Origin of the sequence: Prevotella sp. tc2-28 (assembly GCF_900107705.1) — a bacterium.
Taxonomy (GTDB): domain Bacteria; phylum Bacteroidota; class Bacteroidia; order Bacteroidales; family Bacteroidaceae; genus Prevotella.
This window is the reverse complement of record NZ_FNRE01000001.1, coordinates 57,672-115,342: the sequence shown is the minus strand read 5'-3', so window position 1 is coordinate 115,342 and position 57,671 is coordinate 57,672. Positions and strand designations below refer to the sequence as shown.

Sequence of the window (57,671 nt, the reverse complement as noted above, 5' to 3'; positions counted from 1 at the left end):
CGTCCACCATCACCACTTTGTCGCCGGCTATCACTCCGGCGCGCTCGGCAGGTCCGTTGCCGATAACCTGTTGCACGTGCAGGGTATCCTGTCGGATGGTAAACTCGATGCCTACGCCCGAGAACGATCCGCGCAGGTCGTCGTTAGCCATCTGTACGTCTTTGGCGGCAATATAGACAGAGTGGGGGTCCAGCTCAGCCAGGATTTGCGGCATGGCTTTCTCCACAAGGTCGTTCACGTTGACCGTGTCCACATATTGATCGTCAATGATGTGCAGCAGGTTGTTCAGCTTGTTGCTTCCTGAGTTGATGATGCTCAGGCGGTTGCCTGAGAAGTGGTTGGCATAGAATGTGCCGATGAAGACGCCCAACACCACGCAGAGTGCCATGATGAGCGGCATGTAACGACTATTTTTTCTTGCGTTCATGATTCTTTTTATGACGTTAATACGTTATGCGTTCATTCTCCGAGATATACCACCTCGATACCGGCGCGCTCCAAGAGCTCTATGCCATCCGTCAGACGGTATTTCTCACCATAGACGACTCTTTTGAACCCAGCCTGTATGATGAGTTTGGCACACTCGATGCAGGGCGAAGCCGTGATGTAGATGGTAGCACCTTCTGAGTTGTTCGAACTGCGTGCCAGTTTGGTGATGGCATTGGCTTCAGCGTGTAGCACGTAAGGCTTCGTCACGTTGTTCTCGTCTTCGCAGACGTTCTCGAAGCCACTGGGAGTCCCGTTGTAGCCGTCGCTGATAATCATGCCGTCTTTCACCACCAGAGCACCTACTTTCCGGCGCTCGCAGTATGAGTTCTGAGCCCAGATGCGAGCCATTTCCAAATATCTCTGGTCAAATCTCTTTTGCTTATCCATATTCATAATTCTTACCTCTTACCTCTTACCTCTTACCTCTCACCTCTTTCCTCTTACCTCTCTTAATCCCATTTCTCTTCAGTAAAGCGTCTATGGTAGGTTCTCCACCACGGAAGCGTTTGTAGAGCACCATCGGATGCTCCGTGCCTCCTTTGGAGAGGATGTTGTCTCTGAAACTTTGTGCCGTCTTTTGGTCGAAGATGCCGTGTCGCTTAAACACGCTGAAAGCGTCGGCATCCAGCACCTCTGCCCATTTGTAACTGTAGTAGCCGGCAGCGTAGCCTCCTGCCATGATGTGCGAGAACTGCACCGTCATGCAGGTGTCCTTCATCTGTTCGCCGATGATGGCTTTCTTCCAGGCGTTTTTCTCAAACGTCTTGATATCGTCCGTAAAGGCGTCCTTCTTCGTGTAGTAGGCCATGTCGAGCAGTCCGAACGATACCTGTCTCAGACAGGCCGTTGCTGCCATGAAATTACGGCTTTTGACGATGCGCTCAATGAGTTCGTCGGGCAACGGTTCTCCCGTCTGGTAGTGGAAGGCGAAGGTGCGCAGAAATTCTTTCTCTACGGAGAAATTCTCCATGAACTGTGAGGGCAGTTCCACGAAGTCCCACCACACGTTGGTGCCGCTGAGACTTTCGAAGCGTGTGTTGGCAAACATGCCGTGCAGTGAGTGTCCGAACTCATGGAGGAACGTCTCCACCTCGCCCAGCGTCAACAGGGCGGGCTTCTCGTCCGTCGGCTTCGTCAGGTTCATCACTACCGATACGTGCGGACGTACATTCTCCTTTATGACAAACTGCTTCTTACCTCTTACCTCTTTTCTCTCACCTCTAAAACATTGTCCCTGGAATTCCGTCATCCAGGCGCCCCCCTGTTTACCCTTTCGGGGGTGGAAGTCAGCATAGAACACAGCCAGGAACGAGCCGTCCTTGTCGAATACCTCGTAGGCCTTTACGTCAGGATGATATACGGGAATATCCTTGTTCTCCTTGAAGGTGATGCCATACAGGCGGTTGGCCAGTCCGAACACGCCGCTGATGACTTTCGACAACTCGAAGTAAGGACGTAGCATCTCCTGATCCAGGTTGTATTTCTTCATCTGCAGCTTGTGTGTATAGAATGCAGAGTCCCAAGGTTTCATCTTCAGGTCGGGAGTCTGCGAACGGAGACTGGCCGTTTCCTTCTCAAACATCTTCTTCAGTTCCTCCCGCTCTTTCAGAGCCGTAGGCTTGTAGGCATCCACGAGGTCGTCCAACAGGTGGTACACGTTACGGGCATTGCTGGCCATGCGGCGTTTCAGCACATAGTCGGCATACGTCTTGTATCCCAGCAGCTGGGCTATCTCCCTGCGCAGGTTGACCAGTCGTTTGCAGATGTCGAGGTTGTTTTCCGCATTATCGTGGGTGCATACCGTGTTACGCGCCATATACATCTGCTGGCGCAGGTCACGTTGCGTTGAATAGGTCATGAATGGCGAGTATGAAGGCATGTCGAGTGTGAACACCCATCCCTGCTGGTTCATCTCCTTGGCAGTCTGTGCGGCTGCTTCCCTTGCGGAGTCGGGCAGCCCGTCCAGTTGTGCCTCGTCGGTGATGTGCAGGGTGAAAGCCTTGTTCTCCTTCAGCAGGTTCTGCGAGAACTGCAACGACAGCATGGAGGCCTCTTCCGTCAGTTGGCGCAGACGTTCCTTGCCCGCCTCGTCAAGCAGTGCTCCCGAACGTACGAATCCCTCGTAGCAGTTGTCCAGCAGCATTTTCTCCTCGGGTGTCAGCTTGCGGTGATGCAGGTGTACCTGTCTGATGCGCTCAAAGAGCCTGGGGTTCAGTCTCACGTCGTTGGCATGCTGTGTCAGCAAGGGTTGCATCTTTTGTGCCAGGGCGTCCATCTCGTCGTTGGTCTCAGCACTGAGCAGGTTGAAGAATACGGTGCTCACGCGCGACAACAGGTCGTAGTAGCCCTCGTCCTCCTCCGTGTTGATGATGGTATTGTCGAAGGTGGGCTTCTCCGGGTTGTTGATGGTCTTCTCTATCTGCTCGTTGTCGCGACGGATACCTTCCAGGAAGGCCTCTTCGTAGTCTTCCAGCCTGATGCGGTCGAACGGTACGGTGTCGTGGGGTGTGCCATACGGTTCGAAAAACGGGTTCTTATGCTCATTCATACTAACGTATTCCTTATTTTAAGGCGCAAAGATACAATTTTTAGGTCGTAATGATACCATAAAAAGTACAAAACTCCGTCATTCTTAAAAAGAATTAACGTTAGGAAGGCTCCGCAATCCATATTTTTACATTACCTTTGCATTCAGATATGCAGAAGCTAGTAGAATTATATCAACAATGGAGTGGGGCAGAGCCCCAGAATATAGAGCGTCTGCCGGGTGCAGGCAGCAATCGTATGTACTACCGTCTGACCAATGGTCAGGGAGAGAGCGTGGTGGGCTGCGTGGGCACTAGTCGCGATGAGAATCATGCCTTTGTCTATCTAGGGCGTCATTTTGCCAGTCGTCACCTTCCTGTTCCTGAGATATTGGCAGTGAGCGACGATGAGTTGCGTTATATCCAGAGCGACCTGGGCAGCATTTCGCTGTTCGATGCCATTAGTGGCGGCCGTGAGGCAGGAGGCCGTTACACCCTCAAAGAGCAAGAACTGCTCAAGCGCACCATCCGTGAGTTGCCAAACATCCAGTTGAACGGTGCCGAGGGACTCGATTTCTCCAACTGCTATCCTCAGCCTGCCTTTGACACCAATTCGGTGCTCTTCGACCTCAACTACTTCAAATATTGTTTCCTCAAGGCTACCGAACTCGATTTCCATGAACTGAAACTGGAAGCCGACTTCCGTTTGTTGGCCAACGACCTGACGGAGGCTGACGACCAGCAAGGCTTCCTCTACCGTGACTTCCAGGCGCGCAACGTGATGCTCGATAGTCAGGGAAAGCCGTTCTTCATCGACTTCCAGGGAGGTCGTCGAGGACCGTATTACTACGATGTGGCGTCTTTCCTCTGGCAGGCATCTGCCAAATATCCCCATAAGCTGCGTCGCGAACTGGTGTATGAATACTACCACGCTCTGAAGCAGTATACCGAGGTGCCCATGCCTCACCGTTTCGTCGAGCGTCTGTCGCTCTTCGTCCTGTTCCGTCAGTTGCAGGTGTTGGGAGCCTATGGCTTCCGAGGCTATTTCGAGCGTAAGCCGCATTTCATCGCCTCCATCCCGCCTGCTATCCAGAATTTGCGTGAGTTGCTTGACGAGCGTAACTTCCCCTATCCCTATCTGACGAATGTGCTAGACAGGCTTACCCGTCTTCCGCAGTTCCAGATGATAGAGACTGCTGCTGTGCGTGCCGACGGACTGAAAATAACTGATCTCAACCCCTACAAGCCGCATCCGCAGGACGGACCAGCCACCTTCTCGAAATACGATGCCCAGGGGCCGCTGGTGGTGCGCGTTTTCAGCTTCTCCTTTACCAAGGGCATCCCTGAGGACGAGTCGGGCAATGGTGGTGGCTACGTCTTCGACTGTCGTTCCACCCATAACCCTGGGCGCTACGAACCCTATAAGAAGCTGACGGGACTCGACGAACCCGTCATCCGCTTCCTTGAGGACGATGGTGAGATTCTCACCTTCCTCGACTCCGTCTATAAACTGGCTGATGCGCATGTGCGCCGTTACATCCAGCGAGGGTTCACCAGCCTCATGTTCTGCTTCGGTTGTACGGGTGGTCAGCATCGCTCCGTCTATTCCGCTCAGCATCTGGCGGAGCATATCCACGAGAAATTCGGTATCGAGGTGCGCATCTGCCACCGCGAACAGCATATCACCCAAACACTGAAGGCGCAATGAGACAAGCTATGATATTAGCCGCTGGACTCGGAACCCGGCTCAAACCGCTTACCGACACGATGCCCAAGGCACTGGTGGCCGTGGGTGGCAAGCCCCTGTTGGAGTGGAACATCCGTAAGTTGCAGGATCAGGGCTACGACCGCTTTGTCGTCAACATCCACCATTTCGCCCAGCAGATTGTCGACTATGTCGCCCAGCAGGACTATGCACCCCTCGTGCAGTTCAGCGACGAGACGGAGGCACTGCTCGAAACCGGTGGCGGACTGAAGAAGGCTCAACACCTGTTCCGTGATGACGAGCCCATCCTGTTGCACAATGTCGATATCCTCGATAATGTCAACTACGACTGGTTCCGCCGTCAGCATCAGCCCGACGAGGATGCCGTGCTGTTGGTTAGCCGTCGCAATACCAAGCGCTACCTGCTGTTTGACAGTGCCATGCGACTCATGGGATGGATCAACCGTGAGACGGGTGAGGTGAAGTCGCCCTTCCCGTGGCTCCGTGAGACTGAGCTTACCGTTGACGACGATCTTCAAGTCGCCCCTCTAAACGCTAAGCTCTCCACTCTAAACACTAAGCTGTATGCCTTCGCCTTCTCCGGCATCCACAGCTTCTCGCCCCGCCTCTTTCCGCTGATGGACCACTTCCCCGACCGCTTCGGCATCATCGACTTCTACCTCTCCGTGTGCCACCGTGCGCACATCGTCGGACTGGTCAAGCCCGACCTCGATGTCCTTGATGTCGGCAAGCTCGATAGCTTGGAAAAAGCGGAGAAATTTACAATATGACCGCTCGACCTTTGGTCGCTTTGCTTGCAAAGAATTTACAATTTGACAATTGATTTTCCAATTTAAATATTTGGCTATTGATGGATAAAAACGATTTACAGGAACGGATGATTAACTTTGCTGTTCGCATTATCAAAATGGTTGATTCAATGCCCAACAGTATTTCTGGTACGGCAATAGCCCGCCAGATTGTTCGTTCCGGGACGTCTCCTTCTGCCAACTATAGAGCAGCGTGTATCGCCAAGTCGGATAAAGATTTTGTCAATAAATTAAAGATGGTAGAAGAGGAATTGGACGAGACAAGCCATTGGCTTACGTTAATCATGCGTAGTGAAATGATGAAACCATCCCGAATACAGCCTCTTCACCAAGAATGTTGTGAATTATTGAGTATCATCGTGAAATCAATCGTGACAACCAAAAATAGGATGAAAACAGAAGAAATGGAGAAACAACGTAAATAGTAAATTTTCAAATAGTAAATTACCCAAATAAATTGTCAAATAGTAAATTTTCAAATAGTAAATTACCCAAATAAATTGTCAAATAGTAAATTTTCAAATAGTAAATTACCCAAATAAATTGTAAATAGTAAATTGTCAAATTGTAAATAAAGTTTATGCAAAAGATTATCATTCTTGATTTCGGTTCGCAGACCACGCAGCTCATCGGCCGTCGTGTGCGCGAACTTGACACCTTTTGCGAGATCATGCCCTACAACAAGTTCCCCAAGGACGATCCCGACGTCATCGGCGTCATCCTCAGCGGTTCACCCTACTCGGTGCACGACCCTGAGGCCTTCAAGGTCGACCTGAGCCAGTTCGTAGGCCGTCTTCCCGTACTGGGCATCTGCTATGGCGCCCAGTTCCTCTCCCACACCCTCGGAGGTAAGGTGGAGAAGACAGACTCTCGCGAGTACGGACGTGCCAATCTGCAGACGGTAGACGTCGCCAATCCCCTCTTCAAGGGCTTCGAGGCTAACTCACAGGTGTGGATGTCACATGGCGACACCATCACTGCCATCCCCGAAGGCTTCCAGGTCATTGGCTCTACCAAGGACGTTAAGAACGCCGCCTTCTGGTGCCCTGCAGAGAAATTGCCAAATTGTAAATCGTCAAATTGTAAATCAGTCTGGGCTGTCCAGTTCCACCCCGAGGTCTATCACACCACTCAGGGCAAGCAGTTGCTCAAGAACTTCGTGGTCGACATCTGCGGAAGCAAGCAGGAGTGGAGTGCCGCATCCTTCGTCGACAGCACCGTAGCCGAACTGAAGGCTCAGCTGGGACAGGACCGTGTCATCCTCGGCCTCTCGGGAGGTGTCGACAGCTCTGTTGCTGCCGTCCTGTTGAACCGAGCCATTGGCAGCAATCTCACCTGCATCTTCGTCGATCACGGCATGCTGCGTAAGAACGAGTTCAAACAGGTGATGGACGACTACCGTTGCCTGGGACTTAACGTCATCGGTGTCGATGCCTCTGAGAAGTTCTTCTCCGACCTGGCTGGCGTCACCGACCCGGAACAGAAACGTAAGATTATCGGACGCGACTTCGTCGAGGTGTTCAATGCCGAGGCAAAGAAGATTACCGATGCCCGTTGGCTCGCCCAGGGCACCATCTACCCTGACCGCATCGAGTCACTCAACATCACCGGAAAGGTCATCAAGAGCCACCACAACGTAGGTGGACTGCCTAAGGAGATGCACCTCCAGCTCTGCGAGCCGCTGAAGTGGCTCTTCAAAGACGAGGTGCGCCGTGTGGGTCGTCAGCTGGGCATGCCCGAGCACCTCATCACGCGCCATCCCTTCCCCGGTCCCGGCCTCGCCGTCCGCATCCTGGGCGACATCACCCCCGAGAAGGTGCGCATCCTGCAAGATGCCGACGATATCTACATCCGCGGACTCCGTGAGTATGTCGACACCGATGGAGAAACCCTGTATAATAAGGTCTGGCAGGCAGGAGCCATCCTCCTCAGCACCGTCCGCTCTGTTGGCGTGATGGGCGATGAGCGCACCTACGAACACCCCGTAGCCCTGCGCGCCGTCACCTCCACCGACGCGATGACTGCCGACTGGGCTCACCTGCCCTACGACTTCATGGCGCGCGTTTCCAACGAGATTATCAACAAGGTGCGTGGTGTCAACCGCGTCTGCTACGACATCTCGTCAAAACCACCTGCAACCATCGAGTGGGAGTAAAAAATGGGCTATTTGAGCCTGTTTATAATGATATATTGAGCCTCAAACGTTGGTTTGGGGCTTTTTATTTGTGCTGATTATCAGTGAGTTATAGGTGTTTTTAAACTAAATTAAGTAATTTCTTAATATTTGTATTTTGATACCACTTTTTGACACCACTCATTTTTTCGCTATTTGTTTTATTGAGATTTTACCTGTAACTTTGCCGAAAAATGGGTCAATGCAATGTGGCCATCCGTGCCAAAAAAATGAATTTAATATTTAATCTATGAAGAATCAGAAGTGGAAGACGATTTTGCAGTTCGTGGTTAATATTCTGACGGCTGCGCTGACGGCACTGGGTACAACCAGTTGCATGGGGCACGGACCTTTTTAAGAGGTAAGAGGTAAGAGAAATGGGACTGTCCGGTGTGTGGACGGTCCCATTTTTATGATTTGTGCAGGCTTGCTGTTATTTGTTAAGGTATTTCTTGCCTTTGTAGATGACGAGGCCTTTGTGGTTCTTGCCCACCTGCTGGCCCATCATGTTGTAGACGGGGGCGTCGACGCTGTACATGGTGGCGGGAGTGGCCTGACGCTGGGGGCCGAGTTCGACGGTGTCGATGCCGGTGCTGTTCAGTATCTTCTTCAGACCTGCCACACAGTCTATCTTGCCGAAGCCAGCCTGTATCTTTTTGCCCGAAGGAATCTTTGACTCGTTGGTGGTGAACTCGTCGTTGCGGCTGGTTTCCTTTAAGATTTCCTTGATTCTGTTCACGGTGAGGGTCGGGTCGGCCTGCATCCACAGGGCTACGATGCCAGCGGCGTGGGGACAGGACATCGACGTGCCCTGTTCCAGTTCGTACCAGTTGCGACGGTTGTTCTTGTCAACAGAGGCGATAAGATTGGTTAAGGCATCCTCTTTTTCCGAGTCGCTTTCGTCAGGAACGCCCGGCTGGTCCTCCTGTCCTGTGACGTCAATCTTAAACATCTCCTTGTCCCAGTTGCTGGCCGACGAGATGATGCCCTGTCCCGGTGCAATCACCGTAGGATACTGTTTGCCGTTGTCGTCAGTGCCATAGCTGGAGAAGTCGGAAATCTCGCCGATGACCTGTTCCTTCTCGGTCAGTTTTGACTTATTGTATTTCTGATCCTTTCCTCGATAGTCTTTCCAATTGATTTTGGTGATGTACGACCCGACGCTGATGACGGCATCGTCGCATATCATCGTATTGGCAGCGATGTCGCCGTTGCCCTTCGTATAGCCGTTGGCAGCGAAGTTGTACTCATGCGGGTTGTTGGGTGCGTCGAAGCATGGTTCGGCATTGTTGTCAGCCTCACAGAGCATCTTGATGGTTTGACCGGCAGTCTTGGCCTTGGCCACCAAGATGAGACGACATTCGGAATTCTTCATCGCCACGGGCAAGTTTTCGAGGAGCAAATCATAGACGACGGCCTTGTCTCCCTGGCGTGTCTCTGCTTCATACTTGTTAAGATTGATGTCGACCTTATCTCCAAAAGGACTCAGCACCTCTCCGTCCAGGTCGGAGACAGCACCCGTTACCAGGTTGACCACTTTCAGTTGGAGGTCGAAGTCCTTGTGGTCGTCGGCATAGAAGAAATAGTTGGACTTATAGAAGACCTTACCATTAGGCTCTTCTACGGTGGGGAAGGCTGCTGCGCCCAGCACCGTCTTCAGTTCGGTGGTGGTGTTGTCCAGCTTCTTCACGATAGACTGCCAGTTGGCTGCTGAGTTGCCCGTACTGATCAGCACTGCTCTGCCGGGCATGTTGCCCTTATCGGTCAGTTGTGACACCATCATCGCACAGGGTTCGCCGCCGTCGTGCAGTCCAAGTATTGAGCCCAGGCTGATGCTTACCACGCAGGGTTTGCCTACATCGTGGGCATAGGCGAAGATTTTCTGGATGCCGTCGTTGATGTTGCCTGATGTCGAGTATTCGGCCAGTCCGAAGAGGATAAGGTCGGCCTCAGGCGCCACACCTTGTTCGCCGTTGCCCGTATCAGAACCGCCTGCAATGCCGGCTGTGTGTGTGCCGTGCGAACCCTCATTGGTATCCACGGTCAGCTTCTTGATTTCATATTCGGCAGAGCTTGTCCTGTCGCAGACGTATGCTTTCACTACGCGCGAAGAGCCGTCGGCATTGCGGAAGGCAGCATGGTTGAAGTCGATGCCTGTGTCGATGATGCCCAGCACCACACCCTTGCCCGTATAGGCCTGAGGCAGTCCCTCAGCCGCTGCCGTTGCCGGGTTGCCCGCCACGTCAGCCTTGGTTTCCTTGCGCGCCTCGCTGTTCATCCGTTTCTTCATCTGGTCGGCTCTCACGAAGTTCAGTTCCTCGACCTGTTCCAACAGCATGAGCTTGTCAGCAGGAATAACCAGTGCAGCCTGATTTCCCACGGTATAACGCACGGTAATGCCCATCTGCTCCAGCTGTTCCAAGGGCCACTGGGCGCCGTCCTTCAGTGTGGCGATAGCCGAGAAGGCGCGAATGGAGCCGTCGGCATTGAAGTCGACAGCCATCTTCTTGTTCACCGCTTCTGCGTCGATGGGTTTGAGCCCTTGCGCGCGGCGTTGAGCGACCTGTTCCACCAGTCGTGTCAGTCGCTGGTCAATTTTCTGAGCCTGCACCACCGTCACGGTTAGCAAGGCCAGAAGGAATAAGATTTTTCTCATGGAAATTTGTTTTTTTAATTGTATACTATCATTATTTTGCTTTGTCTTTCGAGCTGCGCTTGTCGCGGTGGTATGAGCGGTAGTCGTCGAGTTCGATTTCGACATCGGGTTCCTGCAGTTCACCCTCGTGCGGCAGCTGGAACTTGATGTACTTGATGTTCAGTCCGCGCGCTATCCACATCGACTCGTAGTACGTCTGGATGCTCAAGAGTTGAGTGGTGAGCGGTGAGAGGTGAGAGGAGTGATAGAGGTCGTCCGTCTTCTCTTCTACAGGCAGGTGGTTTTTCTCCACCATGTAGCTGGTGTAGGTGAAGAGGAAGTTGGAGTCGGTCTTGAGGTGGATGATGCCGCCGTCGACGAGGAAGTGGCGGTAGCGATTCATGAAATACGTCGAGGTGAGACGCTTGCGCGGGTTCTTCATCTGCGGGTCGCTGAAGGTGAGCCAAATCTCCTGTACCTCGTCGGGGGCGAAGAAACGGTCGATGATCTCGATGTTGGTGCGGAGGAAGGCCACGTTCTTCAGTCCTTCCTGCAGCGCCTGAGTGGCTCCCGTCCACATGCGGGCTCCCTTGATGTCGACTCCGATGAAGTTGACGTCGGGGAACTGCTTGGCCAGTCCGACGGCATATTCGCCCTTGCCGCACCCTAACTCCAGTACGATGGGGTTCTGGTTGTGGAAATACTCCTCGTGCCAGTGCCCCTTCATCTCAAACGGAACGTGTTCCACCACCGAATAGGGGTATTGGAACACGTTCTCATAAGTTTCCATGTCGGCGAATTTCGCCAGTTTTCCTTTTCCCATTTTTTAAAATTTACCGCAGATTACGCAGATTATACAGATTTTTTTCGGTTCCATCTGCGAAATCTGCGTAATCTGCGGTTTATTATTCCCTGCGGTTTATTATTCAATAACTACGGTTGTCCAGCCGTGCTTGTCTTCAATCTCACCATACTGGATGCCGCGCAGGGTGTCGAAGAGTTTCTTGGAGATAGGACCTGGCTTCTCACCGAAGTCGTAGCGCTTGCCGGTCTCGAGGTCGTCAATGTAAGAGATAGGACTGATGACGGCAGCTGTTCCGCAGGCACCAGCCTCTTCGAAGGTCTCCAGCTCTTCCTCGGGAATAGGACGGCGCTCCACCTTCAGGCCTAAGTCCTCAGCCACCTGCATCAACGACTTGTTGGTGATAGAGGGTAGGATAGAGGTTGACTTCGGAGTGATATAGGTGTTGTTCTTGATGCCGAAGAAGTTGGCAGCACCGCACTCGTCGATGTATTTCTTCTCCTTGGCGTCGAGGTAGAACTCGCAGGCATAACCCTTCTCGTGAGCCAGGTTGTTGGCAAAGAGCGAAGCGGCATAGTTGCCACCCACCTTGTACTTACCCGTGCCGAGGGGTGCCGAACGGTCGTAGTCGCGAACGATGACGTAGGGGTTGCTTGAGAAACCACCCTTGAAGTAAGGTCCTACGGGAGTGACGAAGATGAGGAAGCAGTATTCCTTGGCGGGATGAACACCCACCTGGGCACTCGTTCCAATGAGCAGCGGACGGATATAGAGTGTGGCGCCGCTCTCGTAGGTAGGAATCCACTCCTGGTTGAGGCGAACCACCTTCTTCACCATCTCGACGAACAGGTCGGTGGGCAGTTCGGGCATCAGGATGCCGCGACAAGTGGACTGCAGACGAGCAGCATTCTCCTCCACGCGGAAGATGCGCACCTTGCCATCCTTGCAGCGATAAGCCTTCAGGCCCTCGAAAGCCTCCTGTCCGTAGTGCAGACAGGTTGCAGCCATGTGCATTTTCAGATACTCGTCGGAGCATACTTCAATCTCGCCCCATTTGCCGTCACGATAGTAACAGCGCACGTTGTAGTCGGTCTTCATATAACCGAACGACAGGTTTCCCCAGTCTAAATTCTTCATAATGCTATCTATTTTATTACTTTGATTTACGTTTTGCCCGCAAAAGTAATCAAATTCTCGCGCTTATGCAACAATTTCGTGTAAAAAATGCCTTATTTCTTGTTTTTCTTATTAATTTTGCACGCAAAATAAACCGTCGAGCAATATGAAACGACTACTTTTTTTCCTGCTGACGACTGCGCTGTTGCCTGTCAGTATGGCGGGACAACCCCAGAAGGGCAATTTCCAAAAGGGAGACTACGGCTATCTGTACTGTCACATGAACGACCACGGACGTGCTTGGACGGCTTACGCCCTGAGTCGTGACGGACTGCACTATCACGACCTGCTGAACGGCGACTCGATATTCAGCGACCGTGAACATGCCCGTATCGAGGGAGCCACGCGCGACGCCTTTATCTGTCGTAAGCACGACGGCACGGGCTATCTGATGGTGGCGACGGATATGAACGTCGGCCGTTTCAAGGATTTGAAGAAGAAAGCCGAGTGGGACAACTACGGCATCGACCTGTTGACCAGCGACGACCTGATACACTGGCAGTCGAAGACCTTCGACTACCGCCAGGGGCGCAGCATCTTCTGTAACCCCGAGGCAGAAAGCGTCTACAAGGACTGGTCGACCATCAACCGCGTGTGGGCACCGCAGATTATGTGGGACGGCGATTACACATGGCCCGACGGCAAACGAGGCGGTTACTTCATCTATTACTCGATGTGGAACCGTGCCGAAGAGAAGTACGACCGCATGTACTACTCCTATGCCGACGAGACCTTCACGCAGCTGACGCAACCCAAGCTGCTCTTCGACTGGGGCTATGCCACCATCGACGCCGACATCAACTGGGTGGAGAGTGACCAGCAGTGGCACATGATGATTAAGAAAGAAGGCGGCAAACCAGGACTGTTCACGGCTACGGCGAAGCAACTGACCGGCCCGTGGGGAGAGCCCGTCGAGGACGACTACGTCAGCTTTGAGGGCAGCAAGAAGTGTGAAGGCGTGTCCGCCTTCCAGTTGGCTGGTCACGACGACTGGATGATAGGCTATATCGAATACTCGTCGCACCCGCGCAACTACCGGCTCTGTCTGGCTGACAAGTATATGCGCAACTTCCAGAAGCCTCGCAACATAGAGGGCGTCAATGCCCCGCAGCACGGCTCGTTCCTGCGGTTGACCAAGGAAGAGTACGACCGTCTGCAGGCATGGAGTGACGGGTATGAGTTGGCGACGATGCAACCCAACCAACAGAATCCCGTCATTGCTGGACTGTATGCCGACCCGGAAGTGCTGTGGTCGGAACGCGACCAGAAATACTACCTGTATCCGACGACCGACGGTCAGGAGAACTGGGACAACCACGACTTCCGCTGCTATTCCAGCACAGACTTGAAAGACTGGAAGTACGAGGGTGTCATCTTCGACCTGCAGACCGACTGCCAGTGGGCTAAGCGTAAGGCATGGGCTCCCTGCATCATTGAGCGCAAGATGGGGAAAGGCAAGAAGGCAAAATACAAGTACTACTATTATTTCGTAGGCGAGGGCAAAATTGGCGTGGCTGTCAGCAACCAGCCTACTGGCCCGTTCAAGGATGCGCTGGGCAAGCCGCTATGTACGCAGGACATGCCCGTGATGAAGCAGGGCGGTGCGACGATAGACCCCGATGTGTTCCAGGACCCGCAGACGGGAAAGTACTATCTGTACTGGGGTAATGGCACAATCGTCTGTGCCGAGCTGAACGACGACATGACGAGTTTCAAGGGCGAGCCGACGGTCATTATGCCCCGTAAGGACAAGGCGCGCTACAACTACAACGAGGGACTGTACGTGTTCTATCGCGACGGACTATACTATTTCACATGGTCGGAGAACGACACCCGTTCGAAAAACTACCGCGTGCGCTACGCCATCAGCGATTCGCCTACGGCACTGGTGCGTGACGGACAGCCCGTGACAGCAGCCGAGAAGACCATCGTGCTGCAGCGCGACAACAGCAAGCAGATATTCGGTACAGGTCATCATGCCGTGGTGCAGAAACCCGGCACGGACGAGTGGTACATCGTCTATCACCGCTTCCAGCGCCCGCGCGGAGCCAAGCTCGACTGGAGCGCAGGCTACAACCGCGAGGTGTGCATAGACCGACTGACTTTCGACGATCAAGGAAGAATATTACCCGTAAAACCAACATTATAAAAAAAAGACAATGAGAAAATTATTGATGATGCTGGCACTGACAACGGCAGCCGCCGCTCAGGCCAGCGAAAAGATTGACACCGTAGAAGTGAAGAACGCCGAGAAGGTCGTTATTGTAACCAGCGACACCGCTCAGCAGGTAACGATTGTGGGAAACGGAGGTCTCACCGCTTACAACGAGCAAGTGCCACTGAATGAATACAAGATGCGCAAGCTGCGCAAAGGTAAGAGAAAGTACAATCCCTGGGATGCAGACGCTGACCTCGGTGTCGGCTTTGCCACCCCGCTGAGCACGTCGGACGGCTATGGTTTTGCCACATTCCGTTCGCCGGAAGTGTTTGTCGGACTGCGCATGTCCTATACGCCAGAGAAGGCGCTGCAGACCTACAGCTTCGGACTGTGGTGCGACTGGAAGCGCTATGGGCTGAGCACCGACAAGATGATGACGAAGGTGGCTGACGACGCTATCGTGCTGGCTCCTTATCCCGCCAATGCCAAGAACCGCGTTTCGCGTCTGAACATCTTCAGTCTGTCCGTGCCCCTGCTGTTCACGCAGCGGTTTGCTCACAAGAGTAATTTCAGCTTCACGCTGGGTCCGGTGGTCAACTTCAACCTGTACGGAAGGGTGAACACGCAGTATGACCTGGGCGACGAGGCACATGACATCACCACGAAAGGTATCAAGTATAACGTGGTAACGGTCGACCTTATGGCGGCATTTACTTATAAAGAGGTGTCACTCTATTGCAAGTATTGTCCGATGAATGTCATCAAGGAGAACAAAGGACCTAAGTTCCAGTCACTCACCTTCGGCCTGTATCTTTGACAACTCGGCTTCTGTCTTTGACAGCTTGTCCTTGCAGAACTTAATGAGTCGCTGTGCAGCTTTCAGCTGTGCAGCGATTTCGTCGATATCCAGTTCGTTGGATTCCATCTTTCGGACAATGCCTTCCAACTGGGCCATTGCCGCCTCGTATTTCATCTCGTCGTTCATAGTACGGTAGATTTGATTGTTCCTTTTTCAACTCTTGTCTCCAGCACGTCGCCGGCCTTCAGCTGTTGCGGGTCGCGCACGGCACGTCCGTTGAGCAGGGTGATGCTGTAGCCGCGGCTCAGCAGTCGTTGCGGGTCATGGCTTTTCAGGAGCACCTCCAGCATCTCGATGCGATGGCGCGCTTCCGCCAAGTTGCGCTGTACGAGGGCGGGGAGAAGCGTCTGCAGGTTTGTCAGGCGCATCTTCTGATTGGCAATGCGCTGGAATATTGCCGTGCTGATGCGCTGCTGCGCACTGTTGATGCGCTCCAGCACCTGGCGCAGGTGGTCGATGAGCAAGGCTGCTGCTGCCGTTGGCGTCTTCACCCGTGTGTGCGCTACCATGTCCAGTATTGACTCGTCGCGCTCATGACCGATTCCTGTGATGACAGGTAACGGGAACTGGGCGACATTTTCTGCGAGAGCCAGCGTGTCGAAACCGCTGAGGTCGGCAGTAGCGCCGCCGCCGCGAATGATAACGACGACATCGAAGGAAGTGTTGAGCGCGTAGATGCGCTCCAAGGCGGCAATGATGCTCTGTTCCACCTGTTCACCCTGCATGATGGCAGGAAACAAAGTGACCTCGAAGCGGAAACCGTATTCATTGTCCTCCAGTTGTCGGCAGAAGTCGCCGTAGCCTGCCGCATGTTCCGCAGAAATAACGGCAATGCGCTTGGCAAAGAGCGGGATGTGCAGTTCGCGCTGGAGGTCGAAGACACCTTCCTCCTTCAGTTGGCGGATAATCTCCAACCGCTTGCGCGCCATATCGCCTAGCGTGTAGTTAGGGTCGATGTCAGTGACAATCCATGAGAAGCCGAACGCCTCGTGGAACTGTGCATATACCTTCAGCAGCACCTTCATGCCCGTGCGCAGCGGCTCGCCCGTGGTGCGCTCGAAATACGGCTTCACCATCAGCCATGTCTGTCGCCAGCATTTGGCTGAGGCGCGTGCCACTGGTGTGTTGGTATGCTCGTCCTTCTCAATCAGTTCGAGGTAACAATGTCCATTGTGTTCGCGGCATTCAGAAAGTTCCGCTTCCACCCAATACTCGTCGGGCAGCTGCATATCAATGGCGTCGCGCACCATTTTGTTCAGTTGACTGAGCGCATAGCTTTTGTTCATTCCACATTCCTCCGTTTGCCCAGCATATAAGCTCGCCAGAAATTAGGCAACCCGTAGCCGTAGATGTTGTCAGGGTGTTCGCGGTTATTGCCCGTTTGCCGAATCAGTTCAATAATCTCCTTTGCCGTCTTCTCTGGCATGGCCTGCCACAGACAAGCTGTCAGACCGCAGACAATCGGCGCTGCAAACGACGTCCCCATATCTTGTGAGATAACGCCCCGTCCGTTGACGAGGAAGGTTGGCGCTCCAACAGCCACGATGTCCGGTTTGACACGCCCGTCCTGCGACGGCCCAATCGAACTGAACGGTGCTATGCGGTGAGGCGCGTCGGGGGTGACGGCGCCAACGGTCAGAATATTATCGGCGTCAGCCGGAACGGTAATCTTCTTCCACGGTCCCATGCCCGTATTGCCTGCAGAGTTGATGAGGATGATTCCCTTGTCGGCCAGTAAGGATGCCGACTGGCTGACGAAGGCGGTATGACCGTCGAGTTGCCAAAGTTGATGGTTCATGGCGCTACGGTCGTATTCGTTATAGCCCAGCGAGGAATTGATGAGGTCGCAGCCCACGGAGTCGGCAAACTCAGCCGCCATGGTCCAATAGTCCTCTTCTACTTCCTGCTCAGTCTGCTGGTCTTCCGACCTCAGCAGCCAATAGGCGCTGCGTGGTGCGGTGCCGATGAAATAGAACGGTTCGTTGATAACCATGGTGGAAAGCACCTTCGTGCCGTGGTCCGTCTCCGCATAGACCGTAGGCGAGGGCGGATAGACAAAGTCCTTGCAACCCCGAATGTCAGCGCGCTGGAAGGCAGGAATGCGGTCAACATTGCGGAAACCACCGTCGATAACAGCAATCATCATTCCCTCGCCGCGCATCGAGATGTCGTGCAGACGATGCCCCTGAATGGCGCGTATCTGGTCGGAGCTGCGCCCGTAGAGCTCGTCGGGCAACTTGTCGTGATCGTCGAATTGGTCGTGGTATTTCACCCGTTGCGCGGTCACGTCCACCGAGTCGGGCGCCTGCCATACCAATTTATGTCCCTTGACACAAGGCAACTGGTCCAGTTGGTGAATGAAGGTAGAGTCCTTCACCTTCACCAGCACGGTGTTCTGCCACCGACTCTGTCCGATGACGACGACCTCGTCAGAAGCAATGTCGCGGAGATAGTGCGGGCTGACGGGCAGGTCGGTGGAATCGAGCGGCAAGTGCTGTCGGTTCCTCCTGTCCAGCGAGCGCCGTGAGAGAAAGCGGGTGGGGTGCTCGAGCGAATAAGGCGAGTGGTTCTTGTCCTTCAAGTAAAGGCGGAAGATGAGTCCGGGTCCCTCTTTGTAACGCTTGCGTTGTGCCATGTCAGGCTTCGTAGCGGCATGTATCGCCGTCGCGCATAACAAAAGGCCTAACAGAACCCCCAAGAACCGCATTTTCTTCATCGTTAGTTTGTTTTCTGCGTGCAAAGGTACATCTTTTCTTTTTATTTCAATCATAATAAAGTCTAAAAGATTTGGTAGTTCAAGCAATAAGCAGTAATTTTGCACAATAATTCATACGTATGGACAATAAACAAGCGGCTCTTGAACTGGGAATAAAGCCTGTGGGGCAACTGCTGATGCAGTATGCCCTGCCTGCCATTGTGGCGATGACAGCTTCGAGCCTGTATAACATCATAGACCGCGCCATGATTGGTCAAGTCGTGGGTCCTGAGGCGATTGCCGGACTTGGCATCACCTTCCCGCTGATGAACCTCGGCGCAGCCTTCGGAGCTGCCGTGGGTGTTGGCGCCTCGACGTGCATCAGCGTAAAACTGGGCCAGCGCGATTACAAGACAGCAGAGAACCTGCTAGGTAACACCGTTACGTTGAACCTCATCGTCGGTTTCCTCTTCATGGCAATCTGTCTGTTGTTCCTCAATCCCATTCTGCGTTTCTTCGGAGCCAGCGACGCCACGCTGCCCTATGCCCGTGAATTCATGGTGGTTATCCTGTTGGGTAATATGGTGACACACATGTACTTCGGCATGAACGCCGTGCTGCGAGCTGCCGGAAAGCCCAGGCACGCCATGTATGCTACCCTTTTCACCGTAGGCATGAATATCGTGCTCGTCGTCGCCTTTGTGTGGTGGTTGCGCTGGGGCATCCGAGGAGCAGCACTCGCCACCATCACGTCGCAGTCGATGGCGCTCTGTTGGCAGATGAAACAGTTCAGCAATCAGAAAGAACTGTTGCACCTGAAGCGAGGAATCTATAAACTCAAGGCAACGCTGGTTCGTAATATCATCGCTATAGGCATCTCACCTTTCTTGATGAATGCAACCGCTTGCGTGGTTGTTATCTTCATGAACAACCAGTTTGTGCGCTACGGAGGTGATATGGCTGTTGGTGCTTACTCGATAGCCAACTCCATCGCGATGGTGTTCTTTATGTTCGTTATGGGCATGATACAAGGCATGCAGCCTATTGTTGGCTACAACTACGGAGCTGAGCACTACGACCGCATGTTCCGTTGTCTTTGGATAACGATTGCCGTAGCCACAGGAATTCTCCTTGTCGGTTGGACGTTGTCTATGGCGTTCCCCAACGAAATAGCGCGCATCTTTACGACCGATGCCTCACTGATAGCACTTGCAGGACGAGGTATCCGGCTGAACATGCTGGTGTTCTTCGTCGTGGGTTCGCAGGCGGTAATCACCAACTTCTTCCAGTGTATCGGCAAGGTAAAAATATCGATATTCCTCTCACTCTCGCGCCAGCTGATCCTGTTGATTCCGATGGCCTATGTCCTTCCGTTCTTCATCGGACTGGATGGCGTGTGGTACTCGATGGCGCTGAGTGACTTTGGTTCGTTTGCCATGACGATACCAGTGCTGATATGGTATATGAAAAAACTGAAAAGGAAATGAATAAGCAAGTCATTATCTGTGTTGGACGCCAGTTGGGCAGTGGCGGTCATGATATCGCCCGGATGCTGGCGCTGGACTTCAATGCCAAGTATTACGACAGGGAACTGATGAACCTGGCTGCCAAGGAAAGCGGATTCTCGGAGAAGTTCTTTGAGCAGAACGACGAGCAGCGAGGCATCTTCCGTTCGCTGTTTCACCTGCATGCTCCTCATATCGGCGACAACAACCTGTATAACAACGATTTCTCGCAAGAGTCGCTGTTCAAATTCCAGAGTGACGCCATCAAGAAAGCTGCCGACGAGGGCTCTTGTGTGTTTGTAGGGCGCTGTGCCGACTACGTGTTGCGCGACCGTTCCAACATGGTGTCAGTGTTTATCACGGCATCCTTGGAATTTCGTATTCAGCAAGTGATGACGAAAGAACACCTGGATCATGCCGCTGCGCGCAGGTTCATCGAACAGCGCGAGACGACTAGGGCATCATACTACAATTACTATACCGGCAAGAAATGGGGAAGTGCCGCGTCGTACGACCTCTGCATCGATGCTTCCATCCTGGGCTTGCAGGCTACGGAGAAACTGATAGCCGACTTTATCCGCAAACGTTTTGGACTATGAAGAAAATCGGAATTATCAGCGACACCCATTCGTATTGGGACGAGAAATATCTGCACTACTTCGAGCCGTGCGACGAGATATGGCATGCAGGCGACATCGGTTCGCTGGAGGTGGCAGAGAAACTGGCTGCATTCCGTCCGTTGCGTGCCGTCTGCGGCAACTGCGACGGCGGTGACCTGAGACTGATGTATCCTGAAATCCTACGTTGGAAGTGTGAGGATGTCGACGTGCTGATGAAACACATAGGCGGTTATCCCGGCAACTACGACTACAGCATCCGCGGACAGCTCTATGCCTCGCCGCCCCAGCTGTTCATTGCCGGACACTCGCATATATTAAAGGTGAAGTTTGACAAGACGCTCAATCTGCTGCACATCAATCCCGGAGCTGCTGGCTTGCAGGGATGGCACAAGGAGCGCACGCTGATAAGATTGACCATCGAGGGCAATAAATTCAGTGATTGTGAAGTTATTACATTAGGAAGATAAAATAAATAGTCAAATATGAAAACAATCGTCATTACCGGCGGCGCAGGCTTTATAGGAAGTCACGTGGTGCGCCTGTTTGTGAACAAGTATCCTGATTATCACATCATCAACCTCGACAAGTTGACGTATGCCGGCAACCTGGCAAACCTGAAGGACATTGAGAACAAGCCCAACTACGAGTTTGTGAAGATGGACATCTGTGATTTCGAGGCTTTCTACAAGCTGATGCAGGACAAGAAGGTGGACGGAATCATCCACCTGGCTGCTGAATCGCACGTAGACCGCAGCATCAAGGACCCCTTCACTTTCGCACAGACCAATGTCATGGGAACGCTTTCTCTGCTCCAGGCTGCCAAACTCTATTGGGAGTCGCTGCCTGAGAAGTATGAGGGCAAACGTTTCTACCACATCTCTACTGATGAGGTGTATGGTGCTTTGGAACTGACTCACCCAGAGGGTATTGAACCGCCGTTCACCACGACCGCTTCCTCGGCAGAACATCACCTGGCTTACGGTGACAAGTTCTTCCTGGAGACCACGAAGTACAATCCCCACTCACCTTATAGTGCGTCAAAGGCTTCTTCAGACCATTTTGTGCGTGCTTTCCACGACACCTACGGAATGCCGGTAGTCGTAACTAACTGTTCGAATAACTACGGACCTTACCAGTTCCCGGAGAAGCTGATTCCGCTGTTCATCAACAACATCCGTCATCGCAAGCCGTTGCCCGTCTACGGCAAGGGTGAGAATGTGCGCGACTGGTTGTATGTAGAGGATCATGCCCGTGCTATTGACCTCATTTTCCATGAGGGTAAGATAGCCGATACGTATAACATCGGCGGCTTCAACGAGTGGAAGAACATCGACATCATCAAGGTGGTTATTAAGACCGTTGACCGTCTGCTGGGCCGCAAGGAAGGTGAGGACATGGACCTTATCACCTTCGTTACTGACCGTGCCGGACACGACCTGCGCTATGCTATCGATTCGTCCAAGCTCCAGAAGGAACTCGGTTGGGAACCCTCGTTGCAGTTTGAGGAGGGTATCGAGAAGACCGTCCGCTGGTATCTTGACAACCAGGAGTGGCTCGACAATGTAACGAGTGGTGATTATCAGAAATATTACGAAAAAATGTATAGTAACCGATGAAAAAAATACTGTTATTAGGCTCAGGCGAACTGGGCAAGGAGTTTGTGATTGCCGCCATGCGTGCCGGCCAGTATGTCATTGCTTGCGACCGTTACGACAACGCACCGGCCATGCAGGTGGCCGACGAACGCGAGGTCTTCTCCATGTTGGACGGCGATGCCTTGGAAGCTGTTGTCAACAAACATAAGCCCGACATCATCGTTCCTGAGATTGAGGCTATTCGCACGGAGCGCCTGTTTAAGTTTGAGGAACAGGGCATTCAGGTCGTTCCTTCAGCGCGTGCCGTCAACTATACGATGAACCGTCGTGCCATCCGCGACTTGGCAGCCAAGGAGTTAGGTCTGCGTACGGCGAAGTATTTCTATGCCAAGACCTTCGACGAGTTCAAGAAGGCAGCCGACGAGATCGGCTTCCCGTGTGTCGTCAAACCGCTCATGTCATCGTCAGGTCACGGACAGAGCTACGTCCATAATGACGACGAGTTGGAAACAGCCTTCCGTGAAGCAATGGAAGGAAGTCGTGGTGACGTGAAAGAGGTGATTATCGAAGAGTTCATCGACTTCGAGTCAGAGTTTACCCTGCTCACCGTTACGCAGCAGCACGGCTGGCCCACGCTGTTCTGTCCGCCTATCGGACACGTACAGAAAGGCGGCGATTACCGTGAGTCTTGGCAACCCTACAAGATTTCTGACGAGGCTTTGAAACAAGCTCAGATGATGGCAGACAAGGTGACGAAGGCGCTGACGGGTGCTGGTATTTGGGGTGTTGAGTTCTTCCTCACCAAGCAAGGCGAGGTTATCTTCAGCGAACTCTCTCCGCGTCCGCACGACACGGGAATGGTAACCCTTGGTCACACCACCAATCTCTCTGAGTTCGAGCTGCATCTGCGTGCCGTCTTAGGCTTGCCAATAGCAGGCATTCATCTGGAGCATGCCGGCGCGTCAGCCGTTATCCTCTCACCGAAGGAGGCTGCTGCACCAGTAGACCGTTCGCTGCTTGAATACAACCTGGTAGATGCCTTGAAAGAAGACCGTACACGTATCCGCATCTTCGGAAAGCCTGAGGCTCATAAGGGACGTCGCATGGGCGTTGTTCTTTGCTATGGTGATGTGGATGATGATGTCAATGCCTTGCGCGACAAAGCGAAACGACTGGCTTCCACCGTGCTCGGAACAGAACCCTATATGAAGAAATGATAGGTCGACTGATAGATTTACCCAAGATTGTTGACCCGCGAGGTAACCTGACTTTTGCCGAGGGAGAACAGATGGTGCCGTTTGACATCAAACGTGCTTATTGGGTGTATGACGTGCCTGCTGGCGAGAGTCGCGGCGGTCATGCCCATAAGTCTTTGCGTCAATTGGTAATAGCCCTTAGCGGCTCGTTCCATGTGACACTCGACAACGGACGTGAGCGCGAGACCGTCTTGTTGAATCACCCTTATCAGGGACTGTTGATTGAAACCAACATCTGGCGCACACTGGACGACTTCTCCAGTGGCGCCGTATGCTTGGTATTAGCCTCTGAACATTATGATGAGGCTGACTATATCTACGAATACGACGAATTCTTGGAATACGTAGGATGTTCGAAATAAGACGATATTCTCCTGACCAGGCAGAGGCATGGAACCAGTTTGTGGCGCAGTCGAAGAACGGCACGTTCCTCTTTGACCGACGTTTCATGGATTACCATGCCGATCGCTTCGCCGACCACTCGCTGATGGTGTACAGACGGGGAAAACTCTATGCCCTGTTGCCAGGTAATGTGGCTGATGAGACCTTTTTTTCCCATCAGGGACTGACCTATGGAGGATTGATCATGAACGAGCATACGACAGCGGCAGAAGTGGTGCAGTTGTTTGGACTGATCAACGACTCGTTGCGTGCGGAGGGATTGAGGAAGGTGGTCTATAAACCAACCCCTTGGATCTATCATCGTCAGCCTTCGGAAGAAGATCTTTATGCACTCATCGAAGTATGTCATCCCAGACTGTCAAGGAGTTTGTCGTCCGCTATCTCACGCGAGACCCTTAATCCGTGGTATCGTATTCGTCTGAACGGTGCGCGCCGTGCCAGTGAGGCTGGTGTCGTCATTGAAGAGACGGACGACTATCTTCCCTTCTGGCAGATATTGGAGCATAACCTGCGAAGTCGTTACGGACTGGCCCCCGTGCATACCGTCGATGAGATTATGTTGTTGCATCATAGGTTGCCTGACCATATCCGTCTCTTCGTCGCCAAGTATCAGGGCGAGACATTGGGTGGTACGGTGCTTTTCGTGACACCCCGAGTGGTGCATTCGCAATATATCGCAGCCAGTGAGCAAGGTAAGCAGTTGCATGTCCTTGACCTGTTGTTCCAAACGGTTATCCGTAAGTCGCTTGTCACCCATCCGTATTTCGACTTTGGCATTTCAACAGAGAAACACGGAACGTGGCTCAACGAGGCGCTCATCTACCAGAAAGAAGGTTTTGGCGGACGAGGCATCTGCTATGACTGGTATGAATACGACCTGTAAGTCGGGATGCTTTTTTTTAATTCTTTTTCTTGATGGTGTAGTTGCGCACGTAGTCGCGTAGGAAGTCGACAGCTTCGGTATGGTTCATGCCATAGCGCAGGATGACGGTAACCATGCGCGTCGAGTCATCAATGACTTTTCCGTAGTATTCCAGTTCACCTTCGTGTCCTTGGTGAATAGAGTAGTCGTCGCCCGCATCAATGAGTTCGGCACCCATTCCCATAAGCGTTTGTCCTGGGGTGCGGAAGATTTCTGTTTCATCGAGGTCCTGTACCATGAACGACAGCGATACGTCATCCGTCATGAATACCTCCATCTGGTCGTCTTCCAAATACTGGTGACGCAAATAATCCGGGTAGGCGATGTCCAGGTCGAGTGCATCGCTGTGATAATAGATGGTGTCTGCCTTGCTGAATTCGATGCTCAGGCTGTCGTCGCCCGTCAGCACATTGTTGAATCCTTTCAGTTGCTGGCGCTGTCCGCAGGCAGCGAAAAGGAGGAGAAATAATAAAAGTAAAGGTAAATGGTTTCTGTTCATCTTTAGTTTCTTTACATTAAGAGTTGTTCAAGTGTTGGTATTTCTATTCGTCCGCGATGTAGGTTGATTAATTTGTCTGACTGCATTTCGTTGAGCGCTCGGCTGATGTCCAAGCGGCTGTCGTTCAGTTCGTGCCCCAGTTGTTGCATGAGGATATAAAACGTCTTGGGACCAGCAGGATAAAGGCATCGTGAGAAGAAGAAGCGGATGATGCGCTCGCGTAAGGACTTGGGGGATGAGCGCCAAGCACGGTGGCTCATACGTTGGGTTTCTGCTGCCAACAGGTTGAGCATGTTCAGTCTGAACACCAGTTGTGTCTCGAGCAGTAGCAAGACTTCTTGCTTGTCCAAAGTGATGAGATTGCAGGAAGTGATGGTCTTAAAAGTGGAAGTGTAGCGCTGTGTCAGTCCGAAAAGTCGCTCCGGCTGTAACGTATAGGGAGCATTGATGGATTCAACGACGCGACAGGTTCGGTCGTCGTTCTGCGTCTCACATTCTATGGTGCCGTTTGTCAGGAAGAAGAGCTGCTTACAGTCGTTGCCCTCCTTGACGACCGTCTTGCCTGCTGCCAGTTTGGAAAAGCCAAACTTGGTATGTGTGACGACTTCCATGAGGTCGGCACGGCTCATGCCCTGAAAGAGGCTGAACTGCAGCAGTTGGTCGTAGATGGTCATTCCAGTATCTTGTTCTTAAGGGATGGCGAGTACCAGACGGCGTTCTTGCCATTTTTGTCGTAGATGAAGTATGCCATGAGGTCGGGATTGCGCTCCAGTACCTTCTGGGCCTTCTCCAGTCCCATTACCATAAAGGCGGTGGCATAAGCGTCAGCGCGTGCACATGTGTTGCAGAGTACGGTGGCCGAAAGGATGTTATGCTGTACGGGATGTCCTGTCTTAGGGTCGATGGTGTGAGCATATTTGCGGCCACCCTTGTAATAGAAGTTACGGTAATTGCCGCTGGTCGCCATTGCCTTGTCGGTGACGTTAAGGACGGTTTGTAGTTCTCCGCCATCGGCTAAGGGCTCATCCGTAGGCTTTGTAACGCCGATTTTCCAGGGCAGACGTTTCTCGCTGATACCCTTGGTGACAACCTCGCCTCCGATTTCTACTAAGTAGTTCTCGATGCCTTTTTCGTCGAGCAGTCGTGCTGCTACATCAACTCCGTAGCCTTTGGCGATGGCTGAGCAGTCGAGCATGATTCGCGGGTCTTTTTTGACGATGTGCTTTCCGTCATAGCTGACCTTCTGGTAACCGATGAATGCGCGCAGTGAGTCGATAGCCTGATTGTTGGGCGTCAGTCCTTTCTTGAAACCGAAGCCCCAGATGTTAACCAATGGAGCCACGGTGATGTCGAAGGCACCATCGGTGTCTTTGCTGACCTTCTGAGCCAGTTGGAACACGTCGACAAACATTTTCCCGGGCTTGACATCCTTGTTGTTATTTATCTGTGTGATGGTGCTCTGCTCGTTGAACATCGAGAGAGTAGCGTCAACCTCCTTCAACTTTGCCAGCAGTTCTGCATGAAGGTCGTCGTCATGTTGATAGGTGATGTGATACGTCGTACCGAAGATAAGACCCGTGCATTTCTGGTAGGGCATGCTGTGTTGCTGGCGGATGATAAGTATGGTCCCTACAATCAGCAGCGTGAGGAAGGGAATCTGCCAGATGAGTCGCTTGTTGCGGTTAGTAGTCGTTTTGTCCATGGAATAATATAATAAAGGTATCAGATGTCGAAGATGACGTTGAAGTTGGCTGCCAGGTTGTCCTTGTCGTTAATGCCAAAGCCTGGCACGTACCATACATTGCCCAGGTCTCCGTCCTTATGGGCAACTCGTCGCTTGTAGCGCACGGACCATCCCAAATGCAACGGACCGTACACTTTGGCGTCGATGCCGAAGACAGCTTCCAGCCAGTGCATGTTGCAGGACATATCCTTGAGACCATAAGGCACCTTGGTTCGCCATATCGGGTCAATGAGGTCTTCGTGGAGAATGTCAACCTTATAAGTGGTGAAGGCATATCGGAATCCGACGAAAAGCCTGTTTGCCTGATGTTTGTTTCTCAGGATGTTCCAGTCCATACCGATACGGAAATAGGGCGCTGACGTCTTGTAGGTCAGGTGTGTCACCTCGTCGTCTTCATGCTTGGCACGACCGAGACCCATTTCGAAGATGGGGAACCACTGATCGTGTAGGTTGATGCGCAGGGCTCCTTCGTACTCGCCTCGGTCTCCCAACAGGAGCATGGCTGGTCCAACGAGATCGAAAGACACCTGAAAACCGCGGAAGAAAGGTATGGAGTCCTTTTCCAAACGGAACATTTTCAGTTGCGCTTGGGCCGGTGTGGCATGGCCTATGAGCATCAACAGGCTAAATGTCAGGGTCAAGATATATGCGGAAATGTTCTTTCGGTTTGTCATAGTTAATGTCGGAATTGATAATGACGATGGAATCGATGATGTTTCCCATGCACCTTACGGAAGTGACGTGGTGGAAATAAGAGGCCTGACAGTCTATGGATTCAAAGTGCTGGAAACTTTCCTTGCGGACGTAGATGCTGTCGGGATAGTAATGCCTGGTCTCGTCGCCCAGCAAGACGAAGAAAGTATCTTCTGGTTGCATATAGCTGATGGGCAGTTCGAAACTGGTGGCGGTTGATCCGTTTAGCCTGTTCAGTACCAGGGTGTCAACTCTATTGCCTCTCCGTGCCCAAATCCACAAGGTGTCATTGTCCAGCGTATCGGGCTTTCCGTCAGGCTGATAAAGTCCGTATTTAGTGTAAACACGGTGGTTCAGCGGACAGTCGATGGACGAACAGGCCGCAAGGATAGCCAAGAGGGAGAGCACAACGATTATTTTCCGCATCTGATTTCCTCCTCTATCTGATAGTCGTTACGTCCTGCACTGCTCCGGCTGATGAGGTCGCCCAAGAATCCGGCAAGGAACAGCTGAGTACCAATCATCATCATCGTTAGGGCAATGTAGAAATAGGGGGAATTGGTCACCAGGCGCATGGGGACGTCGTTGTACAGCGCCCATGCCTTCTCTATACCCAAAAAGGCAGCAGCCAGGAAACCGATCAGGAAGACGATGGTGCCAAGGAATCCAAACACGTGCATGGGTTTCTTGCCGAACGTGCCCAGGAACCATAGCGTCAGCAGGTCCAGATAGCCGTTGACGAAACGGTTCCAGCCCATGAACTTTGACTTGCCAAACTTGCGAGCCTGGTGGTGGACGGGTTTCTCCACAATCTTGTCGAAGCCGGCATTCTTGGCCAGATAAGGCATGTAGCGATGCATCTCGCCATAGACCTCAATGTTCTTTACAACTTCACGGCGATAGGCCTTCAGTCCACAGTTGAAGTCGTGCAGGTTCTTAATGCCACTGACCTTGCGGGCTGTTGCGTTGAAAAGCTTGGTGGGGATGGTCTTCGACAACGGGTCGCCTTGCTTGCGGTTTTGCTTGAATCCGCTCACCAGGTCGTTGCCGTCTTCCTTAATCATTCGGTACAGTTCAGGAATCTCGTCGGGAGAGTCTTGCAGGTCAGCATCCATGGTGATCACCACGTCGCCCTGGGCTTCCTTGAAACCGCAATAGAGGGCTGGCGACTTTCCGTAGTTGCGACGGAACTTGATGCCCTTTACGTGTTCAGAACGGGCAGCCAGTTCGTTGATGACATCCCATGAGCGGTCTGTAGAACCGTCATTGACAAAAATGACTTCGTACGAAAATTTGTTCTCATTCATGACACGCTCAATCCAGGCGAACAGCTCTGGAAGCGACTCGTCCTCGTTATAAAGGGGAATTACTACTGATATGTCCATTTTATGATATTAACTTTCAATTCTTAATTATTACCTCTTTCTTCATCAATGCTGCAATGGGCAGTCCTAAGAACAATCCCGACGTGATATTGATGGTCAGCATGTTCAACGCAAAGTCTATAGGGCGCATTTCAGCCAACTGCTTCAGACCTTCCTCCATCTCACGACGCATGCCGTAGACATCCAGTATTTTTGCCCCTTCTGCTGAATGGACCAGCGTATTGAACTTCCCCAAAAGGAATCCGTCGTCAATAAAGGCGAAGTAGACATAAATAACAGCTGCTAGCAACAGTCCGGCATAGAAAAAGATCAGGATGGTGTAGGCATAACCCCTCAGAAAGGTTATTGCGCCTTCACGTGCCACGTCGCGGAAATGGCGCAACCTGTTCGCAGCAAAGAAGGGGGATGAGATGATAAGCAGCAAGGCGGCCGTCCCCAGTGAGGGGTAGGTGAGTCCTTTGATATAGCAGATAAAACTGCCAATCCATAACAGGGAGAGCAATGCTCCATCCTGCTTGGCAAATGCTTTCAGTTGTTTATATTCTAAAGGTGTCATTACAGGGTGCAAAGTTACGAAGAATTTTGTAAATGAAAAAAAATATCTGCAATCATTTGCAGTTTCTAGAAAATATTTGTAACTTTGCACCCGCAAAATGAGCGAGTCCTGTACGGCCAGCTCCCTCGGAATCCCCCAGGATGGGAACATAGCAAGGGTACTTGGTTGTAGCGGCGCGATACAGTCAGCTCGCTCACCCGCCTCTTTAGCTCAGTTGGCCAGAGCACGTGATTTGTAATCTCGGGGTCGTTGGTTCGAATCCGACAAGAGGCTCAAGAAAGTATATAACTAAAAAGCCAGAATCTAGAAAAATGCAAAACACCCATCTTGTCAAACGCCGTGTTATTGGTGTGGATATCAGCAATGATCGTACGTCATTCGCTATTGTGGATGTAAGAGGTAATATCATTGCCCAAAATCATTTCCCAACAGATGACTATAAGGATTTGAACCATTTTGTCTCCAAGTTGACGGAGGAAATCCTGATGCTGGCTGAGGCTAATGGTGGCTATGAAACCATTCGTAGTATCGGTGTTAGCTGTCCAAGTGCCAGCGTGGTGTCTGGTTGTATCGAGAATGCTGCAAACCTGCCTTGGAAAGGTTTGGTTCCGTTGGAAGCAATGTTGCGCGACCGACTGGGTATCGCCGTTGCCGTGGGTAATGATGCTCACACGTCTGGTTTGGGTGAGCATATGTATGGTTCAGCGCATGGCATGAAGAACTTCATCGTTGTCAGCCTGGGTGTCGGACTGGGCAGTTGCTTCTTCTCGGAGGGGCGTGAGCATCTTGGCATGAAGGGTTATGGTGGCGAGGTAGGTCATACCTGTCTGGTAGACCATGGTCGTAAGTGTGCATGCGGAAAGGAGGGCTGTTTGGAAGCTTACGTGGCTGCTAATGGTATTGTGCAGACTGCACAGGAACTGATGGCAGAGAGTGATCAGCCTTCTTTGATGCGTGATGCGAAAGAACTCTCGCCCCGCATCATCAAGGAGTTCTGCGACCAAGGTGACGAACTGGCCATCGAGACATTCCGCCGTACGGGTTATCTCTTGGGAATCGGTCTGGCGAACTATGCCTCCTTGGTTAGTCCCGAGGCAATCATCTTAACGGGCGGCATCGTTCATGCAGAACAGTGGCTCATTGACCATGTTCGTGATTCGTTCGAGAGTCATGTGTTCGGAAATATCCGTGGCAAGGTGAGACTGTTGGTGTCCGACCTTAACGACGGTGAACGTGAGATACTCGGTTCATGCGCTTTGGCATGGGAAGTTCCTGAGTATTCGCTCTTCAAGTAAATTTTGGCTTAATCTAAGTCGACGACAGTAATACCGGCACCTCCGAACTGGACGTGCTCGTCTTTGGCTTTCTTGACGTTCGGCACTGTGTTCAGGTACTGGCGAATGAGTTGCCGTAGGATGCCTGTTCCCGTACCGTGTAGTATACGTACGCGCGACATTCCAACAAGAATGGCGTCGTCGATGAAGTGCATCACGGCGTCCACGGCTTCGTCGCCACGCATACCTCTCACGTCGATGTCTTGGTGGAAGTTCTGCTTGCGGTCTTCTATCGTGGCGCTGGTCATACGCGTGGTTTGGATAGCCAGTCCCGAGTGGTCGTTCTTGGCCTTTTCCTCCTTGGGCTTCGTGGCATGCTCCAGTCGGTCCGTCTTCATCTTCGTCTTTACATCACCAAAGATGACAACGGCATTCTTGCCCGACAGACTTTCCAATTTGCCAATCGTGTCCATGCCTTTGATGCGCACGGTGTCGCCAGGCTTCAGGGGTGAGTTGTCTGTTGCTGAAGCAGCCAGACTGTTTCTCATCTTTTCCGCTATGGCGCGCTGTTCCTCGCCTTTCTTCTCCTTGCGCTGAGCCTTGCGTGCCTTGCGCTCTTCCATTTGACGTAGTTTCTTGGCAAAGTCCTCCTCGCTCATCAGTCCTTGCGTGTTGTCACTGACCACCTGCTCGCGGAACTGGTTCAGTTCTTCGCGGATAAGTCTGGTCTGCTCCTTCTCGGCCTGGGCCTCCTTAATGTCGCGAATGGCGTTCTCTATCTTGCGATTGGCTTCCTTCAGAAGTTCCTCCGCCTGCTCCTTGGCCCTGCGCAGGATAGCTTTGCGCTCGCGTTCAATCTCCTCGATGCTTGCATCCAGTCGTTCACCGGTAGCCTCCAGTCGTTTCTCATGTTGATGGATGGTCTGGCGCTTGCCTTCCCAGTAGCGCTTGTCGCGCACGATGTCCTGCAGGTATTTGTCGCTCTGTATATAGTCTGAACCCACAATCTCCGAGGCATCGTTGATGACTTCTTCGGGAATCCCCGTCTTACGCGCTATCTCAATGGCAAACGAGGAACCGGGCTGGCCTATTGACAATTGAAAGAGCGCCTGCATCTGATGCCTGTCGTAGAGCATGGCGCCATTCACTACACCTTCGTGGTCTTCAGCAAAGTGCTTCAAGTTCTGGTAGTGTGTGGTGATGATGGCAAACGTCTGCTTCTTCCAAAACTGTTTCAGCACGGCTTCAGCGATAGCGCCGCCAATGGTTGGCTCGGTACCGCCTCCAAATTCGTCGATAAGTAATAAGGTGCGCGCATTTGCCTGCTTCATCATGTTCTTCATGTTCAGCAGATGACTTGAATAAGTAGACAAGTCGTCGGCTATCGACTGCTCGTCGCCGATGTCTATCATGATATGCTGGAACAAGCCTACCGTAGAACGGTCGCCCACGGGGATGCTGAGTCCACATTGCAACATGTATTGTAACAGTCCTACCGTTTTCAGACATACCGACTTGCCACCAGCATTCGGGCCTGAGATAATCAGCAGTCGCTTCTCTTTGGTCAGTATGATGTCAAGGGGAATGGCTTTCTTGTCTTGTTTGGCCAACGAGCGTTGTAACAGAGGGTGGACGGCGCGGATCCAGTCGATATGTGGTTCAGTACTTACCTGTGGTTCGAAGGCCTGCATCTGCTCTGCCATCTCAGCCTTGGCGTGGATGAGGTCGATCGTGGCCAGGAACTGATAAGAATCCAACACTTCTTGTACATGTGGGCGCAGCTCGTCGGAGAAAACCGTCAGTATTCGGATGATTTCCCTACGCTCTGCTGCCTCTAACTCGCGCACCTTGTTATTTGCCTCCACTACTTCCGTGGGTTCTATGAACACAGTCTTGCCGGTAGCAGACTCGTCGTGTACGATACCCTTGATGCGTCGTTTCAGTCCTGGTGCCACGGGAATGACCAGTCGTCCGTCGCGCAGCGTGGGAGCTACGTCCTGAGCCACCAATCCTTCGCGTTGTGCACTATGCAGAATGGTATATAGCGTTCTTGAAATGCTGCCAGCCGTCTGTTCCATGTCGTGACGGATGCCCGCCAGTATCATTGTGGCAGAGTCCTTGATTTTTCCGAACTTGTCAAGAATAGAGTCGATGCGACGGATAATGGCAGGAAACGTCTGGACGTCCTTGGCCAACTGTCGTAGAGAAGGGTAGGGGTATTCCGGATTCTCATCGTCTCCATTGTTCTTGTTCAAGAAGTTCACGATGATACCGATGGTCTCCAAAGAACGGCGTAAGTCAAACAACTCGTCCTCGTCCAGATGTGTGTTCTCCAGTCGGATGCGGGCAACCGATTCCCGTACATCGAAAAAATAGTTCATGGGCATCTGTTCTGCCGACTGCATCAGTCTGCGGAACTCCCTGATTTGTGACATCCATTCGTTGACGGTGTCTGCATCGTCGGAAAAGGTCATCTCGTCAGCCTTTTCCTTGCCCAGTGTGCTCAGACAATGCTCTTTCAACAACTGGCGTATTTCGTCAAATCCTATCTTCGATTCGTAGTTCTTCGGGTAAATCATGGTGCAAAAGTAATCATTTTGCGGCTATCTGACAAAAAAGTCAGCTAAAAATTTGCAGATTTCAAAAAATAACCTTACCTTTGCACTCGCTTTCAAGAAAATCGAAGCACTGGAGAGATGGTAGAGTGGTCGATTACAGTAGTCTTGAAAACTACCGTACCGAGAGGTACCGGGGGTTCGAATCCCTCTCTCTCCGCATTTTAATGAAAAGGGAACCTAACGGATTCCCTTTTTTTGTGCCTAAAAATCAACTACTTGCATTTTTAACCCATTGAAACTCTGCTATATAGAGGGAGGAATGTCCCCAAAATGACATAAGCAGTCATCGGACATCTTCCGCTATCATAAGCACGGAATGTATTACCAGATGTATTACCGCCCCCCGCTGTCAATAGTTTAAAGTAATACTTTTAGTTAAAAATGAACAAGACACCGTTATTAGAGTATGTTTACAATCGCAAAAAGACTGCGACTAAGAACAGGGAGGCAGCTGTTGAGCTCAGAATCACATTCGAGCGGAAACAGAAGTACATGACTACAGGCATCAGGCTCCTGCCGAAGCATTGGCACAGAGGGTCTGTGGTTAACCGAATTGATGCCCGTGTGTTGAACGAGACGCTGGAGAAACTCATGACTGAGGTTCGCCAAGTCATTCTTGAGATGATGAGCGAGAGCGTAATGGACATCTTCTCTATTCAGGAAAGGCTGAAGCGTAAACGTGCAAGTACCATTTCTTTTTTAGAGTTCTGCGAACAACGGACAAAGATCCGCCAGTATGGAAAGGCTGATGACAGTCAGGAACGCTACAACCGCTTCATGCGGTTCTTCTCTGCGTGGGGCAAGATCCACTATTTCGAAGATGTCACAGATGCTAACATCTTATTATTGGATGAACATCTGGCCAAAAAGGGACTTAAGCCCTACTCCAAGTGGAACAACTACCATCGGTTCCTTAACTCCTTTATCCTTGATGCTATTGATGAAGGATTCTTGAAACGTAATCCTTACAAATGGATTCGTATAGACAAGGAGAAATCGAAGGGTGGTATTGGCAAGTACCTTTCTCCATTAGAATTTGCGAAGGTCCGCGATGTCGCATTACCTTCTGAAAGTCTTCAGAGAGTTCGTGACGTGTTTGTGTTTCAAACCTACACATGTCTATCTTATACTGACTTGCATGACTTTGATGCCAGCAAGATTCAGGAGGTGAAGGGTTTGAAGGTGTATGTTGGCATACGAGCCAAAACGAAACAGACGTTCACAATCCCACTATTATCACCAGCCTTAGCCGTACTGAAAAAGTATCAGAATAATTTGCCTGTCATCAGTAACGTCAAGTATAACGAGTACCTGAAAGTTATTGCACAGGCGGCTGGCATTGATAAACCAGTATCGAGCCACTGGGCAAGACATACCGGTGCAACATTGTTGCTCAATGAAGGTGGCATGGATTTGAAGACGGTAGCAAAGATTTGCGGTCACTCATCCTTTAAAATTACAGAACAGGTTTATGCTAACATGCTTGATGACACCGTGGTTGACAAGATGGCTGCATACGAGAAAAAACTGAAATAAAAACTCCGCATATCTTTGTACTCGAAATCCTGCAGATGATTCCACATATCAATCCGCAGAAATATTTGAGGAAAACAATACGGAACACAATGCTGGATAAAAATAGTTAATGTCAAACAAAAAACGTATTAGTATGAAACAAGTAAATCGACAAAATCAGTATGCGGAATTTTCAATGACCATTTCAACGAGCAGAGAGCTATGGCGCTATCTGTTTCGTGGGCAGAAAAACTCATCCCAAAAACTTACACGCGTTGAAGCTTTCCATGATCTAATAGAGCGGCAGTATGCTGCACTACAAGAAGAGAGTGAATACATCTTCGGAAGCATAAGCAGCCTGTCGAGAGCATGGCACTGGGATAGAGATACCACGAGTGCCTTTATTACGGACCTGGAAGAGTTCGGAGTGGTTAGTCGTTACGACATGGGGAAACGTGCAGTATTAAAGCTGAACTGTACTATCGGCTAATAATCCATTATAAGGCACCATAGATGCCCTCTGAAGCAAAAGACCACTGTTTGTGGTGTTCCTATAATCCTGATGTCCTTAGTGCTGTCACACTGCCCTTAAACGGGAGGCGTGTAACAGCACTCTTTCCACATATGTATTATCGGAACCGTCACACGACTTTCTCAACACCCCTCACAGAGTATCGAAATTCCCTAAAGGCGCTTGCGCATATTGCGAAAATTCCGCAATAGAGGTAGCCTAATACTAACCTTGGGGAAAAATCCCGCAAAGTTACCGCCACAAACCAGGGTTGAGCAAGCTCATTGGCTGAATAGGCTTAGGGACACCCCGAGACCCCGCACCAAAACGTTTATTCGATGAACTTTACACTCTCATGAAAAATGGCGAAGAATAGCCTGCTAAAAGGCCTGCATTCTGGTTGGCGATTTGCTCTGTAGCAATCTTTGGCGAGAATCTTAGCGTCGAGGACGAGTCTGAATAGAAATGAAATTGCTTAGCCAACGTTTTTCCATAGGCAAGAAATGATTTCGAGGTTGTTTGGTTGTCGTAGGAAAGCCCCTCGCCAAGTCCATGATGATACCGAATCACGTCAAGACCATCTATGTTGTTGTAAGTTGGTTATTATTAGGTTGTCGACAGGTCTGCAGATTATTTCCGATAGTGTAAAAATGGAACACAATAACGTATCAGTTTCACCCTCTTTAAGGTCACACGTAATCATGGGAACACGGTCTTTCGTTGACCAACTATTATCGTTTGATTTCAATGCGGAAATTTCATCTATCAAATATAAGGAGAAGAATGCCGAGAAAGAACAATGACCATGTAAGTCATTATAGTGAGGAAACAAATGTGGAAACAAATGCGGGATTAGTGATGCGCATCTATCGGATAGTTCCACATATTCATTCTGCAGTTTTTTCCACTCTGTATATGTATAAAAAAATCCGCAATTGATATATTATTAGTAAGCAATAGGATTTCTGTTTTCTGCGTATACAAGAAACTGATGAGAAAACGGTTTACATAACTAAGATTAAACGAAAGAGTGCACCACACATTCTTTTTGATAATAACACCTAAGAATGTATGTTGTCTCTCACGTGTTATTAGTTTGAGTAATATAATGGTAACAACAATTACGTTAATATTACCCCAATTACAAATTATTAAGCAAATCCTACCAGCCACCCTAAATGTAGAAGTACATACAATGCGTAAGCTAACCATTTAAAGGACTAACTCTTTCTATACATTACTATTTTTCATGACACGTTCTCAACGTCCCCACTACTCTTCCTGTCTCATCCAAGGTATATGTGCCACTTATGACAAGCCACATGGGCAGATTGGGTACACTATGATAATTATGGATGCCTATGATGTTTTTTTCACCAAGTACATACCACATGATTCTCTTGTGATGTTTAGCAAGATAATCCATCAGTGCATCCTTTCTCACTAACAGGCTTGTCCTTGATTCTTCTACTGCTCCCTCATCAAAGCAAATCACCTTGCCCTCTTCATCTATAAACACACCTTCCTTGTCACCATGTTTCATCCGCATACCGTCAAATAATTGTTTCGAGGGCACAAGACTATAGAAGGACTCTTCTTTAGAATGGTCTTCTCCCGTCTCCCACAAATAGCCAATACTTGTTACTTCTGCATGACCAATAAACCGATTCGTTTTCCTGTCATATATTTCTTTCTTGGTCAACCCCTCTGCATCATAATACTGATATGCTGGCGACCAATAGTACTCTCGATAGAATACTTCATATCTGTCACTGCATTCTGGCATCCATCTTCCACCAAAATTCTGTTTTGCTGCCCATTCGTAAACCCGAGGAAATTCATCTTCGTCTATGATACAACTTCTTACTTGATACCACAGTTTTTTGTAGACATCATCATCACCGTGGGGCTCAGCCCACGTTGGATAACATTCCAAAGCAAGCCAATTACCACCTTCAGAGTCCTTCAATTCTATAATCGGCTCAGCAGGAGGAATATCATCATCTATGTTCAGCCATTCAGCAATTTCAGGCTCCCAGTTATCATACATTTCTCCATATCTCCAGTAATCATTGCGAGGCTTTGTCCTTTGCTGATTTCCTTCCCTTCGAACTAATGTTGTAGGGTCTATATCACGAACAAAAGGATCCCATGGTCCTTCAAATTTTACGACATGTTCACTCCATATATGTTCTAATTTGGGGAAATTATCTGCTACCCTGGCCAACAGCTCATGCAGGGCCAACCACTGATATTTCTTTCCTATCCGCTCATTGGGTACTGTAGAGCGTCCTCTTCCCGAACCTACATTCAGGTCAAATGCACCATGCTTTTCTTCTCGATACCCGTATTTGTCTATAATGAGCTTGATGGCCAAATGACTCAGAAGTTCTGCGTTTATTTTCCAATTGCTCAATGCACTTTGGAATGTATATCTGCCGAAATCACCATAAGAATAGCCGACTGTCGTATGCTCCGTAAACATGGATGTTAATACACTACACAATCCAGGTGAATCCTTATAACCACTACACCCTTCATATAGGGCTTTTATCTCCTTGTCAGGCACTGGCTCATAATTAAACGAACTATGATAAGGAGGGCGTATCTTGTTCACATCAATATCCAGTCCTACACCTATTGAAATGGCATATTCAATGGCTTCCCGTGCATAGTCTCGTAGCAACACATGAGGATAGACTTCGTCTTCCACGTCAAATATTTTCGAATAGATGTATTGGCACAAGCCAGCCAGATGCTCTTTAGATTTCGATCTCACAGCACATCCTAAAGCCACTGCGTAAAGTCTTTCATGTATATACGGATCATCCACTGTCGAGAACTTCTCCAGAAGTGGCACCAACACCAGCACCCTATTGTGGAGAAGTTGAACAAGGGCTTTTGTTGCTGTATCACGGAGCTGCCTGTTTGTACTTGCCAAAAACCAAGATAGCAAGATAGCACCCAGTTCTACCGATTTCTCATCTATATCAACCTCATCACTTTCATTCCATGCCCAATTAATGATTTCTTCAATTTTCCTATTGTTAAAACCACCATAAATATGCGATAATGTAGGTATCCACATGGCATCCCTGTCTGCCAACGGCATAGGTGCGAGCATCTTGTGCAGGTAGTCTGCATTATAATAGTTTCCCGCATAATAGCCAATCTCCATGACGGTTCCAACAAGAACATCTCTGAATTGATCCTCATCCATGAACTCAGCAAAGTAGGCATCCAGATGTGAGTCTATAGTATTTTCATCTCTCCATTTTAAACTGGATAAAATCGCAAATACAACGGCTTTCCTCCGACGGAAATTAGGCAAGGCATCATACAGTTCTGTCCCTTTACGCTCGGGCAACAAAATGGCCAGCGATTCTAACAACCCGTTCACAGGTGATTTTACCGTCCGTACATGGTTTTCCAGAGCCTCGGCATCATATTGTAATTCGTCTATAAGATATGCTGCTTGGAGCATATTCTCGAATCGTTCGTATGTGAGATATATACATTCACCATATATGCCATCATCTTTATAAAAAATATTCTTACTGAAAACGCCTTCCGATATTAGGCAATCCAATAACTCGCCTTCAACGAAAACACGAGGACAAATATCCGATAATAGTTCAACAGCCTTGTCTATAGGCATTTCATGTCGTCCTTCTTTAGTAGTATATGCTATGATTTTTCGCACAGCTTTCTCTACGACCTTAATTGTTGTCGGATATCGTTTGTCCTTTCTGAGAGACTTCTCTACGCCTTCAAAAAACAAGTTCATGACTGATGTAATACCCCTTATCCCGTCAGGAATCTTCCTGTAACCATTATTCTTCATGCCTTCGCAAAACAAACGTAGGAACAATGGATTCCTGAATTCTGGATTGAGGAATGGTACTGTCGGGTAGAACAGGTCATATTCCTTAAAAAACAACTGTACAGCCTTTTGTGTGTTAATGCCGAATCCATGATGCCAAGCCGTAACACAGTAATCATAGCCGAATTCTTCCCTTGGAAGTATGGCTGGTTGGTATGAAGTACGAATACTCAAAACAAGTCCAAGCCACGGATGCCGCCTGATTTGATCAATGAAACTGCGGATATTATTTGGCCAGATAGCCAACCCATGTCCTTCATTGATGGCATCTATGAAAATGACGATACGGTGTCCTGTTGTCTCTGCCTTAGCTTCGAGCATTTCTAACAACTCGTCTGAAGTTCCAGAAAAGTGAAGCATTTTCATCATCTGGGTAAGAGGATCCTCGTCGGTGATGAATTTCTGTCCCAAAAACAGCAGGCTCATCTGCTTTTCTTTCTCCCGTCGCAATACGACATCGGCCATCAGATGAGACTTTCCTACGCCAGCATCTCCTTCCAGAATCAAGACGGGGTCATTTATCAGCCTCATGACATCCTGATGCAAATCGTTGTAAACATGTAGGACATCAACACCTAACCCATATATTCTACTATACTTTCTGTAGGATTCGTCATTACTAATATTATTATCAACAACTATATTGGCAATGTCTTGAACCGCTTCACCCAGCGTCACCAGTGCTGTCAAAAACTCATTCAGTGCGATTCTGTCTATACCTGCAACAAGAGTTCCCTTTATTTGCCTGATGGCATTCCTAACACTTTCAACCTTTCCAAAGGCATCATGGCAATACTTGCTCCTTTCTATTTTTCCGCAGGCAACCTCTGCTAATCTCAGTTCATTTTCTAAGAAATATTCCAGTGATTTCCCTCGCGAAAGCACCTCGAAGTATTCCGCAGCCTCAACTTCAATATTCAGCTTAGGCAGATAACGCTTGCCCAAGTCTTTGATGGAGTCAGCATTAAACCGTATCAAGTCTTCATCGGTAAATTCATGTCCTCCAAACCAGAATCGAAGCATACCTTGATTTTGAGGTTTCTGAATTCTTTCTATTAAGTCCGATGCCCACCAAAATACGAATGCGACGTGAGAATTTAGTTCAGACCATCTCTCCACATAGCCATCAATTCGCTCTTTCATGCTCATCCTACTTGTGATATGTGCGTCTGATGGATCGGTAGGTACTGCTATGATATATCTTCTCAGATTTGGATGAGTATTTAGCGCCTCTTTTACTGATCCATCTATTTGTTGATACTGTGAATCACCAAAAGCTTTACAGAAATATTTAGCCTGCCATGCCACTTCACTCCCATCTTCAAGAATCCAGTAGCACTCTACCCCTCCATCTGGTTTACCGTTACGCACAAATTTCTTAGTGCACGGTATTTTCTCTTTTCGTGCCAGTTGGCAAACGAACTCTTCAAAGCCGTCCCTTGCCGACCCATTCGTGGGCCTGATATTATTGAAATCAAGATTTAACATAAATGTTATTTCTGCTCTGTTTTATATCATCATTTAACTGCAGGCTATAAGTTGTATTGTCATCCGGGTGCATTCATAAACACCGTCTCTTTAATTGGCTTACCTTCCTTATGGCTATAATATTCCATTTGAAAATCGCATGGCTCACTCATGTCTATATCGAGCTTTACCTTTTTGAAGTCATATAGTGTTGATTTCCTTATTTTATTGCTATCAAAGCCACGAGTGATAAGGTCGTCACGCTGTCGCATGAATTCATCCTCACTCACACGTGGGTCAATCACGATTTCACGGAACACTTTATGTGGGTCAAAGTCTATCTCAATATAATCCTTCTCTTCTTTGTGACTTCGCATTATCACACGTACTTCCTTTTCATGCTCAAATTCTCGTCTCTTTACAAACAATCCCTCCCTTTGTAACTCTCCGAAAGCCCAGTAATTCATCGGAGAGTTAGACTGTAGCCACCTGTTAATCTCGTCTTCATCAGCATAGTTTACATAATCAATTGTTGGCCATATAATATCATCCTTATGCTTTTTATTCCAATCACCTAATGCACAAAACAGAAGAGGGTATACAGTCTTCACCCTCACAGCAGAACCTGTATTTGAGTAGATTCTCCACATTGCGTCAGACTCCTCCTGTGTTGTCCATGATTGGCCATAATACACCGTTGGCATCATCTCCTCACGCGAAGAATTCAGCAGGTTGATGTCCTCCTTGTCTACAAAGTTCTCATACACATCCTCCCACTTCTTAATATTATCAAACCGAAGCACCTTAGTTTCAAGCATTTTCAGCACGTACTCTAACCGTATATACTTGTACATCACAAGGTCAAATGACTCAATTTGCCCTAATTTCCTGTCACGAAATGGCTTTATGTGATGGTTGATGTCCTGATTCTGATTATTCTCAATTGCCATATCTCATTAATATCACCCAATTTATGTATTATTGTCTCTGTCTCTCCAAATAGACTCTTATTCTCTCTTTTAACTTCTTCTTAAACCTTTCGACATTCTCATCTTTGATGAGTTTTCTATTCATCGGATTGTCCATCAAAAGCAAAAAATCGATATAATGCTGTCCTATCCCATGTTTGTTTATACATTGTATCGCTCTGGCTATGGCGACCTCCAACCTGTTTAACTCACATATTTCTATCGTCTTTGCCCCCTTTGAGTCACTGTCGCCTTTTGCCTTATAGAGCACATCACCAACAAATTCAATATGGTCAGAATACCTGTCAAGATGAGGATGTATTAGCAAATATGCATCAGAATTATGTGGTAACTCTTCTATTGTATTATCCCTCAACACCTCCTTCGTGCTTTTCTTTGTATTACAAAGTTTGCACGATATACATAGGTTGAAGGGATCATACATCCAGTTTGGCTTTTCGCTTTTTGGCACAATGTGTTCAATCTCTGGTGTCACCTCATTGGGGTGTAATTCTAATCGACAATAGGCGCAGATATAATTCTGTTTGGGTTCCATATCATCCCTAAACCGCTCTTTAAACTCATCCAAACAGTCTTTTTTCCAGTGATCTTTGTCTTTCTCATCTGGACTTGCTTCTTGAAATGCAGCCTCGTCCTCATCCGTTACTTGGTACGGTTCGCTGATAATAAAATCCTCCAATTTATCCATTGCTGTCAAACTCTTCAGTTATTGTTGAGATTATCTTCTTCATCGGATCCACATCGCTCAAGCCAACTGCAACCTTATTAAGGAAAGTCAGCTCCTCTTTTGCATTATCCAGACTGATTTCATTGTCAGATATCTTCTTTATAAAGATACCAACCATTTCAGCGAGGTACCTATTCCGGTCTGTTGACATCTGGAACACCTTTAGCAACACTTCCTCAGGACTCCATCCATAAGTACTTTCAGATATGGTTGTACCTTTCAGATTACCTTCCCCATCCTTCTCTAATTGAACAACCGAAGAGCGCTTCAATGGTAAATCAGATACCAGCAGATGACTATGAGTTGCAATTAACAAATGACAAACCTGATTTTTCAAAGCCCTGTCAAGGTTGTCAATCAACATCATTTGCCAGTTGGGATGCAAACTTAGTTCGGGTTCATCAAGCAACACCAATGTATGCGGGTCGTTTGCTGCAGCAGAAATACTCAAAACTGTTGAAAGCATAGCAAACTCACCAGAACTCATATCATCCGATGTGATATCACACCCTTGCTTGTGGAAAATCACATTTGTAGCGTTTACTAATTCATATTGCTTTAGCTTATATATACTCTGTAGTTCACTTGAAGATTCTTCAGTAGCTGCTTCATTGTCAATGTCTATTTCGTAATCGCATAGGTTTTTCCCTGATGATATCTTGAGTTTATAGAAATTGTACAATTGAGCTGTTTTCGCGTTCTTTTCCTGCTTGGATAGGTTATTGTATTCCCTGTCCTTTTCCACACGTTGGGATATAGTTTCTCTTGCTGCTCCATCCTTTTTGGATTTCATAACGAACGAATAGGACAATGAAATTTTATGGTCATACCCTATGAAGTCCAGAATAGAACGGATATTCTCGCGCTGCCTTTCATCCATCTTCTCATTTAGTGAAAACAATAGTCTAAAGGCAATCGCTGATGAAGAGATCATACTCCCATTCACATGGGCTCCAACATATTTATAGCATGACACGTCATATCTGGTTTGTGCAGAACCATTAACTTTCTGGATCGGAAATTTGTCAAATGCGCCGAAATGACAGGCAACTATTGAAGGAAGACGCAAATCGTTCAAGGTACAAAATTGTCCGTTTATTCTCGTGAGATAATTCTTTTTCAGTCTAATAGCTTCACATTCCACTCCGTCAATATGATACTTAATGCCTTTCAGTCGACTCTTATTTGATGATGACATCCTTGATTCTGATTTGTTCACATATGAATGCAAATCAATAAGGAAGTCCACGATTTCCTTCATCAAGGAACTCTTTCCGATGCCATTGGTACCAATAAGTACGGAATATAGCGGCAATCCTTCTGCCTCGTCAAATGAACCTACACGGATATTGTTGACATTATTATCTGGCGACAATATGGCAAGTTCACTAATCCAAAAACCTTGTTTATCACTATATTTCGGTGCTTTTAAAGAATCATCCTTACTCCTCTTTTGAGCTTGTTTACCCTTCGGATTATTGTATTCATCTAAATCTATCTTACCAATGATATTAAGTGTAGGGGTTGAATCATTTTGATTGCCATACACACCACTCTTAGCAGCAAACTTAATTAAGCTCAAAAAGTCTCCGTCGTTAGAGTAAAGTTCTCTCACGAGCATTGCAGTCTCATCTGATAACTTTGTGTTAGCAGAGAGGTTCTGTTCCTTATACCCCAAAACATTAAGTATGTTTTCGAGCGTTGAAAATCCTATATTCAACTCTGTTAAAAGCCTATTTACTCGTATTCCCATATATAACAATTTAATATCATTGCCTCCAGTCCTTGGAGGTAGAACCTTTTTTCTATTGCAAAAATACAAATTTAATTCTAATACTATCGCAGTTTAACCATTTTTTATAAGTGATAGAGTCTTTTTCTTTAAAAACAACAGATTTTTTGTGCATAAAATGAACGAAATTCATTAAAATCGTTGAATTTTGCAACTTTTAAGAGGTTGGAGTCTTTACTCTGCGAAGAATTTTGTAATTTTGTGCCATTAATCTAAAATGTGCAATATGGCAGCTAACAAAGATCTCAACCGCCTAAAGGTGGTGCTTGTAGAGAAAAAGAAATCCAGTCTCTGGCTATCCAGACAACTGGGATGTGCGCCAACGACTGTGTCGAAATGGTGTACCAATTCATCACAACCTCCGTTAGAGATGCTGATGAAGACCGCCAAACTACTTGATGTAGATTTGAATGACCTCGTAAGGTTTGAAGAACTTGAAAATAGCAATTGAGATATGAAGATATTAACAATACCCGCTGGCGGGATGTATCAGGAGTGGATGAGCCTGATTGACTTGGTGGAGGAAGATACCGCCAAAAAGCTGAACGAGATAGCTGCCAAGGATGGTTGGCGTGAGGTTCAGCCCAAGGAGGCCTTGGATATGGGTTTCGAAGAGTTGGTGAACTGGTCAAAGCCAGAAACCGATGTTCTTGTGCTGGTAGGCGACGACTATCTCGTATGCCTGAATAAGAATGACTTTACAGCAAACTGACAATAGATGGCGAAAAGAAAAATCAAGATAGGGCTTGTGGATGCCGACCTGCTTTGCAACGGGACGCGGCACCCTAACCTTGTGCTGATGAAGCTCGCCGGATTCCTGAATGACAACGGCATTGACTTCAAACTGATTATTGATCAGGATGAGGACATTGCACCTTACAAACTCATATATATATCACGCGTATTCACTTTTACCCAGATGCCAGCTTTCTATGAGAAGGCCACACCTTCTGAACAGCGAAAATTCCGTAAAGGTGGAACAGGTTTTTATGCTAACGAGTTGAATGTGAAGATTTATCGCCAGAAGCGTGATGACGATATGAGCCAACTGGAGAACGATCCTTTCCTCTGCAAATACCCTAACCACCGAGGAGGTTTGCGTACTAATGGAATAGACCTTGCTCGTCAGATGCCTTACTATCATCTCTACGATGAATTTGTAGACCGCAAAGTGGCTGAGGGTTTTAAACGCGAAAAGTATAAGGACTATCAGCAGTATAGCATCGGTTTTCTTACCCGAGGCTGTATCCGCCATTGTCCTTTCTGCATCAACAAATTGGAAGACCGTATACTCCCATATTCTAATCTTGACTGGTTCCTGGACGATGAGCGCGATGAGCATGGCCACCTCCTGCGTCCCTACATTTATTTGTGGGATGACAATTTTCTGGCAGCAGATCCTCAAATCTGGCGTAACAAGCTACAGCAATTGATTGATACTGGAAGGCCTTTCCAATTCCGTCAAGGCCTTGATGAGCGTATGTTGGCCGAGAGCCCTCATGGCGAAGAGATGGCAGAGATGTTGTCACGCACCAAGTACCACGGTGACTTTATTTTTGCCTTCGACAACTGGAAAGACCGTCCAAAGATTGAGAAGGCCTTGAAAATATGGAAGCACTACAATCCCAAGAAGGGCACCAAGTTCTACCTCTTCTGCGGATTCAAGCAGACTGCAGATAACAGGGAGAAGTTCTATCGCGACATTTGGGAAATCTTCCAGCGCATCCGAGTGCTCATGCAATACGGTTGTGTGGGTTATATCATGCGTCATGAGGACTACCATAACTCACCTATCCCCAACATCTACATACAGATAGCCCGATGGTGTAACCAACAGGCTTTTTACAAGAAGATGTCGTTCTGGGAATACACCTATCGCAACCAGACGTTCTGGGAACAAGGAGCTGGGTTTGAGGTTACAAGGCCAATAAAACCTTACGAAGAATTTCTAAGGGATTATGAGACGGGATATTATGAAAGAGAAGATTCGCGCGGGAAAGTGAGAAAAATTTCCCGTCCATTACAGACATTCCTTGATTTCTTGGATATGTTTTCTGAACATAAAAATGAATTATTGGAAATGTTTAACTATAAGTTGTCAAATTTGAAAGACCCAAAACTTTGGGAATAAATGATATAGCGTATGACACCATTAACTAAAATACTAAACAGTCTGAGTCAAGGTTCAACGGATTCTGTTCAAAGCGGACAATCCTTTGGAGAACTTGATAGGTATTTGCATATTCAGAGAAGTCATATTGAAAATGCCTTGTGCAGCCGGATGGATGATATAATAAACCAAGGAGGTGGTATCATCTTATTGGTTGGAAGTGCTGGTGATGGAAAGTCTCACCTTATAAGTTCCGTAAGGAACATTGATAAATACAAAGACACGTTTAGGTTTTACAATGACGCTACCGAAAGTTATTCGCCATCAAGAACGGCTATAGATACTTTAAGAGAAGTCCTGGAAGACTTTTCAGACACCAACATTGACAATACATCTACAAAATTAGTTCTTGCCATTAACATTGGAAAACTGAATGCTTTTATCGAGGATGTATCTGTAAAGACTCAATATAGCAAGCTGGTAGAATTTACTCAGCCCTTATTTTCTGAGGATACAAATAAAATCACTGAAACAAGTAGGATGAGGATAGTACAGTTTATGAATCTCCAGATTTTTGAGTTTAACAAGGAGGATTCTGGCACTTATCCTGTGGATTCCTATTTCTTTAAAGAGTTCTTGCTACGTATAACTCGCCCTGATATCGCTAATCCTTATTACAAGGCTTACAAGGAGTCTATCCCTCTTGATGCTTCAAGAACAGATCCTGTTGTCCTTAACTACCAACTATTATGCTTGGAGGCTGTACAAACAACTATCATCAATTGTATTATAGAGGCCATAATACGTTTTAGGCTAATGGTAACTCCACGCGACTTTCAGGATTTTATTTATTCTATTTTAGTATATGAGGATTTAGAGAACTATACAGATGACAAACATTTTCTTGAAGCATTGCTTCCTTCTATGCTATACAATGGGAGAAGGAGTAAGATACAACGAAGTATTGCGATGCTTGATCCTCTAAAATATAGTAATACTGAGCATGATGAGCAGCTGGCAGCATTATTTACCTCACCGGAAATACCTCAAAATTATTTAGACGAGGAATTAATCACTTCAACATCACCTCTTTTAGTTGGAAAGATTAGAGCCATGTGTAATAACAACCGGAAGAACATAATGCGAACGACCCAATTTCTCTTTCGCCTAAAGCATCTCCTCTCTTACCATTCAGAAAGTCGTGAATATATTGGTTTTCTCAACTCAATAAGAGGATTCTTTAATGAAAACGGTCAGGAAGTTCAGCGGGTATATCAGATGGTTTCGACTGTAATTCCCAGACACTACGGCTCATATTACAGCCCAGAGAAAACTGTTCCACTAAATATCCAAGGTAGTCATCATAGGCTTTTTGCGGGTATTCAACTTGTTCCTGACTCTTATTCGTCAATTTACGAATCCTCTAACGAATTCGCACTGACAATGACTTTGAGATGGAGAGTTTTGTCAGAAGTTGTTCCGCTTCGAATAGATTACCAATTGTTTGAATACTTGACCTGTTTATATAATGGACGTCTCTCTTTAAATTTTGAAAGTACAAAAAACATGGCATTTAGCCATTTTGTTAGGCGTTTGGTTTCTCTCAGTAATAGTTCTGATGAAGTTATAGTTATGACTTCTGAGAATCGGAAATATATTTTGTCAAAGCAGTTTGGAGTAATAAATTACAGAGAATGTTAGCACTCGAAAGATACGAAGACAAATACCATCAAGGCGATGGGAAGTTTGTAGATAATTGGTCATCTACCATTAGTCTTTTGCCGTTTAACCTAAATCCATCAACATCAGGATTTGATAAAAACTGCGGCTTGTCAGGAATTACAGGTGCTTTTTTCCGCAAATGGGGAAGGCTCGATGTAAAGCCTATACAAAATTTTACCAACAATGTAGAAGAACCCGTTAGTTCATACTTGCATGATACAGGGAAGATGCCAAGGTTTCAGCAGCAACTTTTTATTAGTGTTGTAGAAGACATTCTTTATCCAGAAGGAAAAATGTCCGTTATAGACGCATCATTTCTCCCATACCTCCCCTTGGTAGAAGAATCTATCCAAGAAACAAGAACTGGTAAGAAATACATTGACGGCCAGAAGAAGATAGCTGACTATTTGTATTCTATGCTTGATGAAAACAATAGAGAAATGCCAAACAAGCTAAAAGGTGAAGAAAACCTCTTTAGTAAGAGTATTCGTGAAGGCATGCAAAGGGGAAGATTTATAAACCTTCATAACAATGATGAATATTACATTCTGCCTTTTGTTAAGAAGCAATTCATTAAAGATCTTATGTGGCTAATGAAGCAAGAGGACTATGTCATCGTGAAGAATGCTAACTATCTCCTCCACTTCTATGCCTGTCTGTCAATCTCTCAAGCTATAGCCCACCTGGTACATTGGAAAGAATACAAAGAGAATGACATCGTTAAGTTTTATTATATGCTATCTTCCGAGTCTGCTTCTGAATCCCGTGACGTTGTCGGCATGGGTTGGGAGAAGTGGATATCAAGAGAATCTCTCCAGAACCTTTCAGCAAGAGCACAGGCACTGGATATCTTTAACACACTTGCAGGTGAAACACCCATAGGCCTGTATTCCGAAATAATACAGTCATTGGGAGATGAATCTTTTTTTGAGAACAAGGCTATCTGCGAAACAGTTCTAGAGCGCTATCATAAAGAAAAATATGAGCTCTTAAAAAATAGATCCAACATTTCAGAAGAAGATTTGCAAAAGGATGTAGATTATACAGTTAATTCATATGATGAGTTCTTCCAAAAGCTGACAAAGTTGTGCTTAGACTTTCAATCACCAGAATACAAAAATCGATTAGAAAAGAAGGTAAGAGATCTATTTGAGGTGAAGTTCCTGCGGAATAGGCGGGGAATGAGGGTCTTAGTCTTGGACGAAGATATCTTGGTCTTTTTGATTGCTATGGTAACAAAAGAGCAACGAATGAAACTTGATGACATGTATAATGCATTTCATGATTACGGGATGTACTTTGATATGAACACTCGTATAGCTATTGAGAGTCAATTAACTAAGTTAAACCTGCTTGATAAAAAGAGCGATTCCGGGGAGGCACAATATGTTAGAGTCATTTTATAAGTATATAGTTGACGAATTGCTCATACCATATTATGAGCAAAACGAGATAACTGCAGGTAGTCGTTATTATGTCATAATTGAAAATAAGAAACATAGGGATGGCTTGTTGAGGGCTATGCAAGAATCAGCATATTCAAGAGACATTGAGATCAATTATATTTTCGATGGAAGTGAATATAATGTTACAGAAGAAAGTTATAAAACATTCTGCATATCACCACAACACAGTCAACATCACCTGATAATTGGTAGTAGTGAAAACGCCACAGAAGATTATCTTACAACCCTTAGAAATGCCGTATGCTCTCCCGTTTCTAATTACTCAGATTACGGGGTCTTATATGTTTTGTCCAGCAATCGCCTTGAATCTCTAACGACAGCAAGTGTTGATTTGCAAAATCAAGGAATGCCGCTTAACACGAATTACATTAGAGATAATATAAAAAGGAAAATTGAGGACTGCTTGATGAACGCCAATGAAAAGGTATATTTACGAAATTCACTCGACAGGATCTCTCAAAGAATAGGTGATGGTGGCTATACACTGTTTGACTTCAAAGAAATATTAGGTGTCTTGAAAAGGGGACATTTGAAGGACAATTTTTCAACATTAGGATATTTCGAAGATAAGGATATTTATGATATGTTCTTTAGCCAATCTGAAAAGGATTTGCAAGAAAGAGTTGAGAAAAATGCTTTCCTATATAATCAAATCTCAGATATAATAGCCCAAACCGATGGTGAGGAGAGGAAAGTAAAGCTTGGCAAGTATTTGGACGACAGGTTGATTAATGATCTTGCTCGTGTTGAAAGCGTTGATGATATTGATTTTTCGAACGTCGCAAAAAGTATTGATAGAAAAAATGCAGCAGCTACCCTGTCATTTGAAGATGTTAAGCTACAAGATGACAGACCAGATGTTCAGCTCTTAAAGAGGACTAAAGGCAATGTCAAGAAAAAAAGTACAACATTTATTCTAATATGTGACAACACAGAGAATAGAACAACCAGAATAAGAATCAGTTTTAATAGCGATATAAAGGGATTATCTTCTGAAGGCCAACCTAATGGAAGATTTTTGTATCTTGAAGTTGGTAACGAAGTGAAAGCCTTTTCCGTTGGAAAGGAAAACAATATTCACAAGTTTATCGTTCAGAGAGTAGCCGCAAAGGTAGGAACATTTGATAGTATTCATTCGTACTTCTCAATTAATAAGAAAGGTGCAATAGTTGTAGATGTGCCAGAAGATGTTATGGCACTAACCATAGGTGCCGGAAATAATTTGGTCCAGCCAACATTCGGTGTACTGGATTGGAGCGATGATTTCCTTTTAAATATCCCGATGGATAGTGCGGATGATTCTGATAAAGTTAAACTCGCCATCTCCTTTAGGAATCACAAAGTAGATTTGATTTTTAATCTAAGTTCCAACCGAGTGCAGCCTAAAACCCCGATGGCTATATTTGAGATGATATGGCTTAAAGGAATAACGTTCCATGATGTTGCAACAAGTAGTTTTGACAAATCATTCCTGAAAATATGCAATGAGGAGGAAGAATTCTCTGTTCATGATTATTTCAGGAAATATCTGAGATTAGAAAAACAGATGATAGATGAGGGGAACTATGCGATGAGATGGACTAATAAAGAGGGCGAATTTATGGGTCTATTTGTAGACCTACCAGAAAATGTCAGAACTGCTCTGGATAGAATTTTCGACTATTTCAAACGTGAAAAGACAGTTCCTTCTCTTTGTTATATTGATGACGAACTTGAGCAACTATATCAAAACTATCTTTTTGAAGTCGTTGTTAGAACAATAAATGTCATCCCCGAATATCGGACAATGAGTAAGTATGAATTGGGGCTTACTCATCTTGGAGTGATAGAGGGTGCCGAACGAATAATGTTCACACCTTTCCATCCTATCATAGTCGCATTTATGCTTGAATTTAAAAATCGGTTTGACGGACAGGATTTTCAATCGAATACATTAAAGCTTATTTCTCCCTATTATTTGATACCCTATCTGTATTATAATGACATGGAAAAAAGGCCTTATGCCGATAAAGAAACGGAAGACATTAAGACATGGCTGTTCTATGAGGGTGTTGGCAGTAACCAACAAATTAGGACTTATAACATTACGACAAAAATGGTACATGAGAAGCTTACTGAGTTCATACGCCATTTTAACTATCTTTTCCAAGATAAAAATTGTCCTATTGTTATCAGTACGATTGGCATTAAGGATGATTCCAATGTTATAAAAGGATTATTGGATTTTATTAAAGACCAATACGCAACAGGAATCGTTCAATGTGTCGAGATTCATGAATATGTGGATAATTTGTTAGACGAAACATTCTTTGAAAGACTGAATAGATTGAATTCGGATGACCTAATAGTAAAGGAACTTGAAAAAATAAAGGAAAGTATAGATTCGAAGGACTATACGGCACATGAAATTATTAGGCAGCTGTTTTCAAGGGTTTCTTTTTATAAGCATGTTCTTGATGATAATAATCCCACTATAGGATATTGTCATATCGCTTTCTATCAGATGGATACAGGAACAGAATTTATTACTCCCCCATCAAGTGATATGCGCGTAGAGTTGTCGATGGGAGGTCTAATATCTATTCCGTCTACCCAGAATAAGGATTGTGAATATACAATCGGATTTGGTTCTAAAGGACTTAAGTATGAAGGAACCGTGTATCAGGTTGTATCTGCAATGAACACATTATATGCCAATGCAAGAAACGGTGGACGAAATCAATTTCAAAAGTCTATTAGCGTTTCCAAGAGGTTTACATATAAAGGGTCCACGTTGCTGCAGTCGATTTATGATAATGCGAACTGGGTAACTTTCTTGCATCCAGAGGTAGATATCAATTTCTTCTATAAACAGAATCTTTATGTAGTCCACTACACGGATCAATATACGATTAATGCCAAATACGACAGCATTACTGTTACAAAGCACATCTCTCAATACGAAAATATGTTGAGGATGGCTTACGAACGTTATACCAGCGGCAACATGAACGTACTGCAGTTTAACGAAACGATGACAGATTACTTTAATAGCTTAAATGGTAGTTGGCTGCTTGGAATTATCAATAAGAGTGAGTTCCAAATCAGGGAAAAACTCAGTATTGTTGCAGCGAGCATCATCATGCGACATTTCTTAAGCCGCTGTAAGGACGTTATCTGGCTACCAATATCACTGGATGAAATATTGCGAGTGTCGGGGTCTATTGGCATGACACAGTCTGGTTTGTTTACTGCCAAGGAACTTGGTGTCTCTGGCGCACTGTCCGACGATTTGCTGATGATGGGACTGGATGTCTCTGATAAAAATAAGCCAAAGCTGCTAATCTACCCTGTGGAAGTGAAACTGGCAAAGAGCAGTGCCCACACTACACATGGAGAAATACAGGTGGTACATACCTACAAGGTTCTCAAAGAACATCTGCTGGGAGAACGAGGGTTCACAAAGGATATCTATAAAACGTTCTTTGCCTCACAATATTTGGCAAATGCTGATAAGCTTTATGCTAACAACCTATTGACAGAGGAAGAATTTGACACGATATCCCAGTATCGTTTTAATCTCCTGAATGTAGAATATGAGATATCTGACGATGTAAAGGACTTGTCTATGGGGCACGCAGCACTTGTCTATTTCTACACCAGTGTGCAGCATAATCTGGAAATAAAGATTATAGATGATGTGCCGGTATGTCATATCAATTTGACCCAAAGGGCATGCTTCCAAAGTGTTGCTAATCCAGAACACAATTTCGTTCATTTCCTGAAAGAAAATGATATTTATGTTTCAGATAGCGACTATGAGAGGATGAGAAATAATACTCCAATGCCTATCCCAAACACAGACGAAACGGAGCCAGAAGAGCCGGACAACCATCCAAGTGAAGTTGAAACAGAAATAACGGATATTTCTCTCCCAAATGCTCCTCAGAGTGTAAAGCCATCGGAACAAGAGCCGGTGCTTCCCGTACCTGTGGTTGAAAAGCCTTTTAATCGTGCAATACGATTACGTGTTGGCACATCGATTGCAACAAATAGCGAGGTCGTTTTTGAACCCAACAATACTCGAATGGTTTCTCATCCCAATATGGGCATTATTGGTACAATGGGAACAGGAAAGACTCAGTTTGCCAGGTCTATCATAGCCCAACTCTCGAAAGAAGGGGTGAACAATGTTGGAAATCATCCTGTGGGGATTCTGGTCTTCGACTATAAGGGCGACTATCGCGATGCAGAATTCCTCAATGCTGTAGGTGGGGGCAAGGCCTACAAATACAACCTGCCTTTCAATCCTTTGAAACTGATACTGACAGATGACTTGGAAGGAATGAATTTGCCAGCCATCACTGCCAATCGGATAAGCGACTCGTTCGGAAAAGCGTATGGTTTGGGTGTTAAACAACAGAATGCAATTAAGCAATTGATACTCGACACCTATTCGGACTTTGGCATAACCAGGGATGCTGAGACATGGGGTAAAGTTACCCCCACTATGGATGATGTGGTTGCCAAATTCTTTGAGGAATACGATGCGAATGATTCTGTTTATGCCCTATTCAGTACATTGCGTGACTATACTATATTCACAAATGACAATTCACAGTGTGTTTCACTCTTTGAGTGGCTTGACCGCGTGAGGGTAATTGACCTGACTCTTTATCCTGATGACACAAAGAAGCTGATAGTATCGCTGATACTTGATCTCTTCTATGCTGAAATGCAACAATTAGGTGGTAGTAAGCAAGAGGATGGCTATCGTGAGTTACGCGCAATGATTATGGTAGACGAAGCACATCAGTTCCTGCGTAAGGATTTCACTGCACTCCGAAAGATAATCAGTGAAGGACGAATGTTTGGTGTAGGCATGATACTCTCTACACAGAATGTAGGCGATTTCAAAACTCAGAAGGAGGACTATACACAGTTTATTCTCAGCTGGGTCATACATCATGTTAATTCTATTAGCCGGTCTGAGATTGCAAGCATCTTTGGTGCCAGCGATACTAACGGTGACAGATATCAAGACTTTATCAATCGAGCTAAGCTCTTCGAGAGTGTATGCAAGATTGGCTCAAGGGTGGAAGGTATTAGAGATTTGCCATTCTTCGAGCTGGTAGAGCAAGACGAGCGGTTTAAGCCAAAAGAATATGATTTGTTTGAATGAACAATAATGAATTACTCCGCTTTCTCTAAATTGCAAAAATGGACACATCAAAACAGATATTAAAATCATATTATGGATACGACTCCTTCCGACCTTTGCAGCAGGAAATCATCAATCATGTGCTACAGCGGAAGGATGCGCTGGTGCTGATGCCTACTGGGGGTGGTAAGTCGATATGCTTTCAGATTCCTGCTTTGATGATGGAGGGGACTGCCATCGTGATTTCGCCGCTTATCTCGCTGATGAAGGATCAGGTGGAGGCATTGCGGGCCAATGGTATAGCAGCAGAGGCTCTGAACAGTGCCAACGATGAGATTGCTAATCGGCAGATAGCGGAAAGGTGCCTGCGGGGCGATATTAAACTGTTGTATATCTCACCCGAGCGACTGATGACGGAGTTGAGGTGGATGCAAACCATGCTGAAAGTCTCGCTTTTTGCCATTGACGAAGCACACTGTATCTCTCAGTGGGGTCATGACTTCAGACCTGAATACACTCAGTTAGGCAATCTGCATAAGTTATTCCTCAATGTGCCTATTATGGCTCTCACGGCCACTGCAGACAAAATAACCAAGGCTGACATTATTGAACAACTGCACCTTCAGGAACCGGAAATCTTTATCAGCTCGTTTGACCGTCCTAACCTGAGTTTGGATGTCAGAAGGGGATATGCAGCAAAAGAGAAACAGCGCACGATACTGAACCTGATACGCCGTCATCGAGGCGAAAGTGGCATCATTTATTGTCTGGCTAAGAAAACTTGTGAGAAACTGGCAGAGAAACTTCAGAAGGAAGGTGTATCAGTAGGTGTTTATCATGCCGGTCTGCCTACGGATGAGCGTAATCGGGTACAGGAGGATTTTATCAACGACCGCATTCAGGTGGTTTGTGCGACGATTGCTTTCGGTATGGGTATTGACAAGAGCAATATACGCTTTGTAGTTCACTATAATCTGCCCAAGAGCATAGAGAACTACTATCAGGAAATAGGACGTGGTGGCCGTGACGGACTGCCCTGTGAAACAATTCTGTTTTACAATCTGGGGGATATTATTACGCTGCAGCGTTTTGCAGAGGAGAGCGGACAACGGGAAATCAACACAGAGAAACTACAGCGCATGCAGGAATATGCTGAGGCGCAGGTTTGTCGTCGACGTATTCTGCTAAACTATTTTGGCGAAACGAGCGACAAGAGCTGTGGCAATTGTGATGTATGCCATACTCCACCATCAACATTCGACGGAACAGAACTCGTTCAAAAGGCTCTTTCTGCCATACTCAGGACTGGCGAGCAAGTGGGATTTACTCTGACGATTGATATTCTGCATGGGAATTTCTCACCAGAAGTCATTTCGCGTGGATATAACCTGATTAAGACCTTTGCTGCTGGTAGGGATGTCCCAGTTAGAGACTGGCACGACTATCTGTTACAGATGTTGAAGATGGGCTATATCGAGATAGCCTACAACGAGGATAACCACATACACGTAACCCCACTCGGGCAAGACGTTGTTCGTGGAAGGGCCAGGGTTAAGTTGGTTGTTATCAACCGTGAGGATTTCAGCGTTAAGGGACGTCGCAAACAGATGATAGAAGAACAGGTCTCGGCTGTAACCGTTAGCGGGCAGAGTGAAAACATGGAGTTGTATGAGCGATTGAAGGTTCTGAGGAAAGAAATAGCCGATGAAATCAATTATCCTGCATTCGTAGTGATGTCAGACAAGACACTACACGCACTGGCAACTGACAAGCCGACAACCCTTGAAGCCTTTGGCAATACCTTTGGCATTGGCGAACACAAGCGCGACACCTACGGTGAACGATTTATTGAGGTGATTAAGCAATATGCACCTACAGAAGTAGAACTTCCGTTCAAGGAGGACTCGGTCATACCAGCACCTCAAACAGCACCTAAAGAAGAAAAGGGAGGAGTCCACAAAACTACCGAGTGTTTTGTGGAGGGTACCAGAAAAAAGCTGAGAAATCAGATTACCATACAAGGAACAACATACGTAATAGACCAGGATATATGGGAGTCGATAGAATGGCGTAAGGTGTTGAAGGAAATTACAGAGAGGGCGTATTGGAATTATCAGGGGCCACTTGATATTTCCCTAAGTGATTATGTCGCCACCGACGTAGAGCAACGAGATAGGATTATTGCAATGTTGTGCCATCTCCTAAAAGATGGTTATAAAATGAAGGTGGATGAGCGGACTGGTGTAGTGAAAGTTGCTCAGAAATACGATTACGACAAAGACGGACAAGTGGTTACGTTCCCATCTGGCTCTTTTTTTGAGATCCTCTCCCGCTTCCGCTTGTATGTGATTCAGAACAAACGCTTTCCTTTCATGGATAGCGAACATGATGAGGTTGCCCTGAGAAAGTGGTACAGGGAAGTCGGTCATGGATTGGTGGCGATTACAGATGAAGAAAAGGTTCTGTTCGATAATCTGAGTGTTGAGTTCACCGATATACCAAGAACAAGAGCACAGTATGAGAAGAGTACAGAGGTGGTTGTTGCACAAGAAGAAGCGGTTGTTGACCCTGAGGATGAAGAAGATAACGAGGTGCTGGACATTGATCCAGAACTTACCAAGCTTTTCAACACCCCAATCAGGTACCTATCTCTGTCTGACCGTACTTCTAAAGTCCTTATCAACTTGGGATATGATACATTTGTAGAAATCCCACAAATAGAAAGCTCGCAAGTATTGACCAGGGTGAGCAAAGGAGGACAGGAAGTATCCCGTGAAGTTGAGCAATTCCTTGAAAAATATAATCTAACATTCGGGATGTCATTCGAGGAGATTATAGAACAGATTGAAATGTTTGAAGAGGTCATTGTAGATGGAGAGACCACTGCAAAAAACCGAAAGTCATTACCCAAAACCATACAAATCACTTTTGAGCTTGCCAAACAAGGTTATACTTTCGAGGCAATCGTGTCGAAACGTGAGTTGTCTGCACTGACAATCTCAAAACATCTTTCCTACCTTATACTACATGGTCTGGTTGATGTCTCAGATTTCGTTGACAGCTATTTGTACAATAGAATCTCTGATGTAGTTAAGTCTTTACCGAAAGGCGCGACAGTGAAAAAAGTAAAATCAAAGTGTCCTGAAGGTTTTAGGCGTAGCACCATTCGTATGGTGATGGCAGATTTGAAAAGAAAGAGAAAACTGTAGGAAACACAAAATGAGTGCAGAGAA

46 protein-coding genes, 2 tRNA genes and 2 pseudogenes (2 of these 50 cut by a window edge) are annotated in these 57,671 nt (G+C 47.3%); 29 read left to right on the top strand and 21 right to left on the bottom strand.

The annotated features are described in order from the left end of the window. The 3 genes in view from BLU47_RS00445 to BLU47_RS00435 are tightly spaced (at most 32 nt apart) and all read right to left on the bottom strand, a layout consistent with a single transcriptional unit that may run on beyond the window. Nucleotides 1-427, bottom strand: partial view of a S41 family peptidase gene (locus BLU47_RS00445; RefSeq protein WP_091957147.1) — the 5' end (the start) only. It extends 1,229 nt beyond the left edge of the window; only the first 427 of its 1,656 coding nucleotides appear in the window; the start codon lies at nt 425-427; its stop codon lies beyond the left edge, outside the window. A 32-nt stretch (nt 428-459) separates the two neighbouring features. Further along, the gene (locus BLU47_RS00440) at nt 460-876 is read right to left on the bottom strand and encodes a deoxycytidylate deaminase (RefSeq protein ID WP_091957145.1); all 417 of its coding nucleotides are present in this window, start codon (nt 874-876) and stop codon (nt 460-462) included. A gap of 25 nt (nt 877-901) precedes the next feature. Beyond that, entirely contained in the window at nt 902-3,037 is a 2,136-nt protein-coding gene (locus BLU47_RS00435; protein WP_091957144.1) for a M3 family metallopeptidase, read from the bottom strand. Between the two features lie 149 nt (nt 3,038-3,186). Here BLU47_RS00435 and BLU47_RS00430 point away from each other — a divergent pair, with 149 nt between their 5' ends. The 5 genes from BLU47_RS00430 to BLU47_RS14605 all read left to right on the top strand — a co-directional run bounded on the left by BLU47_RS00430 (nt 3,187) and on the right by BLU47_RS14605 (nt 8,080). Further along, nucleotides 3,187-4,722, top strand: coding sequence for a RapZ C-terminal domain-containing protein (locus tag BLU47_RS00430; protein WP_091957142.1), 1,536 nt, complete (start codon nt 3,187-3,189; stop codon nt 4,720-4,722). Continuing rightward, nucleotides 4,719-5,510, top strand: coding sequence for a sugar phosphate nucleotidyltransferase (locus BLU47_RS00425; RefSeq protein ID WP_091957141.1), 792 nt, complete (start codon nt 4,719-4,721; stop codon nt 5,508-5,510). Before BLU47_RS00430 ends, BLU47_RS00425 begins: the two co-directional genes overlap by 4 nt. Before the next feature lie 80 nt (nt 5,511-5,590). Then, nucleotides 5,591-5,974 carry a four helix bundle protein gene (locus tag BLU47_RS00420; RefSeq protein WP_091957140.1) on the top strand — a complete coding sequence of 128 codons (384 nt, stop codon included), beginning with the start codon at nt 5,591-5,593 and terminating at the stop codon, nt 5,972-5,974. Nucleotides 5,975-6,129: 155 nt separating this feature from the next. Next, nucleotides 6,130-7,704: a glutamine-hydrolyzing GMP synthase gene (guaA, locus tag BLU47_RS00415; protein ID WP_091957138.1), complete on the top strand. Its 1,575-nt coding sequence runs from the start codon at nt 6,130-6,132 to the stop codon at nt 7,702-7,704. Nucleotides 7,705-7,972: 268 nt separating this feature from the next. Further along, a complete protein-coding gene (locus BLU47_RS14605; RefSeq protein ID WP_176780397.1) occupies nt 7,973-8,080 on the top strand; it encodes a smalltalk protein in 108 nt (35 codons plus the stop codon). 75 nt (nt 8,081-8,155) lie between these two features. Here the strand turns inward: BLU47_RS14605 and BLU47_RS00410 are convergent, their stop codons facing one another. The 3 genes from BLU47_RS00410 to BLU47_RS00400 form a co-directional block, all read right to left on the bottom strand. Next, nucleotides 8,156-10,378 carry a S8 family serine peptidase gene (locus BLU47_RS00410; RefSeq protein WP_176780396.1) on the bottom strand — a complete coding sequence of 741 codons (2,223 nt, stop codon included), beginning with the start codon at nt 10,376-10,378 and terminating at the stop codon, nt 8,156-8,158. Between the two features lie 31 nt (nt 10,379-10,409). Continuing rightward, a complete protein-coding gene (gene trmB / locus BLU47_RS00405) occupies nt 10,410-11,180 on the bottom strand; it encodes a tRNA (guanosine(46)-N7)-methyltransferase TrmB (protein ID WP_091957135.1) in 771 nt (256 codons plus the stop codon). Between the two features lie 99 nt (nt 11,181-11,279). Further along, on the bottom strand, nt 11,280-12,308 hold the full coding sequence (locus tag BLU47_RS00400; RefSeq protein ID WP_091957134.1) for a branched-chain amino acid aminotransferase: 1,029 nt from the start codon (nt 12,306-12,308) through the stop codon (nt 11,280-11,282). Between the two features lie 133 nt (nt 12,309-12,441). Here BLU47_RS00400 and BLU47_RS15025 point away from each other — a divergent pair. The 3 genes and pseudogenes from BLU47_RS15025 to BLU47_RS00390 form a co-directional block, all read left to right on the top strand. Then, nucleotides 12,442-13,494 (top strand): annotated as a pseudogene (locus BLU47_RS15025) (alpha-N-arabinofuranosidase); the annotation flags it as partial. A 30-nt stretch (nt 13,495-13,524) separates the two neighbouring features. Then, on the top strand, nt 13,525-14,484 hold the full coding sequence (locus BLU47_RS15020) for a family 43 glycosylhydrolase (RefSeq protein WP_255402044.1): 960 nt from the start codon (nt 13,525-13,527) through the stop codon (nt 14,482-14,484). A 10-nt stretch (nt 14,485-14,494) separates the two neighbouring features. Further along, complete coding sequence (locus tag BLU47_RS00390; protein ID WP_143025409.1) at nt 14,495-15,310, top strand: hypothetical protein; 816 nt, start codon at nt 14,495-14,497, stop codon at nt 15,308-15,310. On the opposite strand, the gene xseB is transcribed toward BLU47_RS00390, so the two are convergent. Genes xseB through BLU47_RS00375 form a run of 3 tightly spaced genes read right to left on the bottom strand, consistent with a single transcriptional unit; the run spans nt 15,284 to nt 18,068 of the window. After that, complete coding sequence (xseB, locus tag BLU47_RS00385; protein ID WP_091957129.1) at nt 15,284-15,478, bottom strand: exodeoxyribonuclease VII small subunit; 195 nt, start codon at nt 15,476-15,478, stop codon at nt 15,284-15,286. The genes BLU47_RS00390 and xseB overlap by 27 nt on opposite strands. Continuing rightward, on the bottom strand, nt 15,475-16,638 hold the full coding sequence (gene xseA, locus BLU47_RS00380) for an exodeoxyribonuclease VII large subunit (RefSeq protein WP_091957128.1): 1,164 nt from the start codon (nt 16,636-16,638) through the stop codon (nt 15,475-15,477). Before xseA ends, xseB begins: the two co-directional genes overlap by 4 nt. Then, entirely contained in the window at nt 16,635-18,068 is a 1,434-nt protein-coding gene (locus tag BLU47_RS00375; protein ID WP_091957126.1) for a S8 family serine peptidase, read from the bottom strand. The genes xseA and BLU47_RS00375 overlap by 4 nt, the downstream gene beginning before the upstream one ends. A gap of 119 nt (nt 18,069-18,187) precedes the next feature. Here BLU47_RS00375 and BLU47_RS00370 point away from each other — a divergent pair, with 119 nt between their 5' ends. Genes BLU47_RS00370 through BLU47_RS00340 form a run of 7 tightly spaced genes read left to right on the top strand, consistent with a single transcriptional unit; the run spans nt 18,188 to nt 24,308 of the window. Then, nucleotides 18,188-19,534, top strand: coding sequence for an MATE family efflux transporter (locus BLU47_RS00370; protein WP_091957124.1), 1,347 nt, complete (start codon nt 18,188-18,190; stop codon nt 19,532-19,534). After that, a complete protein-coding gene (locus tag BLU47_RS00365; protein ID WP_176780395.1) occupies nt 19,531-20,151 on the top strand; it encodes a cytidylate kinase-like family protein in 621 nt (206 codons plus the stop codon). The genes BLU47_RS00370 and BLU47_RS00365 overlap by 4 nt, the downstream gene beginning before the upstream one ends. Next, on the top strand, nt 20,148-20,639 hold the full coding sequence (locus BLU47_RS00360; RefSeq protein WP_091957121.1) for a metallophosphoesterase family protein: 492 nt from the start codon (nt 20,148-20,150) through the stop codon (nt 20,637-20,639). The genes BLU47_RS00365 and BLU47_RS00360 overlap by 4 nt, the downstream gene beginning before the upstream one ends. 15 nt (nt 20,640-20,654) lie before the next feature. Further along, on the top strand, nt 20,655-21,788 hold the full coding sequence (gene rfbB, locus BLU47_RS00355; RefSeq protein ID WP_091957120.1) for a dTDP-glucose 4,6-dehydratase: 1,134 nt from the start codon (nt 20,655-20,657) through the stop codon (nt 21,786-21,788). Next, complete coding sequence (gene purT / locus BLU47_RS00350; RefSeq protein WP_091957118.1) at nt 21,785-22,984, top strand: formate-dependent phosphoribosylglycinamide formyltransferase; 1,200 nt, start codon at nt 21,785-21,787, stop codon at nt 22,982-22,984. Before rfbB ends, purT begins: the two co-directional genes overlap by 4 nt. Continuing rightward, the gene (locus BLU47_RS00345) at nt 22,981-23,385 is read left to right on the top strand and encodes a sugar 3,4-ketoisomerase (protein WP_091957117.1); all 405 of its coding nucleotides are present in this window, start codon (nt 22,981-22,983) and stop codon (nt 23,383-23,385) included. The genes purT and BLU47_RS00345 overlap by 4 nt, the downstream gene beginning before the upstream one ends. After that, a complete protein-coding gene (locus BLU47_RS00340) occupies nt 23,373-24,308 on the top strand; it encodes a GNAT family N-acetyltransferase (RefSeq protein ID WP_091957115.1) in 936 nt (311 codons plus the stop codon). The genes BLU47_RS00345 and BLU47_RS00340 overlap by 13 nt, the downstream gene beginning before the upstream one ends. Before the next feature lie 16 nt (nt 24,309-24,324). On the opposite strand, the gene BLU47_RS00335 is transcribed toward BLU47_RS00340, so the two are convergent. From BLU47_RS00335 to BLU47_RS00305, 7 genes are read right to left on the bottom strand one after another with little or no spacing between them, the layout of a single operon-like run. Then, nucleotides 24,325-24,846 (bottom strand): hypothetical protein, encoded by a 522-nt coding sequence (locus BLU47_RS00335; RefSeq protein ID WP_091957114.1) that lies wholly within the window; start codon nt 24,844-24,846, stop codon nt 24,325-24,327. An 11-nt stretch (nt 24,847-24,857) separates the two neighbouring features. Beyond that, nucleotides 24,858-25,520: a Crp/Fnr family transcriptional regulator gene (locus BLU47_RS00330; protein WP_091957112.1), complete on the bottom strand. Its 663-nt coding sequence runs from the start codon at nt 25,518-25,520 to the stop codon at nt 24,858-24,860. Then, nucleotides 25,517-26,548: an FAD:protein FMN transferase gene (locus BLU47_RS00325; RefSeq protein WP_091957110.1), complete on the bottom strand. Its 1,032-nt coding sequence runs from the start codon at nt 26,546-26,548 to the stop codon at nt 25,517-25,519. Before BLU47_RS00325 ends, BLU47_RS00330 begins: the two co-directional genes overlap by 4 nt. Nucleotides 26,549-26,568: 20 nt before the next feature. Then, nucleotides 26,569-27,264: a DUF6048 family protein gene (locus BLU47_RS00320; RefSeq protein WP_255402029.1), complete on the bottom strand. Its 696-nt coding sequence runs from the start codon at nt 27,262-27,264 to the stop codon at nt 26,569-26,571. Then, the gene (locus tag BLU47_RS14450; RefSeq protein WP_143025408.1) at nt 27,215-27,709 is read right to left on the bottom strand and encodes a DUF6452 family protein; all 495 of its coding nucleotides are present in this window, start codon (nt 27,707-27,709) and stop codon (nt 27,215-27,217) included. Before BLU47_RS14450 ends, BLU47_RS00320 begins: the two co-directional genes overlap by 50 nt. After that, nucleotides 27,697-28,668 carry a glycosyltransferase family 2 protein gene (locus tag BLU47_RS00310; protein WP_091957106.1) on the bottom strand — a complete coding sequence of 324 codons (972 nt, stop codon included), beginning with the start codon at nt 28,666-28,668 and terminating at the stop codon, nt 27,697-27,699. The genes BLU47_RS14450 and BLU47_RS00310 overlap by 13 nt, the downstream gene beginning before the upstream one ends. A gap of 16 nt (nt 28,669-28,684) precedes the next feature. Beyond that, the gene (locus BLU47_RS00305; protein WP_176780394.1) at nt 28,685-29,224 is read right to left on the bottom strand and encodes a DUF4199 domain-containing protein; all 540 of its coding nucleotides are present in this window, start codon (nt 29,222-29,224) and stop codon (nt 28,685-28,687) included. Nucleotides 29,225-29,423: 199 nt separating this feature from the next. Here BLU47_RS00305 and BLU47_RS00300 point away from each other — a divergent pair. Both BLU47_RS00300 and BLU47_RS00295 read left to right on the top strand, forming a co-directional pair. Further along, a tRNA-Thr gene (locus tag BLU47_RS00300) sits at nt 29,424-29,497 on the top strand. 38 nt (nt 29,498-29,535) lie between these two features. Continuing rightward, nucleotides 29,536-30,519 (top strand): ROK family protein, encoded by a 984-nt coding sequence (locus BLU47_RS00295; protein WP_091957103.1) that lies wholly within the window; start codon nt 29,536-29,538, stop codon nt 30,517-30,519. An 8-nt stretch (nt 30,520-30,527) separates the two neighbouring features. On the opposite strand, the gene BLU47_RS00290 is transcribed toward BLU47_RS00295, so the two are convergent. Then, entirely contained in the window at nt 30,528-33,077 is a 2,550-nt protein-coding gene (locus BLU47_RS00290; RefSeq protein WP_091957101.1) for an endonuclease MutS2, read from the bottom strand. A gap of 111 nt (nt 33,078-33,188) precedes the next feature. Here BLU47_RS00290 and BLU47_RS00285 point away from each other — a divergent pair. The 3 genes from BLU47_RS00285 (at nt 33,189) to BLU47_RS00275 (ending at nt 35,121) form a co-directional block, all read left to right on the top strand. Further along, nucleotides 33,189-33,273: transfer RNA gene (locus tag BLU47_RS00285), tRNA-Ser, on the top strand. 224 nt (nt 33,274-33,497) lie between these two features. Next, complete coding sequence (locus BLU47_RS00280) at nt 33,498-34,652, top strand: site-specific integrase (protein WP_091957100.1); 1,155 nt, start codon at nt 33,498-33,500, stop codon at nt 34,650-34,652. Between the two features lie 133 nt (nt 34,653-34,785). Then, entirely contained in the window at nt 34,786-35,121 is a 336-nt protein-coding gene (locus BLU47_RS00275) for a hypothetical protein (protein ID WP_143025407.1), read from the top strand. 1,261 nt (nt 35,122-36,382) lie between these two features. Here BLU47_RS00275 and BLU47_RS00270 read toward each other — a convergent pair. From BLU47_RS00270 to BLU47_RS00255, 4 genes are read right to left on the bottom strand one after another with little or no spacing between them, the layout of a single operon-like run. Next, on the bottom strand, nt 36,383-40,513 hold the full coding sequence (locus BLU47_RS00270) for an NACHT domain-containing protein (protein ID WP_091957097.1): 4,131 nt from the start codon (nt 40,511-40,513) through the stop codon (nt 36,383-36,385). 59 nt (nt 40,514-40,572) lie between these two features. Next, the gene (locus BLU47_RS00265; RefSeq protein ID WP_091957095.1) at nt 40,573-41,442 is read right to left on the bottom strand and encodes a hypothetical protein; all 870 of its coding nucleotides are present in this window, start codon (nt 41,440-41,442) and stop codon (nt 40,573-40,575) included. Nucleotides 41,443-41,470: 28 nt separating this feature from the next. After that, complete coding sequence (locus BLU47_RS00260; protein ID WP_091957094.1) at nt 41,471-42,169, bottom strand: HNH endonuclease; 699 nt, start codon at nt 42,167-42,169, stop codon at nt 41,471-41,473. Next, entirely contained in the window at nt 42,162-43,961 is a 1,800-nt protein-coding gene (locus BLU47_RS00255; RefSeq protein ID WP_091957092.1) for an AAA family ATPase, read from the bottom strand. Before BLU47_RS00255 ends, BLU47_RS00260 begins: the two co-directional genes overlap by 8 nt. 265 nt (nt 43,962-44,226) lie before the next feature. Here BLU47_RS00255 and BLU47_RS00250 point away from each other — a divergent pair, with 265 nt between their 5' ends. The 9 genes and pseudogenes from BLU47_RS00250 to BLU47_RS00215 form a co-directional block, all read left to right on the top strand. Next, the gene (locus tag BLU47_RS00250) at nt 44,227-44,451 is read left to right on the top strand and encodes a helix-turn-helix transcriptional regulator (protein WP_091957091.1); all 225 of its coding nucleotides are present in this window, start codon (nt 44,227-44,229) and stop codon (nt 44,449-44,451) included. A 3-nt stretch (nt 44,452-44,454) separates the two neighbouring features. After that, nucleotides 44,455-44,712 carry a hypothetical protein gene (locus tag BLU47_RS00245; RefSeq protein ID WP_143025406.1) on the top strand — a complete coding sequence of 86 codons (258 nt, stop codon included), beginning with the start codon at nt 44,455-44,457 and terminating at the stop codon, nt 44,710-44,712. Nucleotides 44,713-44,718: 6 nt separating this feature from the next. Further along, on the top strand, nt 44,719-46,131 hold the full coding sequence (locus tag BLU47_RS00240) for a hypothetical protein (RefSeq protein ID WP_091957088.1): 1,413 nt from the start codon (nt 44,719-44,721) through the stop codon (nt 46,129-46,131). A 12-nt stretch (nt 46,132-46,143) separates the two neighbouring features. Beyond that, on the top strand, nt 46,144-47,811 hold the full coding sequence (gene dptF / locus BLU47_RS00235) for a DNA phosphorothioation-dependent restriction protein DptF (protein WP_091957087.1): 1,668 nt from the start codon (nt 46,144-46,146) through the stop codon (nt 47,809-47,811). After that, a complete protein-coding gene (gene dptG, locus BLU47_RS00230; RefSeq protein WP_091957085.1) occupies nt 47,805-49,238 on the top strand; it encodes a DNA phosphorothioation-dependent restriction protein DptG in 1,434 nt (477 codons plus the stop codon). Before dptF ends, dptG begins: the two co-directional genes overlap by 7 nt. Next, the gene (locus BLU47_RS00225) at nt 49,219-54,459 is read left to right on the top strand and encodes a helicase HerA domain-containing protein (protein WP_091957083.1); all 5,241 of its coding nucleotides are present in this window, start codon (nt 49,219-49,221) and stop codon (nt 54,457-54,459) included. Before dptG ends, BLU47_RS00225 begins: the two co-directional genes overlap by 20 nt. Nucleotides 54,460-54,497: 38 nt before the next feature. Beyond that, a pseudogene (gene recQ, locus BLU47_RS15015) lies at nt 54,498-56,306 on the top strand (DNA helicase RecQ); the annotation flags it as partial. A 318-nt stretch (nt 56,307-56,624) separates the two neighbouring features. Then, entirely contained in the window at nt 56,625-57,647 is a 1,023-nt protein-coding gene (locus BLU47_RS15240; protein ID WP_369796946.1) for a helix-turn-helix domain-containing protein, read from the top strand. Nucleotides 57,648-57,657: 10 nt separating this feature from the next. After that, nucleotides 57,658-57,671, top strand: partial view of a hypothetical protein gene (locus BLU47_RS00215; protein WP_091957080.1) — the beginning only. Its footprint extends 1,228 nt past the window's final position; the window shows 14 of its 1,242 coding nt (coding positions 1-14); its start codon is at nt 57,658-57,660; its stop codon lies off the right edge, out of view.

Bases quoted from the DNA above. Each gene is read 5' to 3' on its own strand.
- BLU47_RS00330 (WP_091957112.1), bottom strand. From the start codon at position 25,520: ATGACCATCTACGACCAACTGCTGCAGTTCAGCCTCTTTCAGGGCATG.
- BLU47_RS00250 (WP_091957091.1), top strand. From the start codon at position 44,227: ATGGCAGCTAACAAAGATCTCAACCGCCTAAAGGTGGTGCTTGTAGAG.
- BLU47_RS00440 (WP_091957145.1), bottom strand. From the start codon at position 876: ATGGATAAGCAAAAGAGATTTGACCAGAGATATTTGGAAATGGCTCGC.
- BLU47_RS00340 (WP_091957115.1), top strand. From the start codon at position 23,373: ATGTTCGAAATAAGACGATATTCTCCTGACCAGGCAGAGGCATGGAAC.
- BLU47_RS00370 (WP_091957124.1), top strand. From the start codon at position 18,188: ATGGACAATAAACAAGCGGCTCTTGAACTGGGAATAAAGCCTGTGGGG.
- BLU47_RS00245 (WP_143025406.1), top strand. From the start codon at position 44,455: ATGAAGATATTAACAATACCCGCTGGCGGGATGTATCAGGAGTGGATG.
- BLU47_RS14605 (WP_176780397.1), top strand. From the start codon at position 7,973: ATGAAGAATCAGAAGTGGAAGACGATTTTGCAGTTCGTGGTTAATATT.
- BLU47_RS00280 (WP_091957100.1), top strand. From the start codon at position 33,498: ATGAACAAGACACCGTTATTAGAGTATGTTTACAATCGCAAAAAGACT.
- BLU47_RS15020 (WP_255402044.1), top strand. From the start codon at position 13,525: ATGCAACCCAACCAACAGAATCCCGTCATTGCTGGACTGTATGCCGAC.
- BLU47_RS00345 (WP_091957117.1), top strand. From the start codon at position 22,981: ATGATAGGTCGACTGATAGATTTACCCAAGATTGTTGACCCGCGAGGT.
- BLU47_RS00270 (WP_091957097.1), bottom strand. From the start codon at position 40,513: ATGTTAAATCTTGATTTCAATAATATCAGGCCCACGAATGGGTCGGCA.
- BLU47_RS14450 (WP_143025408.1), bottom strand. From the start codon at position 27,709: ATGCGGAAAATAATCGTTGTGCTCTCCCTCTTGGCTATCCTTGCGGCC.
- dptF (WP_091957087.1), top strand. From the start codon at position 46,144: ATGACACCATTAACTAAAATACTAAACAGTCTGAGTCAAGGTTCAACG.
- BLU47_RS00275 (WP_143025407.1), top strand. From the start codon at position 34,786: ATGAAACAAGTAAATCGACAAAATCAGTATGCGGAATTTTCAATGACC.
- BLU47_RS00375 (WP_091957126.1), bottom strand. From the start codon at position 18,068: ATGAAGAAAATGCGGTTCTTGGGGGTTCTGTTAGGCCTTTTGTTATGC.
- BLU47_RS00295 (WP_091957103.1), top strand. From the start codon at position 29,536: ATGCAAAACACCCATCTTGTCAAACGCCGTGTTATTGGTGTGGATATC.
- BLU47_RS00325 (WP_091957110.1), bottom strand. From the start codon at position 26,548: ATGGACAAAACGACTACTAACCGCAACAAGCGACTCATCTGGCAGATT.
- xseB (WP_091957129.1), bottom strand. From the start codon at position 15,478: ATGAACGACGAGATGAAATACGAGGCGGCAATGGCCCAGTTGGAAGGC.
- BLU47_RS00335 (WP_091957114.1), bottom strand. From the start codon at position 24,846: ATGAACAGAAACCATTTACCTTTACTTTTATTATTTCTCCTCCTTTTC.
- BLU47_RS00265 (WP_091957095.1), bottom strand. From the start codon at position 41,442: ATGGCAATTGAGAATAATCAGAATCAGGACATCAACCATCACATAAAG.
- BLU47_RS00365 (WP_176780395.1), top strand. From the start codon at position 19,531: ATGAATAAGCAAGTCATTATCTGTGTTGGACGCCAGTTGGGCAGTGGC.
- dptG (WP_091957085.1), top strand. From the start codon at position 47,805: ATGTTAGCACTCGAAAGATACGAAGACAAATACCATCAAGGCGATGGG.
- BLU47_RS00260 (WP_091957094.1), bottom strand. From the start codon at position 42,169: ATGGATAAATTGGAGGATTTTATTATCAGCGAACCGTACCAAGTAACG.
- purT (WP_091957118.1), top strand. From the start codon at position 21,785: ATGAAAAAAATACTGTTATTAGGCTCAGGCGAACTGGGCAAGGAGTTT.
- BLU47_RS15240 (WP_369796946.1), top strand. From the start codon at position 56,625: ATGTTGTGCCATCTCCTAAAAGATGGTTATAAAATGAAGGTGGATGAG.
- BLU47_RS00420 (WP_091957140.1), top strand. From the start codon at position 5,591: ATGGATAAAAACGATTTACAGGAACGGATGATTAACTTTGCTGTTCGC.
- BLU47_RS00310 (WP_091957106.1), bottom strand. From the start codon at position 28,668: ATGGACATATCAGTAGTAATTCCCCTTTATAACGAGGACGAGTCGCTT.
- BLU47_RS00425 (WP_091957141.1), top strand. From the start codon at position 4,719: ATGAGACAAGCTATGATATTAGCCGCTGGACTCGGAACCCGGCTCAAA.
- BLU47_RS00410 (WP_176780396.1), bottom strand. From the start codon at position 10,378: ATGAGAAAAATCTTATTCCTTCTGGCCTTGCTAACCGTGACGGTGGTG.
- BLU47_RS00225 (WP_091957083.1), top strand. From the start codon at position 49,219: ATGTTAGAGTCATTTTATAAGTATATAGTTGACGAATTGCTCATACCA.
- BLU47_RS00320 (WP_255402029.1), bottom strand. From the start codon at position 27,264: ATGACAAACCGAAAGAACATTTCCGCATATATCTTGACCCTGACATTT.
- rfbB (WP_091957120.1), top strand. From the start codon at position 20,655: ATGAAAACAATCGTCATTACCGGCGGCGCAGGCTTTATAGGAAGTCAC.
- xseA (WP_091957128.1), bottom strand. From the start codon at position 16,638: ATGAACAAAAGCTATGCGCTCAGTCAACTGAACAAAATGGTGCGCGAC.
- BLU47_RS00430 (WP_091957142.1), top strand. From the start codon at position 3,187: ATGCAGAAGCTAGTAGAATTATATCAACAATGGAGTGGGGCAGAGCCC.
- BLU47_RS00360 (WP_091957121.1), top strand. From the start codon at position 20,148: ATGAAGAAAATCGGAATTATCAGCGACACCCATTCGTATTGGGACGAG.
- BLU47_RS00240 (WP_091957088.1), top strand. From the start codon at position 44,719: ATGGCGAAAAGAAAAATCAAGATAGGGCTTGTGGATGCCGACCTGCTT.
- guaA (WP_091957138.1), top strand. From the start codon at position 6,130: ATGCAAAAGATTATCATTCTTGATTTCGGTTCGCAGACCACGCAGCTC.
- BLU47_RS00305 (WP_176780394.1), bottom strand. From the start codon at position 29,224: ATGACACCTTTAGAATATAAACAACTGAAAGCATTTGCCAAGCAGGAT.
- BLU47_RS00435 (WP_091957144.1), bottom strand. From the start codon at position 3,037: ATGAATGAGCATAAGAACCCGTTTTTCGAACCGTATGGCACACCCCAC.
- trmB (WP_091957135.1), bottom strand. From the start codon at position 11,180: ATGGGAAAAGGAAAACTGGCGAAATTCGCCGACATGGAAACTTATGAG.
- BLU47_RS00290 (WP_091957101.1), bottom strand. From the start codon at position 33,077: ATGATTTACCCGAAGAACTACGAATCGAAGATAGGATTTGACGAAATA.
- BLU47_RS00390 (WP_143025409.1), top strand. From the start codon at position 14,495: ATGAGAAAATTATTGATGATGCTGGCACTGACAACGGCAGCCGCCGCT.
- BLU47_RS00255 (WP_091957092.1), bottom strand. From the start codon at position 43,961: ATGGGAATACGAGTAAATAGGCTTTTAACAGAGTTGAATATAGGATTT.